Raw genomic sequence first — 54,979 nt, 5'->3', positions numbered from 1 at the left:
AGGTGTTCGATGCCAGCGACGACGCCACCGAGGCCGGCGCGCTGGGCGGCTTCGTCGCGCTCGGCGCGGCGCAGCGCGCCGAGTTCCGGCGCGGCACCGCGCTGCTGGTGGAGAGCCAGCTGGCCCAGCTGTACGGCGCCGAGGCGCAGCACGGCGGCCGCCAGCATCTGCTCGACTGGGCCGACGAGCCGTGGACCTGCAGCCGCGCCGACCGCGCCGGCCCGGCGGCGCTGCCCCAGGCCGATCCCGGGCTGCGCCTGGCGCACTGGTCGGGGCGGCTGCATTTCGGCGGCAGCGAGAGCGCCGCGCATGGCGCCGGCCACCTCGAAGGCGCGCTGGAAGCGGCGGCGCGCATCGCGCGGGCGCTGGCGCCGGCGGCGGACGGCGCCGGCGGCGATGCGGGCAATGACGGCAATGAGGACAGTGCGGCCGAGGCGCGCGCGGCGTTTGCCGCCTGCGTGTCGGCGCGCCGCGAGCAGGCGCCCTCGCGCTACCGCCAGCACCTGGAGCGGCTGCTGTCGAGCCAGCAGCCGCAGCAGCCGACGCAGCGCGCGCTGCTGGCCACCGCGGAGCAGGTCTACAGCGAGGCGCTGGACGCGCTCGACACGCTGCTGCCTGGGCTCGGCGCCGGCCGCGCGGGTCCGGCGCAGGCCGGCCGGCATGCGCTGACGCCGGCGCTGCTGGCCGTCTTCGACGGCTGGAACCGGCAGCTCATGGACGCGGCGCTGGCCTTCAACGGCAGCGCGTGCGCGCTGTCCGGTTTTCCCGAGGAGCATCGGCCGGACGCGGCCTTGCAGCGCGCCATCGTGCTCGACCTGGCGGCGGCGTGGCGCGAGTTCGCGCTGGCGCTGAACGCGCGGCTGCTGGCGGCCGGCGCGCGGCCGGGCAGCGACGGGCCGGGCAGCCACGCGGAGATCGCACGGCGGCCGGCCTAGCGCAGCAGCTTGTTGCGCTCGGCCGCGCTGTACTGGCTGAAGTGGCCTTCGCGCGCGGCCTGCCGGCGCGCGGCGGCGACGATGGCCTTGCTCTTGCCGGGCGCGGCCGGCGCGCTGACCTGCTTGTCCAGCGCGGTGCCGCCGCATTGCGGGCAGGCCGGCGTGGCGCCGGCGCGCACCAGCGTCTCGAAGCGGTGCCCGCAGGCCTGGCAAAGATAGTCGTACAGCGGCATCGTCAACTCCGTTCAACGCGATTCATGGGATTCATGCGATTCATTCGGGTCGCTTCGGTCCGGCATCGGGCCGCGCGGCGCAGTGGCCCGCGGCCGCCGCGCAGCCCTCCAGCGGCCGGTCCGCGGCGGGGGTGTCGGCGCCGAGCCCGACCCATGCGTGCACGGCGGCGACGTCGAAGCCCGCCATGCGCCGCTCGCCGTGCGCCATCAGCGGGCGCCGGATCAGCAGCGGCTCGGCCAGCAGCAGGGCCAGCGCGGTGCCGGCGTCGAGTTCCTCGGGCACCACCTCGCCGGCCTTGACGCGCGGCGCCGCGCGGTTGAACCACGCGCCGACCGGCAGCGGCGCCAGGTAGGCCAGCAGCGCCTCGCCGGTCCAGGGCCAGCGCAGCAGGTCGCGCACTTCCAGCGTGTGGCCGGCCGCGCGCAGCAGCGCCTTTTGCCGCGCGTTGCCGCCGCAGCCGGGTTTTTCATAGAAGACGATATGGCTCATGGGCGGTTTCTCTCAGGCTTCCCGCAGCGCGGCGTCGAGCGCGGGCATGGCCATGCGGCGCGCCGCGCGCAGCAACTGCAGGCCGCGCTCGGCGGCCATGTCGAGCGCGCTGCGGCCGTCGGGCGCGTACAGGTTGGCCGAGGCGCCGTGCGCCAGCAGGATCTGCAGCACCTCCAGGCGGCCGCTGGCCGCGGCCTGCATCAGGCAGGTGATGTCGTCGTCGTTGGCGTGGTCGACCGGCGCGCCGGCCTGGATCAGGCGCACGATGGTCACGGGGTTGCCGTGCAGGCAGGCGAACCAGAGCGCGCCGTTGCCGTCGTCGTTGACCGCGCCGGGCGCGGCCCCGTAGGCCAGCAGCGCCGCGGCCACCGCGTCCTCGCCGCGCCAGGCCGCGCGCATCAGCGGTGTGTCGCCGTTGGCGGCGCGCGCGTGCAGGTCCGGGAAGTCGTGATAGGCCAGCCACGTGGCAAGCGCCGCGGGGATGACCGGCGGCGCGCCGGCGCCGGCCGCTTCGGCGGTGGCCTCGATGACGCGGCCGGCGACGGCCAGCGCGGTGTCGGTGGACGGGATCATGGTGGCGTCTCGCTGTCTGGCGTGGGTCGGAAGGCGCCGCCGGGCGAAGGCGGCCGGCGCCCGCGGGGGATCAGACCGGGCGGTTCTCGTTGGGGTTGCGCACCGGGCCCATCAGCTCCAGCCCTTCGGCGTAGGTGATGGTGTCGAAGGTCACGTCGAAGCGGAGCGCGGCGTCGGCCACCGCGTCGAGCTTGCCGGCGGTGTCGCGCTTCTTCAGGTCGTTCTTCTCCAGGTACAGCAGTTCGAGCATCTCGTTGTAGACGGTGGACTCGAAGATGGGCAGCACGTAGAACATCGCGCCCTTGTACGGCACCTGGTATTTCCTGCTCAGGTCGATGTTGTCGCAGAACAGGAAGTACTTGCCGCCGGCCGTCAGCGTGTCGCCGAGCACCTCGGCCACGTCCTTCAGGTATTCGAAGCTCAGCAGGTAGCCGGCGAAGAACGGCAACTGCTTCTCGCCGATGGTGGCCACGGCCATCACCTGGTCGCAGGTCAGCTCGGGCGGGCGGGCCTCGTCGGCGAGCCTGGGCGCGAAGCGCAGCGCGAGCTCGCCGCGAAAACCGAAGCGGCCGGACTTGCCGGTGGGGGCCTTGAGCAGCGGGTTGAGCAGGCGGCCTTCGTGTTCGAGACGGGCGAACGCGGTGTCGTCGATCTCCTTGCGGGCAAGCGTGGCGGGCATGGCGGGTCCTTGTCGGTGGAAAGCGTGATGGGCGGGTGGCTCGGGTCGGGGCGGAATCAGGTTCGGGGGTTGCGCATCCAGTCCGCGATCTTGAAGAAGGCGGGCATCAGTTCGTCGCGCAGCGCGGCATCGGCGCCGGTCTCGTCGAGCGCGGCGCGCATGCAGGCCAGCCATGCGTCGCGCTCGGCCGCGCCGATGGCGAAGCCGGCGTGGCGCATGCGCAGGCGCGGATGGCCGCGCTGCGTGGAATAGCGCGGCGGGCCGCCGAGCCATTCGCACAGGTAGCTCACCAGCACCGCCTTGGTCGGCGACAGGTCGGGCTCGTGCATGGCGCGGATGCCGCGCGCGTCGGCGCGCGTGTCCATGTGGCGGTAGAAGGCGTCGACCAGCCGCGCGACCGCGGCGTCGCCGCCGAGGCGCTCGTAGTGCGTCGGCCGCGCGCGTTGCGCCGCGGGCTGCGTCGGCTGCGTGGCCGGCGTCGGTTGCGCAGGCTGCGCGGCGGGATCGGGTCGGGTTGCTGGTGTGTTCATGGCACGGCATTTCCGCAATAACCGTACCAGCCCGGGAAACCGCGCATGCGGCACGCATTGGCGCATGCGGCCGCGCGCGCGGCGCGTCCGGGCAGTGCCGTTCGCGACGAAGTTCGCACGCTTTGTCGGGTTCCCGACAAGCCCGCGCGCGCCGGCGCCGGCCGCGCGCGGCATCCCGCAAAGCCGCGCTGCCGCGCCGTTCGCGGACATTCGGGGCGCATCCGGCGGGGCGCCGCGCGCGCATGGCATGGAAGCTGCTGTTGAGGGCTTGCGCGGACACTGGTCCGGCCGGGGCGTGACTCGACAGAATAAGACCCATACAGGCACGACAGGCTGACATGGTCGCGGCTACGCAACCTTGGTATCAATCCTTCTTCCTGATTGGAGAACTGCAATGTCTCAACTTCGGCAAATCGCCTTCTACGGCAAAGGCGGCATCGGCAAGTCGACCACCTCGCAGAACACGCTGGCGGCGCTGACCGATCTCGGCCAGAAGATCCTGATCGTCGGCTGCGATCCCAAGGCGGACTCGACCCGCCTGATCCTGCACGCGAAGGCGCAGGACACCATCCTCTCGCTGGCCGCCGAGGCCGGCTCGGTGGAAGACCTCGAACTCGAGGACGTGATGAAGATCGGCTACAAGGACATCCGCTGCGTGGAGTCCGGCGGTCCGGAGCCGGGCGTCGGCTGCGCCGGGCGCGGCGTCATCACCTCGATCAACTTCCTCGAGGAGAACGGCGCCTACGACGGCGTGGACTACGTCTCGTACGACGTGCTCGGCGACGTGGTGTGCGGCGGCTTCGCCATGCCGATCCGCGAGAACAAGGCGCAGGAGATCTACATCGTGATGTCGGGCGAGATGATGGCCATGTACGCGGCCAACAATATCTCGAAGGGCATCCTGAAGTACGCCAACAGCGGTGGCGTGCGCCTGGGCGGGCTGGTGTGCAACGAGCGCCAGACCGACAAGGAGCTCGAGCTGGCCGAGGCGCTGGCGAAGATGCTGGGCTCCAGGCTGATCCACTTCGTGCCGCGCGACAACATCGTGCAGCACGCCGAGCTGCGCCGCATGACGGTGCTCGAGTTCGCGCCGGACTCCAAGCAGGCCGGCGAGTACCGCCAGCTCGCCACCAAGATCCACAACAACGCCGGCAACGGCACCATCCCGACCCCGATCACGATGGATCAGCTCGAAGACCTGCTGATGGAGCACGGGATCATGAAGGCCGTCGACGAATCGCAGGTCGGCAAGTCGGCCCAGGAACTGGTCGCGTAACGACCCGCGCGGCGGGCCGCGCAGGCGGCCCGCCCGGCAATCTCAATCTACTTACGGAGTATTTCCATGAGCGCCACCGTTGAAGAGCGCAAGGCCGCGAACAAGGCCCTGATCGACGAAGTGCTGAAGGCCTATCCCGAAAAGATGGCCAAGCGGCGCGCCAAGCATTTGGGCACCTTCGAGGACGGCAAGCCCGACTGTGGCGTCAAATCCAACATCAAGTCGCTGCCCGGCGTGATGACCATCCGCGGCTGCGCCTATGCCGGCTCCAAGGGCGTGGTGTGGGGCCCGATCAAGGACATGATCCACATCAGCCACGGCCCGGTGGGCTGCGGCCAGTATTCGTGGGCCGCGCGCCGCAACTACTACATCGGCACCACCGGCATCGATACCTTCGTGACGATGCAGTTCACCTCCGACTTCCAGGAAAAGGACATCGTCTTCGGCGGCGACAAGAAGCTCGACAAGATCATCGACGAGATCCAGGAACTGTTCCCGCTGAACAAGGGCATCTCGATCCAGAGCGAATGCCCGATCGGCCTGATCGGCGACGACATCGAGGCGGTCTCCAAGCGCAAGAGCAAGCAGTACGAAGGCCACACCATCGTGCCGGTGCGCTGCGAGGGCTTCCGCGGCGTGAGCCAGTCGCTGGGCCACCACCTGGCCAACGACGCCATCCGCGACTGGGTGTTCGACAAGGCCGACCCCGACAAGCGCCCGGACTTCGTCTCCACGCCCTACGACGTGGCCATCATCGGCGACTACAACATCGGCGGCGACGCCTGGTCCAGCCGCATCCTGCTCGAGGAGATCGGCCTGCGCGTGATCGCGCAGTGGTCGGGCGACGGCTCGATCGCCGAGCTGGAGAACACGCCGCGGGCCAAGCTCAACGTGCTGCACTGCTACCGCTCGATGAACTACATCAGCCGGCACATGGAGGAGAAGTACGGCATTCCCTGGGTGGAATACAACTTCTTCGGCCCGACCATGATCGAGAAGAGCCTGCGCGAGATCGCCAGCCACTTCGACGACACCATCAAGGCCAACGCCGAGAAGGTGATCGCCAAGTACCGGCCGCTGATGGACGCGGTGCTCGCCAAGTTCAAGCCGCGCCTGCAGGGCAAGAAGGTGATGCTGTTCGTCGGCGGGCTGCGCCCGCGCCACGTGATCGGGGCCTACGAGGACCTCGGCATGGAGGTGGTCGGCACCGGCTACGAGTTCGGCCACAACGACGACTACCAGCGCACCACGCACTACGTGAAGGACGGCACGCTGATCTACGACGACGTGACCGGCTACGAGTTCGAGAAGTTCGTCGAGCAGGTCCAGCCCGACCTGGTCGGCTCGGGCATCAAGGAAAAGTACGTGTTCCAGAAGATGGGCGTGCCGTTCCGCCAGATGCACAGCTGGGACTACTCGGGCCCGTACCACGGCTACGACGGCTTCGCCATCTTCGCGCGCGACATGGACATGGCGATCTCCAGCCCGGTGTGGGGCCTGGCCAAGGCGCCCTGGAAAAAAGCCGCCTGAGCCTGCGCGGCCGGCGCCTGCCGGCCGCGCGCGCCGCATCCACAGCAACCGCATATCAGGAGTACCCCATGCCGCAATCCGCAGACAAGATCCTCGACCACGAACTGCTGTTCCGCGAGCCGGAATACCAGGAGATCTTCCGCACCAAGAAGGAAAACTTCGAGTTCAACCACGCCGACGAGACCGTCAAGCAGATCGTCGAGTGGACCAAGACCGAGGACTACAAGCAGAAGAATTTCGCGCGCGACTCGCTCACCGTCAATCCCGCCAAGGCCTGCCAGCCGCTCGGCGCGGTCTACGTGGCCAACGGCTTTCACAAGACGCTGAGCTTCGTGCACGGCTCGCAGGGCTGCGTGGCCTACTACCGCTCGCATTTCTCGCGCCATTTCAAGGAGCCCACCTCGTGCGTGAGCTCCTCGATGACCGAGGACGCCGCCGTGTTCGGCGGCATGAACAACATGATCGACGGCCTGGCCAACGCCTACAGTCTGTACAAGCCCGAGATGATCGCGGTCTCCACCACCTGCATGGCCGAGGTGATCGGCGACGACCTCGACGCCTTCATCAAGAACAGCAAGCAGAAGGGCAGCGTGCCGGAGGACTACGACGTGCCGTTCGCGCATACGCCGGCCTTCGTCGGCAGCCACGTCACCGGCTACGACAACGCGCTGCTCGGCATCCTCAAGCATTTCTGGGACGGCAAGGCGGGCACCACCGCGCCGCTCGCGCGCGTGCCCGACGAGAGCGTCAACTTCATCGGCGGCTTCGACGGCTACGTGGTCGGCAACATGAAGGAGATCCGCCGCATCTTCGAACTGTTCGGCGTGCAGGTCAACGTGATCTGCGACCCGTCGGAGACCTGGAACACCCCGACCGACGGCGAGTTCCGCATGTACGAAGGCGGCACCACCAAGGAAGAGGTCGAGCGCGCGCTGCACGCCAAGGCCACCTTCGTGTTCCAGGAATACTGCTGCGAGAAGACCAGCAAGTTCATCGCCGAGCACGGCCAGGAAGTGGTGGTGCTGAACGCGCCGGTCGGCGTGGCCGGCACCGACCATTTCCTGATGGAGATCGCGCGCGTGACCGGCAAGCCGATCCCGGCGCAACTGGAAAAGGAGCGCGGCCAGCTGGTCGACGCGATGGCCGACAGCCAGGCCCACCTGCACGGCAAGCGCTTCGCGCTGTACGGCGACCCCGACCAGATGCTGGGCTACACGCAGTTCCTGCTGGAGCTCGGCGCCGAGCCGGCCCACGTGCTGGCGACCAACGGCAACGAGGCCTGGGCCGCCAAGGTGCAGGCGCTGTTCGACGCCTCGCCCTATGGCGCCGGCTGCAAGGCCTACCCCAAGCGCGACCTGTGGCACCTGCGCTCGCTGTTGTTTACCGAGCCGGTGGATTTCCTGATCGGCAACACCTACGGCAAGTACCTCGAGCGCGACACCAAGACGCCGCTGGTGCGCATGGTGTTCCCGATCTTCGACCGCCACCACTACCACCGCTACCCCACCTGGGGCTACGACGGCGCGCTGCGGATCCTGGTCACGCTGCTCGACGAGTTCTTCGAGACGCTCGATGCCAACACCATCGTCGCCGCGCAGACCGACTACAGCTACGACATCATCCGCTGAGGCAGGGAGGCCGTCATGGCAGACACGGTGCTGGTCAAGTTCACGCAGGACGGCCGCAAGGTCGAGGTGATCGACGGCTGGGTCTGCCTGGCCGGCGCGCGCGAGGCCGACCGCCTGGTGCCGGTGCTCGAGCACCCGAACCGGCAGGGCATCGCCCGCGCGGTGCCGGGCGCCACGCACATGGCCGGCCGCGTGCCGCTGACGCACGCGGAAGCCGCCATCGCGCAGGGCGCGCTGGCGGCCGCGCAGCGCGCGTTCGACGCCAGTCCGTCCGGCATCGCGCAGCGCATCCGCCGCGCGATCTGGGCCAAGACCGCGGCCGAAGGGGTGGAGTAGGGCGGGGCAGGGTAAACAGCATTGGGAGCGTGCCGTGATCTATGTGGTCGAACTGCCGGCCGGCGGCGTGCCGCGGGCCTGGTTTGCCTACGACGACGAGGACTTCGCCCGCAAGGTGGCGGCGTCCGACCCGTTGTCGCGCCGGGAAATCCATGACCAGACCACGGCGCGCGCGCTGCTCGCGCTGCTGGGCCACCAGCCCGGCGAGCCGGCGCGCGCGCAATACCCGGCGATCAGCGCGCTCGGCGCCGAGCATGGCTGGGACACGCCGCTCTATCGCGCCGACCACCTGCTCGGGCGCGGCGTGTTCCGGCGCGAGCCGGTGAGCGAGCGCGCGGCGCTGGCGGCGGCGCTGGACGCGCGCGGCGGCGCCTGCATCTACTGGAACGAGCGCGACGCGGTCGGCGCCTTCGAGGGCGCCGACCCGCGCCTGGCCGGCGCGCCGAACTGGCGCGCGCGGCGCGCGCTGCACGCGCAACTGGTGGCGCTCGACGTGCTGGCCGACGACAACTGAGCGCGCGCCGTGGCCACCATCACCGCGCAGGACCTGATCCGGCTGGCGCTGCTGGCGGCGCAGAGCGAGGCCGCCACGCTCGGCGTGGCGGAGCAGGCGCTGATGGTGAGCGCGGTGCAGATGGACGCCATCGAGCGGCTCACGCCCGCGCAGCGCGGCCAGGTGCTCGCGCGCGCGCTGATGGCGCCGTACCCGCTGGGCTTCTTCGCGGCCATGCGCGGCTGCGCCGGGCTCAAGCGCCTGCCGCCCGAGCTCGACGCGCTGTTCGGCGTGCCGCACGGCGCCGACGGGCCGGAGCCGCTCGACGTCGGCGAGCACCAGTTGCGCGCGCTGGCCCAGGCCGCGCGCCGCAACGCGCCGCTGGCGGTGCGCCTGGCGGCGCTGCTGCACAAGATCGGCATGGGCCGCACGCCGCCGGCGGTGTGGCCGAGCCATCCCGGGCACGGCGCGCGCGGCATGATCCTGCTGGCCGCGCTGGCGCGGCGCATCGCGCTGCCCGCCGACGCGCTCGACCTGACGCTGCTGGCGGTGGCGGAGTGCGACCGCGTGCATCGCGCGTGCGACCTGCGCGCCGGCGCCATCGCCGCGCTGCTCGAGCGCGTGGAGGCCGAGGCGCGGCCCGAGCGCTTCGAGCAGCTGCTGGCCGTGTGCTGCTGCGACTACGCCGCCTACCCGGGCCACGCCGAAGCCGTCTACCAGCGCGCGCCGAGCCTGCGCCGCGCGCTGGCCGCCTTTCTCGCCGTGCGCGAGCCCGCACAGCCGGACGCGCTGCTGGAAGCGCGCGCGCGGGCCATCGCGCAGGCGGGGATCGGTGCCGGGGTCGGCACGGGCACTGGCGCCGAAAACGCGGACCGGCGCTGAGCGCGCGCCGCCGGCGCTGTGTCGCGAATGCTTTGTCGCAATCCATTCAAACGCGCCAAGACACCAGTGCCGGCGCGTGTCTTCCTGACTGTCATGTGGCCGCCGCGTCGGTTTTGTGGCGCTTTGCGCGTGGTACGGAAATTGCCAGTGCAAGGGTACGTACCGGCAAGGAGCCCGTCATGTCAGTTTCGCTGAAAGCCAAGATCGCCGAAGTGTTCGACGAGCCCGGTTGCGACAAGAACCAGGGCAAGAGCGAGAAGGAGCGCAAGAAGGGCTGCACCAAGCAGCTCTCGCCCGGCGCGGCCGCGGGCGGCTGCGCGTTCGACGGCGCCAAGATCGCGCTGCAGCCGGTGGTGGACGTGGCCCACTTGGTGCACGGGCCGATCGCCTGCGAGGGCAATGCCTGGGACAACCGCCACGCGGCGTCGTCCGGCTCGCAGCTCTACCGCACCGGCTTCACCACCGACATCAACGAGCTCGACGTGATCTACGGCGGCGAGAAGCGCCTGTTCCGCAGCGTGCGCGAGATCATCGAGAAATACGACCCGCCGGCGGTGTTCGTCTACCAGACCTGCGTCACCGCGCTGATCGGCGACGACATCGAGGCGGTGTGCAAGCGCGCCAGCGAGAAGTTCGGCAAGCCGGTGATCCCGGTCAACGCGCCGGGCTTCGCCGGGCCCAAGAACCTCGGCAACAAGCTTGGCGGCGAGGCCATCCTGGACTACGTGATCGGCACGCGCGAGCCCGACTACACCACGCCCTACGACATCAACATCATCGGCGAGTACAACCTGTCCGGCGAGCTGTGGCAGACCAAGCCGCTGCTCGACGCGCTGGGCATCCGCATCCTGTCGTGCATCTCGGGCGACGGCCGCTACAACGAGATCGCCGGCGCGCACCGCGCCAGGGTCAACATGATGGTGTGCTCGAAGTCGATGATCAACATCGCCACCAAGATGCAGCAGCGCTACGGCATCCCTTACTTCGAGGGCTCGTTCTACGGCATCGGCGACATGAGCGACACGCTGCGGCAGATCGCCGCGCTGCTGGTGCGCCAGGGCGCGCCCGACGACCTGCTGGCGCGCGCCGAGCGGCTGATCGCATCGGAGGAGGCGCGCGCCTGGCAGCGCATCGCGCGGTACCGGGAGCGCCTGGCCGGCAAGCGCGTGCTGCTCATCACCGGCGGCGTGAAGTCGTGGTCGGTGGTGGCGGCGCTGCAGGAGGCGGGGCTGGAGATCGTCGGCACCAGCATCAAGAAGAGCACCGCCGAGGACAAGCAGAAGATCAAGGAGATCATGGGCGACGACGCGCACATGATCGACGACATGACGCCGCGCGAGATGTACAACATGCTCCGCGAGGCGCGCGCCGACATCATGCTCTCGGGCGGGCGCTCGCAGTTCGTCGCGCTCAAGGCGCGCATGCCGTGGCTGGACATCAACCAGGAGCGCCACCATCCGTACGCCGGCTACGAGGGCATCGTCGAGCTGGTGCACGAGATCGACCGCGCGATCCACAACCCGGTGTGGCAGCAGGTGCGCATCCCGGCGCCGTGGGGCGACGACGGCGAGACCCTGGGCGCGCTGCCCGGCGCTCGACCGGTCCCGCAACCTGCCCCGCAATTTGCCCCGCAACCCGCCGCCGTGCCGGCCTGAAGGCCGCGCCGCCACCGCCAGGAGCCAGCATGGCCCAAGTCGTCGAATCCCGCAAAGCCTGCGCGGTCAATCCGCTCAAGATGAGCCAGCCGCTCGGGGCGAGCTTCGCCTTCCTCGGGCTCGACGCCTGCATGCCGGTGATGCACGGCTCGCAGGGCTGCACCTCGTTCGGGCTGGTGCTGCTGGTGCGCCATTTCAAGGAGGCGATCCCGCTGCAGACCACGGCGATGAACGAAGTCACCACCATCCTGGGCGGCTACGAGAACATCGAGGCGGCGCTGCTCAACATCCGCAAGCGCGCCGCGCCGCGCATCATCGCCATCTGCTCCACGGGCCTGACCGAGACCAAGGGCGACGACGTGGAGGGCTATCTGGTCACGGCGCGCCAGCGCAAGCCGGAGCTGGCCGACACCGAGATCGTCTACGTCTCCACGCCCGACTACGTGGGCGCGTTCGAGGACGGCTACAAGCACGCCGTCACCGCGGTGGTGCGCGCGCTGGTCAGGCCGCTGCCGGTGGCGGCCGGGCAGGTCACGCTGCTGCCGGGCAGCCATTTGTCGCCGGGCGACATCGACGAGCTGCGCGAGATCGTCGAGGCATTCGGCCTGGAGGCCATCGTGCTGCCCGACATCTCCGGCTCGCTGGACGGGCACATCGCGCCCGACTGGCGCGGCACCACGCTGGGCGGCACCACGCTCGCGCAGATCCGCGCGGCTGGCGCCTCGGCCTTCACCATCGGCGTGGGCGAGCAGACCCGCGAGGCGGCCGAGGCGCTGCAATCGATCGCGGGCACCGGGTTCGAGATCTTCCCGCGGCTGACCGGGCTGGAGGCCAACGACCGCCTGCTGGAACGGCTCGCGCAACTCTCGGGGCGGCCGGTGCCGGCCAGGTACCGGCGCCAGCGCAGCCAGTTGCTCGACGCCATGCTCGACGGCCATTTCTACACCGGCGGCATCAAGGTCGCCATCGGCGCCGAGCCCGACCTGCTGCTGGCGCTCGGCGGCCTGCTGCACGAGATGGGCGCCGAGCTGTGCTGCTGCGTCAGCACCACGCAGTCGGCCGCGCACGCGCTGCTGCCGGCGCAGCAGGTGGTGCTCGGCGACCTGGAGGACATGGAGCGCGCCGCCGCCGGCTGCGACCTGCTCATCACGCATTCGCACGGCCGGCAGATGGCCGCGCGCCTGGGCAAGCCGCTGCTGCGCGCGGGCTTTCCGCTGTTCGACCGCGTCGGCAACGCGCATCGCCGCCAGGTCGGCTACCGCGGCACCATGAACCTGATCTTCGAGGTCGCCAACCTGATGATCGAGCAGATCGCGCACCATCACCCGGGCGACTGGCCGCTGCCGCGGGCGGCGCTCGACCTCGCCGCGCGCGACCCGGCGCGCGCGGTGGACATTCCGGTCGTCGCCGCCGGCGCGTGAGTGGATACCCGAGCGGATACCTGAACGGCTACCCGATCCACACCAAGGAGCACTGAGCATGAAGATAGCGTTCGCCACCCAGGACAAGCAGTACGTCGATGCGCACTTCGGCTGGGCCAAGAGCATCGTCACCTACGACGTCACGCCGCACGGCTACCGCTTCGTCGAGTCGTTCGACTTCGGCGGCAAGCTGGAGGAAGACGGCGACGAGGACAAGCTCGCGCCCAAGCTGGACGCCATCAAGGACTGCGCCATCCTCTACGTGGCCGCCATCGGCGGCTCCGGCGCGGCGCGCGTGGTGGCGCTGAAGATCCACCCGATCAAGGTGCCGCAGCCCGAGGGCATCGAGGACATCCTCGGCCGGCTGCAGCAGGTGCTCAAGGGCACGCCGCCGCCGTGGCTGCGCAAGGCGCTGGCCAAGGACGGCGAGCGTGCCCACGATTTCGAAGACGACGAGGTATCTCATGGCTGACGCCAGCATCGAAGCGCCCACCGCCAATCCTGCCGCCACCGACGACGCGGCGCTGCTCGCCACGCCGTTCGTGCAGCAGCTGGTCAAGCAGCTGCGCGCGCAGGACACCCACGGCGCGTGGGACGGCAAGAGCGACATGCAGTTGCTCAAGCCCTACATCCTGACCCCCGAGGAGCGCCGCGCGATCCCGCTGATGGGCGACCCCGACCCCGAGACGCTGTGGCGGCTGGAAATCTTCTACAGCGCCATCGCCGTGGCCATCGAGCGCCAGACCGGCCAGATGGTCTCGCCGATGATGAAGATGAGCCACGAGGGCTTCGGCCGCCTGGTGCTGCTGGCCGGCCGGCTGGTGGTGGTCAACAAGCAGTTGCGCGACGTGCACCGCTTCGGTTTTCCGTCGCTGGAGAAGCTGGCCGACGCCGGCGGCAGGTTCCTCGACGAGGCGATCGGCATGATCGAGGCCTATCCGGCCGTGGCCCGCTACGGCGCCTGAAGGCGGAACGAAAGGAACGAGAGGAACGAGACCACCATGAGCACCGAAGCCGACGAACTCAAGGCGCGCCTGAAGAAACTCAACGCGCAGGCCACGCAGGCCAAGATGGACCTGCACGACCTGTCCGAGGAGCTGCCCACCAACTGGGAGCAGATCCTCGCCGTGGCGCAGCGCTGCCACGACGCCCACGCCGCGCTGATGGCGGCGCGCAAGGCCGCGGCGGCGGCGGCCTGAGCCACGCGCCCGCCCACGGAGAACGGAGAACCGCCATGAGCGACATGTTCAGCGTCACCCTGCCCAGCGGCGCCATCTGGACGCCGACCTTCGTCGCCGCGCTCGACGAGGAGAAATGCATCGGCTGCGGCCGCTGCTTCCGGGTCTGCCCGCGCGGCGTGCTCGAGCTGGTCGGCCTGGACGAGGACGGCGAGCACATCGCGCTGGCCGGCGACGACGACGAGGACGACGAGTACGAGAAGAAGGTCATGACCATCGCGCACAAGGAGCTGTGCATCGGCTGCACGGCGTGCGCGAAGATCTGCCCGAAGAAGTGCTACACGCACGCCGCCGCCGCGTTGTGAGCGAGGAGCCGGTCATGGACTATCGGGCGGTGTTGATGGCATGCGCGGCGGACCGGGACGATCCCACCGCGCTGGCGCTGGCCGGCGTGCTGTCGGCCGGCTTCGCGCGCGGCGGCACCGGCCTGCTGCCGCTGCCGGGGCTCGACGCCGGCCAGACGCGCCGGCTGCTGGCGCGCTGGTTTCCGGGCGCGGACCTGGCGCTGGGGCTGGCCTGGGACGCGCTGGCCGGCGCCAGCCGCGCCGGGGCGCGCCTGGACGAGTTCGACGACCTCGTGGCGCTGCTCAACGCGCACGCCGATCCCGCCGCCGGGCCCGCCGAGGAAGCCAACCAGGTGGCCCATGCGCTGGCCTGCGCCAGCCTCGGCGACAACCACCTGTGGCAGGACCTGCTGCTGCCGTCGCGGCGCGAGCTGTCCGCGCTGATCGGCCGCTGGTTCCCGCGGCTCGCGGCGAAGAACACGCACGACATGAAGTGGAAGAAGTTCTTCTACAAGCAGTTGTGCGAGCAGGAGGAGATCTTCCTGTGCAAGGCGCCGAGCTGCGGCGTGTGTTCCGATTACGCCATGTGCTTCGGAGCCGAGTAGCGGACGCGGCTCACCCGACCTGTCACGCCGCGATGGCGACGCTTGCGCGCGCGCAGGCCGTCGTTTTTCTGGCCACGGCATGGAAATTGCGTTGGCATGTCTACCGTTATATACGGCAATATATAACCAGCCATAACCGACACAAGAGCCAGCACCATAGCCGACAAACCGGACCACAATCCCGACACGCTCATGGATCCGCACCACCGCGCCGCGCCCGCATCGCCTTCCCCGCCATCGCCATCATCGCCGTCCGGCGCCCGCTGGGTGCCGTGCACGCGGGCCTGCTACCTGACGCTGCACTGGCCGGTCTCCGAGGCGCAGCCGGGCCGGCGCGAGGCGCCGGCGGGCTGCCTGCCGGTCCTGCCGCCGCCGCCGCACCGCCTGCTGGCGATCTGCGAGGAAAGCGGCCTGCGCGAGCTGGTGATGCATCACATGCGGCGGCTGCGGCTCACGCCGCTGTTCGCGCGCGCCGGCAACTGCTTCGAGTGCGTGGCCTCGCGCGTGGCCGACTTCGTGGTCGAGTCGTGCGGCGGGCCGCTGTACTACAGCCAGCACCACGCGCACCTGCAGGCCGGCGCCGGCCTGCCGCTGCTGCTCGACGAGGAAGGGCGCGAGCTGTGGCTGGTGCAGCTCTGGCACGCCTTCGACGATGCCGGTTTCCCGCCCGCGCTGCGCGCCGATTTCTGGGGCTGGGCCGAGCCGCTGTCGGTGCACCTGCTGGCGCCGCAGGCGCGCCACGCCGGCCTCACGCGCTATCCCTACGACACCGTGCGCAGCTGGTTCCCGGCGCCGCCGCCCGACGCGCGCGGCGAGGTCCGTCCCGGGCGCGGCTGACGGCCGCCGCGAAGCCCCGCAGCGGGGAATGCCGCGCCATGCGGGCGCGCGCGGGCTGCGGGGAACCCCGCGGGCGGTGGCGGCTCCAAGGTGGCGGAGCCGCCACCGGCCGCGCTGCAGCCGCGGCGGCTTTCCGCTACGATGCCGTTGCCGCGGCGGCGCGGCCCGATCCGGTGGCCGCACCGCCCGTCCGCTGCCTGCCCGTTTTTTCCCCCTATCTTCGCCAGGATTTCCTGTCATGCGTCTGTCACGCCAATTCCTGCTTTCCCTGCTGGGCACGGCGGCCATCGCCGCCGCCGCGCCCGCGCTCGCCGCCGACGAAGGCCCGGCCTACGGCCCCGAGCTGCAGGGCTTCGACTACCCCGCGCCGGTCCGGCAATACGACTTCACCTCGCAGGGCGAGGCCATGCACATGGCCTACATGGACATCCGGCCGGCGCATCCCAACGGGCGCACCGCGGTGCTGCTGCACGGCAAGAACTTCTGCGCGGCGACCTGGGAGGGCAGCATCAAGGCGCTCGGCGCCGCGGGCTACCGCGTGGTGGCGCCGGACCAGATCGGCTTCTGCAAGTCCAGCAAGCCGGCGCGCTACCAGTACACGTTCCAGCAGCTGGCGCGCAACACGCACGCGCTGCTGGAATCGATCGGCGTCAAGGAGGCGGTGGTGATCGGACACTCCACCGGCGGCATGCTGGCGATACGCTACGCGCTGATGTATCCGCAGCAGACCGCGCAGCTCGCGCTGGTCAACCCGATCGGGCTGGAAGACTGGAAGGCCAAGGGCGTGCCCTCGCTGTCGGTCGACCAGTGGTACGCGCGCGAGCTGGCCACCAGCGCCGACAAGATCCGCAGCTACGAGCAGGCCACCTATTACTCGGGCACGTGGCGCCAGGACTACGAGCCGTGGGTGCAGATGCTGGCCGGCCTGAACCGCGGCCCGGGCAAGCAGCAGGTGGCGTGGAATTCGGCGCTGATCTACGACATGATCTTCACCCAGCCGGTGGTCTACGAGCTGGGCGCGCTGAAGACGCCGACGCTGCTGCTGATCGGCGACAAGGACACCACCGCCATCGCCAAGGACGCCGCGCCGCCCGACGTGCGCGCCAGGGTCGGCAACTACCCCGAGCTGGCCCGGCAGACGCTCGCGGCGCTGCCCAACGCGAAGCTGGTGGAATTCCCCGAGATGGGCCACGCGCCGCAGATGCAGGACCCGCAGGCCTTCCACAAGGCGCTGCTCGACGGCCTCGCCGCGCTGCCGGCGCCGCCGGCGAACCGCTAAGGCCGGCCGCCGCCGGCGCGCGCCGGGCGGCGTAGCGCGTCGGCCACCGCGCGCGGGCCGCGGCGCCGGCGCCGGCGCGGTGGCGCCGGTTGGTGCGTTTTACTCATCAAACCGAAAGGAATCGTCGCTTTCTCTTCCCCGGTGGCGCATTCAGAATCCTTGCCATACCCCAACCTGGTTGCGGGCATGTCAAGGAGAGGCTGGATGCAGTGGAAAGTGGAGGTGGTATCGACGGATGTGCTGGTCCTGGGAGGCGGCATGGCCGGCTTTCGCGCTGCCCTTGCGGCCCAGGCCCAGGGCGCGGACGTCACGTTGGCCTACCGTGCCCGGGGCGCGTCCCCCTACGTCATCGGCTTCAATGCGCCGATCGGCAGCGTGGACCCGATGGACAGCCCCGACGTGTTCTATGAGGACATGCTCAAGGGCGGCTACTTTCTCAACGACCGGCGGCTGGTGCGCCTGCTGGCGGAGAAATCGGTCGATGCGTTCCACGAGCTCGTCGCCTGGGGCGTGCCCTTCGCCCACGCCGCCGATTCCGCCAACGGCAGTGGCCAGGTATTGCAGCGCCACCTGAGCGGGAACCGCTATCCCAGGTCGGTGTTCGTGCCCGAGAGCACGGGCGGCGCCATCCTGCAGGTGATGGCGAACCGGGCGCGCTCCCTCGGCATCCACCAGATCGCGGGGCAAAAGGCGGTCGAGCTGCTGCGCGATGGCGCCGACGTGGTGGGCGCCGTCCTGTGGAAGCCGCATTCGGACCAGATCACCGTGGTGCATGCGCGCGCCGTCGTCATCGCGATGGGCGGGATCGGCCGCCTCTATGCCGACAGCACCTATCCGGTCGACGTGGGCGCGGACGGCCTCGGCATGGCGCTCGATGCCGGCGCGCGCCTGATCGACATGGAATTCGTCCAGTTCGAGCCGGTCGTGACGGTCTGGCCGCAGGAATGCCGGGGCATGGAAATGCCGACCTCGATGCTTGGCGACGGCGCGCACCTGCTGAACAACCGCGGGGAGCGCTTCATGCTCGGCTACAACCCGCCGCTGGGCGAACGCGGCATCGAGAAGGCGCGCCTGGCTTTGTTCATCCAGCGCGAAATCGACGAGGGGCGCGGGTTTCCCGAGGGCGGCGTGGCGTTCGACGCCACCGTGCTCAGCGAGCAGCAGCGCGAAAGCTACGTATCGCATTGCCGCAGGCTGCGCGCCGCGGGGGTCGACCCGGCCACCACCCCGCCCATCGTCGCGCCCGCGGCCCACAGCATGATGGGCGGCGTGGCGGTCGACGGCGATTGCTGGTCCGGCGTGCCGGGCCTGTACGTCGGCGGCGAAGCCGCGGGCGGCGTGCACGGCGCCAGCCGCATCGCCGGCAATGGCTGCAGCGACACGCTCGTCTTCGGCGCCATCGCCGGCGGCGGCGCGGCGCGCGGCATGCTGCCCGCGACGGCGCGCGACTGGCCCGCCATCGAAGCCAGCGCCATCGCCCGCCTGGCGCACGCCGACGGCGGCGCTTGCGCCGAGGACGTGCGCCAGGCCAAGGAAGACATGCGCAAGGTTCTCTCGGAGGCGGCCGGCATCTGGCGCAACGGACCGGGCCTCACCGCGGGCCTGGCCGCGTTTGGCGCGCTGCACGAGAACATCTTCCGGATGCGCGCGGGCAGCCGCGAGGCCGCGGTGGAGCTGCGCGAGGCGCGGCGCATGGCGGCAGTCGGCACCACCGTCCTGCAGGCGGCGCTGGGCCGGACGGAAAGCCGCGGAGCGCACCAGCGCACCGACTTTCCCGCCACCGACAACACCCGCTGGCTGCAGCACATCGCCTTCACCCGCGGCGGCAACGACGAACTGGTCCAGAGCCTCGAACCCATCCACTAGCCGGCGCGGGCTTGCCAGCAGGGCTTTTGCATTCCATAAATAGAACGGAGACAACATGAGATTCGGAACCACACACTCGCGGCACGCGGGAGCCTCGCTCCTGTGCGCGCTATCGCTCGCCATCGGGGTGCCGGCGGCGCAGGCGGCCGATGCCTTTCCGAGCCGGCCGGTGCGGCTGGTCGTGCCGTATCCGCCCGGCGGCGGCAACGACGTGCTGGCCCGCATCGTCGCGCCCAAGCTGGCGGAGGAACTGAAGCAGCAGGTCTACATCGACAACCGTGGCGGCGCCGGCGGCACGATCGGCACCACCTACGCCGCGCAGGCGACGCCGGACGGCTACACGATCCTGATCATCAATACCCTGCCGCACACCTCGGCCGCCGGGCTGTATCCCTCGCTGCCTTATGATCCCATCAAGAGCTTCGTGTCGATCGGCGAAATCGCCACGGTCTCCTACATGCTGGCGGTGAATCCGAAGCTGCCGGTGCATACCGTCAAGGAGTTCGTCGACCTGGCGAACGCCAAGCCGGGAGCCATCAACTATGGCTCGGCCGGCAACGGCAGCGCCACGCATCTGGCGGCGGAACTCTTCAAGTCGGTGACGAAGGCGTCGATCACGCATGTCCCGTACAAGGGCGGCGGCCAGTCGCTGACCGACCTGATGGCCGGCCAGGTGCAGGCCACCTTCGAGAACGTGGCGGCGCTGGTGCCGTTCGTCACGCCCGGTACGCTGCGGGGCGTGGCGATCACCGGTCCGAAGCGGACGGCGCTGTTTCCCGCGCTGCCGACGGTGGCGGAGTCGGGCTATCCGGGCTTCGACGTGTCGGGCAAGTTCGGCCTGGTCGCGCCCGCGGGGACCCCGGCGAGCGTGATCGCGGTCCTGAACAAGGCGCTCAACCGGGCGCTGGCCGATCCCGAGCTGATCAAGAAGCTCGCCGCGCAGGGTGCCGAAGCGGCGCCGAGCACCGCGCCGGCGTATGACGAACTGATAAAGAAGGAGTCCGCCCTGTGGCTCAAGGTGGTGCGCGACACGCACATCAAGAGCGACTGACCATGCCGCGCCGGGTCCGCCCCGGCGGCGCGGCGCAAAACCAGAAAAGGAGACAAGGCTCGTGAGCATTCTGATCGAAGAGATGCGCGGCGCATCGCTGGTACTCACGCTGAACCGGCCGGAGGCGCTCAACGCGCTGTCGTCGGAACTGGTGCAGGCGCTGCGCGACGCGGTGGGCCGCGCCACGTCCATGCCCGAGGCGCGCACGGTCATCCTGACCGGCGCCGGGCGCGCCTTTTCCGCCGGCACCGATCTCAAGCAGCGCCAGACGCTGTCCCGTGAGCAGAAGGCGGCCCAGAGCCAGCTTCTGCTCACGCTTTCCGAAGAACTCTGGGACTTGCCCATGCCGGTGATTGCCGCCGTCGGCGGCTGGTGCCTGGGCGGCGGCGCCGAGCTGGCGCTGGCGTGCGACCTGCGCGTGGCGGCGGACAATGCCACGTTCGGCTTTCCCGAGATGACGCTGGGCGCCTATCCCGGCAGCGGCGGGCCGGTGACGCTCAGCCGCATCGTCGGCGTGACCCGCGCCAAGGACCTGCTGTTTACCGCGCGCCGGTTCGGCGCCGAGGACGCGCACCGGTTCGGCATGGTCGATCGCGTCGTGCCGGCGGAACACCTGCTTGACGAGGCGCTGAACTGGGCGCGGGAGATGGAGGCGACCGCGCCCCTGGCGCTGGCGGCGCTCAAGCGTTCGCTGAACGAAGGGGCCAGCCTGTCGCTGCGCGAAGCGGGGGCGCTGGACCAGCGCCTGCGCCGCCCGCTGGATGCCACGCAGGACAACGAAGAAGGCATGCGCGCGCACTTCGAGAAACGGCGCCCGGTGTTTCGAGGCAGATGATGTCCCTTCCCGATTCTTCTTCGCCGGGCGCCGGCAAGGCGCTGCGGGGCCTGCGGGTGCTCGAGTTCTCCGCCGGTTCGGTCGCCGGCCAGTATGGCGGGCAGTGCCTGGGCGACCTGGGCGCCGACGTGGTCCGCGTGGACGGTGCGTGGACGGCGGGCGCGGCCTGCCACGCGGCCTTCAACCGCAACAAGCGATCGCTGTCGGCGGACCCGCACACCGGCGAGGGGCGCGAACTGCTGCGCCGTCTGTGCGGCCGCGCCGACGTGCTGATCGACGCGCTGCCCGCGGCCACGCTCGACGGGCTGGGCCTTGGCTGGCCCGAGCTGTCGCGCGCCGCGCCGCGGCTGGTGTATGCGCGCGTGGTGCCGGCGGTGATGCCCGCTGGCCCCGCGCCGCAGGACGCCGCCGATCTGCTGGCCGAAGCCGCCGGGGGCTACATGGGCATCACCGGCGGGCGGGACGGCGCGCCCAGCCGCCTTGGCACCTCGGCCCTGGAGGCCCTGGCCGGCGTCAACTGCCAGTCGGCCATCCTTGCCGCGCTGTTCCAGCGCGCCGCGACGGGGCTGGGCCAGCATGTCTCGACGAGCGTGCTCGAATCGGAAATCGCCTTTCTGGCCAACGCCGCCGTGGAATGCCTGCTGGGCGGGCCGCAGCCCGCGCGCTGGGGATCGGAGCACGCGCAGCAGGTCCCCTACAAGGCCTTTCGCACGGCTGACGGGTGGATCGTCGTGGCGGCCGGCTTCCAGAACCTGTACGCGGCGTTCGTGCAGGAGCTCGGCCGCCCGGACCTCGCTGCCGATGCCCGCTTCGCCACCATGTCCGGGCGGGTGCAGAACCGCGCCGCGTTATATGCCGCCCTGGATGCGGAAACGGCGCGCCACGGCACCGGCGACCTCCTGCGCCGGCTGGAGCGCTCGGGCGTGCCGTGCGCGCCGGTCAACGACCTGGCGCAGGTCTTTGCACACCGGCAGGTGCGCCATCGCGGCATGCGCGTCGACCTGCCGGGCGGGCGGCCCGGCGCGCGCGCCGTGCTCGGCCCTCCCGCCAGGTACTCCGCCTTTGCCGTCGCCGAGGACTGGAAGGCGCCGCCCGCGGCCGGCGAGCACACCGAGAGCGTATTGCAGGACTGGCTCGCGCCCGCGGACCAGGTGGCACCCCTAGTTCCCTAAACCCTGAACCATGCCAACCCCGGAGACCTTCTTCATGGAACTCGAATACTTTCAATCGCCGTCGGGCAAGATCGAAGACGTCGTCGTCGGAACCACCGTCGTCTTCACCAAGACCGTGTCCGAGTCCGACGTCTATCTGTACGCGGGCATCACCGGCGACTTCTCGCCCAACCACGTGGACGAGGAATACATGCGCAAGGGCGGGTATGGCACGCGCATCGCCCACGGCACGCTGCTCATGGGCTTCATGTCGACGGCGTCGGCCAGGCTGCGCATAGGGCGCACCGTGTCGCTCGGCTACGACAAGGTGCGCTTCCTGGACGGCGTCAGGTTCGGCGACACCGTCACCACGCGCTATGTCGTGGACAGCGTGGACCCGGCCAGCCGCCGCATCACCGCCAAGGTGGAATGCCTGAACCAGCATGGCAAGGTCGTGGCCGTGGCGACCCACATCAAGGCCTTCGTCGATTGAGTCGCCCGATGCATGACAAGCCCAAGCCCTATGCCGGGCTGAAGGTGCTCGACTTCACCCGCGTGCTCGCCGGACCCTACTGCACCATGCTGCTGGGCGACCTGGGTGCGGACGTGGTCAAGGTCGAGCTGCCCGGCACCGGCGATCCGCTGCGTCTCCAGGGCCCGCCTTTCCACGCGGGCAATGGCCTGACGTTCCTGGCGTGCAACCGCAACAAGCGCTCGCTCACGCTGGACCTGAAGTCGGCCGAAGGCGTCGCCCTGGCGCGCCGCCTCGCCGGCCGGGCGGACGTGCTGGTCGAGAACTTCCGGCCCGGCGTGATGGCGCGCCTGGGGCTCGACTACGAGAGCCTGTCGGGCGCCGCGCCGCGGCTGATCCACGCCTCCATTTCGGGATACGGCTCGGAGGGGCCGGACAGCCGCAGCGGCGCCTTCGACCTGACCATCCAGGCGCTGGGCGGCTACATGAGCCTGACCGGCGACGAGGATGCCGGCCCGATCAAGCTCGGCACCTCGGCGATCGACCTCGCCGCCGGCATGCACTGCCAGGCCGCGATCGCGGCGGCGCTGCTGCAGCGGCTGGCGACCGGCATGGGCCAGCGCGTGGAGACCAGCCTGCTGGAAAGCCAGGTGGCGCTCCTGCTCGACACCGCCGTGGATCATTTCCATACCGGGCAGGTGCCCGGGCGCCGGGGCGCGGCCAGCACGCGCGCCGCGCCGCGCAAGGCGTTTCGCACGCGCGACGACCGGTGGCTGGTGATCGACGCCGCGCGCGAAGACCACTTCATGGCGCTCGTGTCGGCCATCGGCCGGCCCAGCCTGCAACGCGACCCGCGCTTCTCGTCGGCCGCGGCGCGCGTCGCCCGCCAGGCGGAGCTCTATGCCTTGCTCGATGCGCGCATCGCGGAGTTCGACTTCGCGGCGCTGGCCATCGGGCTGCGCGAGGCCGGCGTGCCGCACGCGCTGGTGCACAGCATCGAGGAGGCGCTGGCGCACTGCCGCGACACCCACCGGGACATGGTGGCCGGCTCGGCGGGCCCCGCGGGCGGCGTGACGCCGCAGATCGCATCGGCAGTCACCTATTCGGCCTTCGACGTCGGCGCCGGCTGGACCGCGCCGCCGGCGGTCGGGCAGCACAGCGCCGACGTGCTGGCCGAATGGCTGGCCCTGTCCGCGGACGACATCGCGGGCCTGCGCCGGCGCGGCGTCATATGAGCCGGCCGGCGGCGCTACCCGCGATGCTATGATCCGGAAGCCCGCCGGGGCCCGGCGCCCGACCCGGCGGATGCGGGCCTTCGCGGCGCCGCGGGCCGAGCCGGCGTCGTCGTCGTGAAGGCAGCCCCGCATTGGGGGGGAGGACCGGAGTGCCACGCGGTGCCGCACCGGATGACATGGAGGAACTGAGGGCTTTACGCAAGGCTTGGTAAGCGCCCTATGGTCGAACGATGAGCTGGCAACTACCTTCACTGACCGCCTTGCGCACCTTCGAGGCGGCCGCGCGCCACCTGAGCTTCACCCGGGCCGCGCAGGAACTGAATCTCACGCAGAGCGCCGTCAGCCGGCAGATCCGGCAGACCGAGGAATACCTGGGCCTGATGCTGTTCCAGCGGGTCAAGAAGCGCCTGGTCCTGACCGAAGCGGGGCAGAGCTACGTGGAGGACATCCGCGCCTCGCTCGAGCAGATGCAGACCGCCACGGTCAACCTGCTGGCGCACAAGGGCAAGGGCGGCATCATCCGGCTGGCGACGCCGCCCGCGTTCTGCACCCGGTGGCTGATCCCGCGGCTGGCGGAATTCTCCACGCGGTTCCCCAACATATTCGTCGACCTCTCCACGCGCGCCAAGCCCTTCGATTTCCAGTCCGAGCCCTTCGATGCCGCGATCTACTACGGCGCCAACGACTGGCCGGGCGCGGTGGTGACGGAGAAGCTGGTGGGCGAGGAACTGCTGGTGGTGTGTTCCCAGAGCTACTACCAGGCCAACCGGGAGAACCTGCTGTCCATCGACCACTTCGGACGCCATGTGCTGCTGCAGCAGACCAGCCGCCAGACCTGCTGGCCCGAGTGGATGCAGAGCCGTGGCGTGCACGGCGTCAACGGCCTTGCCGGGCCGCGCTTCGAGCATCTCTACATGGTGCTGCAGGCGGCGGTGGCCGGGCTGGGCCTCGGGCTGCTGCCGCGCATCCTGATCGAGGACGAGGTGGCGACCGGCCGCCTGGTGGCGCCGTTCCCCGGCACGTTCACCAGCGAGGACGCCTATTGCCTGGTATTTCCGGAGGCAAAGAAGAACGAGTCGAGGCTCGAACTGTTCCGTTCCTGGATCCACGAAGAGGCGCGCCGGCAGACGGTCCGCGACGTCCGCGACGCCGGCGCCGGCGCCGCGCAGCAGGCCTGAATCCTTCCCCCGCGCCGGCCGGCGCGTGGCAGCCTCCGCCATCGACGATAGCCGGCCCGCCCGCCATCCGCCCCCGGACCCCGCCGGCCGCCGCGCCGTTTCGAGGCCCGGCGCTGAGACACGGCGCTTGACGCACGGCACGCGCCCTGCCTGGCGCTCGCCCCTTCCGCACGCATGACCTGACAACTTTTTATCGCTTTCTACCCTCGCGGCACCGTGACACAGTGGTGTCGCCACCACGGTGGAAACCATAAAAAAAGGAGACATCCATGCTGCAGAAGTTCATGGCTTCGATGGTCATGCTGAGCGCCGCGGTATTCGCCACGTCGGCCGTGGCCGAGCCCACCTATCCCGACAAGCCGATCCGGCTCATCGTCCCGCAGCCGCCCGGAGGCGCCAACGACAACCTCGCGCGCATCGTGGGCGACAAGCTCTCGCTCACGATCAGGCAGCCGGTGGTGGTGGACAATCGCCCCGGCGCGGGCATCACGGTCGGCACCTCCATCGCGGCCAAGTCCCCGGCCGACGGCTACACCATGCTGATGGTCAATTCCATCATGTTCTCGGCCAGCCCCAGCCTCTACAAGGGCATTCCCTATGATCCGGTGAGCGACTTCATGCCCGTCGCCAGCCTGGGCGTCGGCTCCTACGCGCTGGTGGTCGCCGACAAATTCCCGGCGCAGAACTTCGCCGAATTCATCAAGCTCATGAAGGCGGACCCGGGCAAGTACAACTATTCCTCCTCCGGCATCGGCAGCACGCCGCACCTGATCACGGAGATGCTCAAGCGGGCCGCCGGCTTCGAGGCCACGCACGTTCCCTACAAGGGGGGCGGCCCCTCCGTCGTCGGGCTGCTGGGCGGCGAAGTGGCCTTCACCGTCGAGAGCACGTCGACGATCGAGCCCCACGTCCGCGCCGGCAAGCTGCGCGTGCTGGCCGTGACCAGCGGGCAGCGCCTGGCGCAGTATCCCAATGTCCCCACCGTGGCCGAGACCGGCATCCCCGGGTTCGAGGTGACGGCGCTCTACAGCCTTGCCGTGCCCAAGGGGACGCCCAGGGCCGCCGTGGACAAGCTGGGCACCGAGGTCGCGCGCATCGTGGCGTCGCCGGAGGTCGGGCGCGCCTTCGACAAGCAGGGCGTGCAGGCGGTGAACCTTCCCGCCGAGCAGGTCCAGGCGCGCATCCGTTCCGAGGTCGACAACTGGTCCAGGATCGTCAAGGAAGCGAAAATCAAGGCCGAGTAGATCGCGCCCATCCCAAGGAGAGAGAAAACCATGCAGAAGACAGACAAGCCGCTGAGCGGCGTACGGGTGCTCGATTTCACCCGCTTTTTCGCCGGGCCCTACTGTGCCCAGTTGCTCGGGGACCTCGGCGCGGACGTGGTCAAGGTGGAGTCCCCCGGCGGCGGCGATCCGCTGCGCGAGCAAGGGCCGCCGTACTTCAAGGACAACGGCATCACCTGGTACGCGACCAACCGCAACAAGCGCTCCATCGTGCTCGACCTGCGCAGCGACGAGGGCCGGCAGACCGCGCGCGCGCTGTGCCTCAAGGCCGATGTCGTGCTGGAGAACTTCCGTCCCGACGTCATGGGACGGATGGGCCTGGACTACGAGACGCTCGCGGCCGCGTCGCCGCGGCTGGTCTATGCGTCGATATCCGGGTTCGGCGCCGACGGCCCGGACGCCGCGCTCGGCGCGTTCGACCTGACCATCCAGGGGGTGGGGGGGTACATGAGCATCACCGGCTCCCGCGAGGGGGCGCCGGTCAAGCTCGGCACGTCCGCGTTCGACATGCTGGCGGGGATGAACTGCCAGACGGCGATCGTCGCCGCCCTGCTGCAGCGCGAGCGCACCGGCCGGGGGCAGCATGTCATGACCAGCCTGCTGGAAAGCGAGGTCGCCTTCCTCGCCAACGCCGCGCTCGAGTACCTGATGACCGGGGAGGAACCCCGCAAGTGGGGTTCCGAACACGCGCAGCAGGTGCCCTACAAAGCGTTCGAGACGCGCGACGGCTGGGCCGTGATCGGCGCGGGCTTCCAGAATTTCTTCGAGTCGTTCGTGAAGATCCTGGGCCGCCCGGAATTGCTGCGGGACGAACGCTACGGCACGATGCCGGCCCGCGTGGTGCACCGCGACGAGCTCTATGCCACGCTCGACGAGGAAGTGCGCAAGTGGGCCACCGACGACATCCTCGCCCGGCTGGAGGAAGCCGGCGTGCCTTGCGCGCCGGTAAACAGCATGAGCCAGGTCTTCGCCAACCGGCAGGTGCGCCACCGGGGCATGCAGCTGACCCTGCGCCATCCGCGCTATGGCGAGGTCCCCACGCTCGGCCCGGCGGTACGCTACAGCGGCTTCGACATCACCGAAGGCTGGACGGCGCCCCCCGAAGTGGGCGAGCACAACGAAGACGTCATGCGGCAATGGCTCGGCTAGGCGCAGCGCGGCCCTCCCGGGGCTGAAGCCGTGCCCGCCGCCGCGGCCCTGCCTGGTCCCGGGCGGGCCGGGGCGCCGGCGCCGCGCGCTGGTGCTACCATGCGCGCAGCTTGCCGGCCCGGGCATGGCGCGCGGGCGGCCAAACACGTCTTTGCAGGAGAGTCCGGATGGATCCCACCGTAGTGATCAGTACCTTCGAGCGCATCGCCACCGACGAAACGATCGAGCTTTCGGTCGACGACGCCGTGGCGGGACTGGCCGCGCTGCTGGCCAGCGAGCCGTTCACGGACGCGGCGCGCGCCCTGCTCGAGAAAGTGGGCGCCACGCTGTACCGGGTCGGGCTGGACGGCTACGAAGACTGAGCGCGCGGGGGCCGGGCGCCCGGCGAAAGGGTCTCGCCCCGGTCCTTTTTGCGCCGCGCGGCAGACTTTTTTCGCAGCTTCGTTGACACCATCCCCGCCGGCCTGTATAAACGCTGGTGCAGGTCTTTCAAGCGGTTACTCCGATGTTATGGATCGTCCCCTCCAAGCGGCGATTCAATTGCTCCATGTTCCTTCCTTGATCGTCGTGCCTGGTGAGCATCAGGCTCATTCAGAACTTTTAAGGTTTAAAGGATATCCAGCATGGAAACCGGTACCGTCAAGTGGTTCAATGATTCCAAGGGCTTCGGCTTCATCACCCCGGACGCAGGCGGCAACGACCTGTTCGCGCACTTCTCCGAAATCCAGGGCAGCGGCTTCAAGTCCCTGCAGGAAGGCCAGAAGGTGCGTTACGTCGCCGGCGTGGGCCAGAAGGGCCCGGCAGCGACCAAGATCGAACCGATCTGATCGCCGCAGCTTCACCCAGCTTCACCGCTGAAAAAAACCCCGCCTGGCGGGGTTTTTTTTATGGCCGCGACGCCCGCCGCCGCCGCAAATAAAAGGCAGGCCGCGCGGGCGATAGGAGTAGAGTGGGGAGCATCGAACCGCGGAGCGCATCATGGATACCAACCCGATTGCCAGCTACAAGGGGTACGACCTGTACCCGCTCGTCTACAAGCATGCGGTGGTGCGCAACTGGCCCGAGCGCAGGCCCGACCGGACCTTCGACGCCGCCGTGGTGATCTGCCGCGAGGGCGGCGAGCCCAGCGGCGGACAGGCCCGCACGTTCCGCCTCGACAGCACCCAGTGGGACAACGTCGGCGCCGCGCGCCGCGGCGTGCTGCGCTATGCCGAGGACATCATCAACGGCGCGGTCCCCGGGCAGTCCGTGGTATCGCTCTGACACCGGCGCGGGGCCGCCGCGCGGGCCGCGGCGATCCCCGGTAACATGGCCGGACCCCCGCAGCGCGGGACGGTCCGCGCCGGCGGCCTGTCCGGCTGTCAAATCCGGCCGCGCGCGCCGCGGCCTTGCGAGCGCATACACCATGAGCAAGGTTGCCGCACCGTCGAACTTCCTGTGTACCCTGCCGGGCGAGGGCAAGGGCATCGCCTATCACGTCGCCGTCAGCTTCGTCGACGCCAGCCGCCCGAACGGCGTGCGCTTCACCAGCTTCGTCGGCGAAGGCCGGCGCTCGTTCGGCGTGCAGGCCAGCGATGACACGGCGCTGGCCGGCGACGTCGCCGGCAGCTCCGAGGCGCTTTGCCGCCTGGCCATCGGCCAGGCCATCCGCGACAACCTCTACGACAAGAGCGGCGAGGGCGACTACGTGCTCGACCCGCAGGCGCAGCCGTGGGACGGCGAACTGCGCCCGGTCGGCTCGCGCGCCGCCGCGGGCGTGCCGCGCATGCGCTTCCCCAGCTAGCCGGACTACTTGCCCTCGTCGGGCACGTTGTAGGTCTGCTGCAGCGATGCGGTGAAGGGCCGGATCTTGTCGAGGCAGGCCTTGCCGTTCTCGCCTTCCATCGTGGAAAGGGTCCAGTTGCAGCCATCGGCATCGGGCGCATGCCAGACCACGTCGCCGAAGCAGGTGCCGGCGCATTCCGCGTGTTTCTGCTGCTCGGCGCGGATCATCGCGCGCAGTTCCGCCTTGTGCTTGATCTGTCTGGCCATCGTTGTCTCCCGTGCCGGCGTTTTCCGGGCAGCATACGCCGTTTGCCGGCGAGGGTGTGCGATTTGTTTGGCGCGCGCGGCAGTGTGGCGGGCCGCGCAAAATCCCACGGTGGACGCGCGCGTTAGCGCCTATGCTGGCAGCAGGAGCGCGCCGCCGGCGGCGCGCCCGACACGTCGGGAGGGGGACCAAATGCGGCGAGACATGTCTTTCGCGGACCGCGTTCTGACGGCGCTGCGGGCCGACAGCCAGGCCATGCTGAGCGATCTCCAGCTGGCCAAGGCGCTTGGCAACGTCGAGGCATCCAAGCTCGGCCACCACCTGCTGTTGCTGCAGGACGCGGGCCTGGTGGCCAAGACGGCCACGTCCGGATGGCGCCTGACCTGGGCTGGGCACGACCGCGCGGAGGCGCGCAGCAACGCCTAGCGCGGCTGCGCGCCGCCCGCGTCATTCTTCCTGGAACGCTTCCTCGCGCTTGGCCTTGATCGACGGCAGCGCCACGATGCACACCAGCACGGCCGCCGCGATCAGCAGGCCCAGCGACAGCGGGCGCGTGACGAACACGGTGAACGCGCCGCGCGACAGCAGCAGCGCGCGGCGGAAGTTCTCTTCCATCATCGGTCCCAGCACGAAGCCCAGCAGCAGCGGCGCCGGCTCGCACTTGAGCTTGATGAACAGGTAGCCGATCACGCCGAAGGCCGCCGCGGTGAACACGTCGAAGGTCTGGTTGTTGACCGAGTACACGCCGATGCAGCAGAACGTCAGGATGGCCGGATACAGGTAGCGGTAGGGCACCTGCAGCAGCTTGACCCAGATGCCGATCAGCGGCAGGTTCAGGATGATGAGCATGAAGTTGCCGATCCACATCGAGGCGATCAGGCCCCAGAACAGCGCGGGGTTGCTGGTCATGACCTGCGGGCCGGGCTGGATGTTGTGGATGGTCATGGCGCCGACCATCAGCGCCATCACGGCGTTGGGCGGGATGCCCAGCGTCAGCAGCGGGATGAAGGAAGTCTGCGCGGCGGCGTTGTTGGCCGACTCGGGGCCGGCCACGCCTTCGATGGCGCCCTTGCCGAATTCGCTCGAATACTTCGAGGTCTTCTTTTCCAGCGAGTAGGCCGCGAACGAGGCCAGCGCCGCGCCGCCGCCGGGCAGGATGCCCAGCATCGAGCCCAGCGCGGTGCCGCGCAATACCGCCGGGATCATGCGGCGGAAATCGGCGCGGCTCGGCCACAGGTTGGTGACGTGGTCGGTGAAGGTCTCGCGGTTTTCCTTCTGTTCGAGGTTGGCGATGATCTCCGCGAAGCCGAACATGCCCATCGCCAGCGCGACGAAGTCCACGCCGTCGGTCAGTTCGGGCACGTCGAACGAGAAGCGCGCGGCGCCGGAGTTGACGTCGGTGCCGACCAGCCCCAGCAGCAGCCCCAGCACGATCATCGACACCGCCTTGGGCAGCGAGCCCGAGGCCAGCACCACGGCGCCGATCAGGCCCAGCACCATCAGCGAGAAGTATTCGGCGGGGCCGAACTTGAAGGCCAGCTCCGACAGCGGCGTGGCGAACGCGGCCAGGATCAGCGTCGACACGCAGCCGGCGAAGAACGAGCCGAGTCCGGCGGTGGCCAGCGCCACCCCCGCCCGCCCGCGCCGCGCCATCTGGTAGCCGTCGATGGTGGTCACCACCGACGACGACTCACCGGGCAGGTTGACCAGGATGGCGGTGGTGGAGCCGCCGTACTGCGCGCCGTAGTAGATGCCGGCGAGCATGATGAGCGCGGCCACCGGCGGCAGCGTGTAGGTCACCGGCAGCAGCATGGCGATGGTGGCCAGCGGGCCGATGCCCGGCAGCACGCCGATCAGCGTGCCGAGCACGCAGCCGAGGAAGCAGTAGCCCACGTTCTGCAGCGTCAGGGCCGTGGAAAACCCAAGGCCCAGATGTTCGATCAGATCCATGACGCCGTCTCCCGGCCTGCATTGTGTGGTGCCACGAGATCGTCCTCGACAGCAGGCGTGCGCAGGTTGCGCGCCTCGGTGGCTCACCAATCACACTAGGCGGATGTGCTTTCATCCGCCTTTCAGCGGGGCCGCTCGCGGGTATTCACCGATGCGCCGCGGCTGGCGCGGCCCGCCCGGCGCCAACGCGTCGGGGCGGCCTTCGCGCGCGGCGCCGGCGTGCCGGCCGCGGCCCGCTACAATGCCGGATTGCCGGCCGCGCGCCGCTTCCACTTCGCCACAGGACGCCCCCATGCCGCTGAGCGCCGAGCAGTTGACCGAATACATGGATTTCGCCGCCAGCCTCGCGCAGGCGGCCGGTGCCGCCAGCCTGCCGTATTTCCGCAGCGCGCCCGCGGTGGAGGACAAGGGCGGCCGGCGCTTCGATCCCGTCACCGAGGCCGACAAGGCCGCCGAGCACGCCATGCGCGCGCTGATCCGGGCGCGCTATCCGCAGCACGGCATCCTCGGCGAGGAAGAGGGGCGCGTGGCCGGCAGCTCGCCGCTGACCTGGGTGCTCGACCCGATCGACGGCACGCGCGCGTTCATCACCGGGCTGCCGCTGTGGGGCACGCTGATCGCGCTCAACGACGGCCAGCGCCCGGTGCTGGGCGTGATGGACCAGCCCTACACGCGCGAGCGTTTCAGCGGTGACGGCCGCAGCGCGTGGCTCAACGGCCAGCCGCTGCGCACGCGCGCCTGCGCGGAGCTCGCGCAGGCCAAGGTGATGTGCACCACGCCCGAGATGTTCGACGACGAGGCCCAGTTCGCGGCCTTCCGGCGCGTGGCCGATGCCGCGCGCATGCAGCGCTACGGCGGCGACTGCTATGCCTATTGCATGGTCGCCGCCGGCCACGTCGACGCGGTGGTCGAGGCCGGCCTCAAGCCGTATGACGTGCAGGCGCTGATTCCCATCGTGCAGGGCGCCGGCGGCGTGATGACGAGCTGGAGCGGCGGCGACGCGCAGCACGGCGGCACCGTGGTGGCCTGCGGCGACGCGCGCCTGCACGGCCAGATCCTGGCGCTGCTCAACGCGCCGGCGTAGGCGCGCGCCGCCTGCCCCGCGGCGGGTGTCGCGGCAGCCGTCACGGCCGGATCACGGTCCGCAGGAAGAGTATGATGCGGACCTCTTTTTTTGCAGCACGGGAAGAAACCAGAAACATGACGTCAAACGCATGCGGCCTCGATTTCGGCACCTCCAATTCCACGGTGGGCTGGGTCCGTCCGGGCCACGCCACGCTGTTGCCGCTGGAAGACGACAAGCTGACGCTGCCGTCGGTGATCTTTTTCCATGCGGAAGACCCGCTGGTCAGCTACGGCCGCGCCGCGCTCGGCGACTATCTGGCCGGCTACGAAGGCCGGCTGATGCGCTCGCTCAAGAGCCTGCTGGGCACCTCGATGATGGAAGACAGCACCGAGGTGATGGGGCAGGCCATGCCGTTCCGCAAGCTGCTCGCCCATTTCATCGGCGAGCTCAAGCAGCGCGCCGAGCGCGCCGCCGGCGCGCGTTTCGAGCGGGTCGTGCTGGGCCGCCCGGTGTTCTTCATCGACGAGGACGAGCAGGCCGACCGGCTCGCCGAGCAGACCCTGCGCGAGATCGCCGCCGACGCCGGCTTCAGGGACATCGAGTTCCAGTTCGAGCCGATCGCCGCGGCGTTCGACTACGAAGCCACCATCGGCCGCGAGGAGCTGGTGCTGGTGGCCGACATCGGCGGCGGCACCTCCGACTTCTCGCTGGTGCGCCTGTCGCCCGAGCGCGCCGGCAAGGCCGACCGGCGCGGCGACATCCTCGCCAACGGCGGCGTGCACATCGGCGGCACCGATTTCGACAAGAGCCTGAGCCTGGCCAGCGTGATGCCGTTCCTCGGCCTGGGCAGCGAGCTGCGCAACGGCAAGGCGATGCCGTCCGGCCAGTACTTCGACCTGGCGAGCTGGCACACCATCAACCAGGTGTACACGCGCAAGGCGTGGTCGCACGTGATGGACAACTACCGCGACGCCGCCGACACGGTCAAGCTCGACCGCCTGATCAGCCTCATCAAGCAGCGCGCCGGCCACTGGCTGGCGATCCAGGTGGAAGCGGCCAAGATCGCGCTGTCCGCCGAGCCGCATGCCGAACTCGACCTGGGCCGCATCGCGCCGGGCGAGACCATGACCATCGGCCGCGCCGACTTCGACCGCGCCATCGGCAAGCTGGTCGGCAAGACCGAGCAGACCGTGCAGGCGCTGCTGCGCGACGCCGGCGTGCGGGCCGGCGACATCGACACCGTGCTGTTTACCGGCGGCTCGAGCAGCGTGCCGCTGCTGCGCGAGCGGCTGTCCGACCTGATCCCGGGCGCGCAGCGCATCGAGGGCGATCTGTTCGGCGGCATCGGCTCGGGGCTGGCGCTGGACGCGCGCCGCAAGTTCGGCTGAGGGCCGGGCCGCGCGAAAAAAGCGCGGCGCGGCGCATGGCGGCGGGCCTCTCCCCGCCGCCATGCCGTCATGCTAATGTGCCGTTTTCGCGCAATCGAAGAGGCAACACATGCAAGCGGCAATCGTCGAAGCCGGCTACGGCTCCGATCCGGTCGGCCTGGTCAGCGGCTTCCGCTTTCCGCCGGGCGAGGCGGGCCAGCCCATCGACTCGGCCAGCGCGTCCGCCTGGCTCAAGTCGCCGCCGCCCGGCGACGAATTCATCTGGCTGCATTTCAACCTCGCCCACAGCGCCTGCGAGCGCTGGCTCAAGGGGCAGATGGAACTGCCCGAAGGGTTTTTCGAGGCGCTGCGCGAAGGCTCGCGCTCCACGCGCATCGAACGCCTGGACACGGCGCTGCTGGCCGTGGTCAACGACGTCATCTATAACTTCGGCGTCACTTCCACCGACATCTCCACGCTGTGGGCCTGCGCCGACCGCCGCCTGCTGGTGACGGCGCGCCTCAAGCCGCTGCGCTCGGTGGACCAGTTGCGCGCCTCGGTCAAGCGCGGCGAGGTGTTCGCCTCGCCGCTGTCGCTGCTGGTGCACCTGCTGCGCGACCAGGCCGACGTGCTGGTGCACATCGTGCGCGAGACCACCGCCAACGTGGATCAGATCGAGGACCGCCTGCTGTCCCAGCGGCTGCAGGGCAACCGCGTGGAGCTGGGCTCGATGCGGCGCGGGCTGGTGCGCCTGCAGCGCCTGCTGGCGCCCGAGCCCGGCGCGCTGTTCCGCCTGCTCAACCGGCCGCCGCCGTGGCTGCGCGAGGAAGACAGCCTGGACCTGCGCGCCTCCACCGAGGAGTTCTCGCTGGTGCTCAACGACCTCACGGCGCTGGTCGAGCGCATCAAGCTGCTGCAGGAAGAGATCGCCGCCACGCTCAACGAGCAGACCAACCGCACGCTGTTCACGCTGACCCTGGTGACGGTGCTGGCGCTGCCGATCAACATCGTGGCCGGCTTCTTCGGCATGAACGTGGGCGGCATCCCGCTGGCCGACCACCCGCACGGCTTCTGGGTGCTGGTGGTGCTGGTGGCCAGCTTCACCGTGCTGGCCGGGCGCTGGGCGTTCCGCAAGCAGGACTCCTGAACGGCGCACCACCGCGGCGCGGCGCGGCCCCGGGGCCACGCCGCGTCGCGAGGCAACCGTTCATGCCGGCGTCATATGGCGATGCTAGCGTGGCACGTTGTTGCGAACAGGAGCGTGCAAATGAGGCCAGAAGAGAGCGATCTGATCCGGCGTATCCACCGCGAGGTGGCCGATCACTACGACGAAGAACTCGAACTGGAGCTGGAGGACCACCACGTCGACACGCTGTTCGGCGAGGGCGGCGGCGGCCTGGACGAGGCGGAGCGCGCCATGCGCCGCCACTACTTCCGCGAGCTGTTCCGCCTGCAGGGCGAGCTGGTCAAGCTGCAGAGCTGGGTGGTGGACACCGGCCACAAGGTCGTGATCCTGTTCGAGGGGCGCGACGCCGCCGGCAAGGGCGGCGTGATCAAGCGCATCACCCAGCGGCTCAATCCGCGCGTGGCCCGCGTGGCGGCGCTGCCGGCGCCCAACGACCGCGAGCGCACGCAGTGGTATTTCCAGCGCTACGTCTCGCACCTGCCGGCCGCCGGCGAGATCGTGCTGTTCGACCGTTCCTGGTACAACCGCGCTGGCGTCGAGCACGTGATGGGTTTCTGCAGCGACGACCAGTACGAGGAATTCTTCCGCTCGGTGCCGGAGTTCGAGCGCATGCTGGTGCGCTCGGGCATCCAGGTCATCAAGTACTGGTTCTCGATCTCCGACGAGGAGCAGCACCTGCGCTTCCTCTCGCGCATCCACGACCCGCTCAAGCAGTGGAAGCTCAGCCCGATGGACCTGGAGTCGCGCCGCCGCTGGGAAGACTACACGCGCGCCAAGGAAGTCATGATGGAGCGCACCCACATCGCCGAGGCGCCGTGGTGGGTGGTGCAGGCCGTGGACAAGAAGAAGGCGCGCCTGAACTGCATCCACCACCTGCTGCAGCAGATGCCCTACGTCGAGCGCACGCAGCCGCCGGTGGTGCTGCCGCAGCGCGAGCGGCACGAGGACTACTCGCGCCAGCCGGTGCCGCAGGAAATGATCGTTCCGGAGATTTACTGAGCCGGCGACGGGCGACGGGCGAAGGACGCCGCCGCCCGGCGCTGCCCGGGCTGTCGACGAAGCCGGCTCACCGCTTGTGTTCTCCCCCGCCCGCCGTGCAATGCGGCTCCGCGAAGCGCGGCAAGACGGGTTCCCGACGATGACCGTCCTTTCCGCGCGCCGCCCGGCGCCGCGCGGCCCCCCGGGCCACGCCGCCGATGGCAATATACCGGCGGCCGGCGGCCGACCGACCCCGCGGCGCCGCGCGGGCATCCCATGTCGAACTAAAGCTCCCCGCCGCGGCTGCCGATATTTGTCTTGATTTGTATTGGCCAATGCATGCGCCGGCTGCCGCCGGCCGCCGCTTATCCCCGAAACGGAGCAAGAAGAACATGTCGGACACCAGAATCCGCCCGCGCGCCAGCGTCCTCGCATCCCTCCTGGCCGCCGCCGCGCTGGCCGCCTGCGGCGGCGGAGGGGACAGCGCCCCGGCCCCCCAGACCACCAGCGGCCCGGTGGTGCCCCCGGTGGTCGCTGCGCCGGCCCCGACCATGCCGGCGCTGGCGCCCGCGTGCGCCGGCACCGAATGCGGCGCGGCCGACGGCAGCAACTACAGCGGCAGCGGCACGGGCGTCTGGTCGGCCTCCAACACGGCCGGCGTCGCGCTCGACCTGCCGGTCTCCATCGGCGGCGTGAACGGCAAGCCGGTCACGCTGCTCTACACCAACGGCGCCACCGCGCAGGCCATGCCGGCGCTGTCGCTGTCGGTGATCCAGCCGGTGGTGGGCAGCCTGTCGGTGCAGTCCGCGCAGGCCGCGCCGTCGGCGCGCGACGAGCAGACCATGCGCGACATCGGCGAGTTCAACCGCACGGGCTGGGCCGCGCTGGCCGGCGCCAAGCATCCTGCCAGCCAGTCGGAGATGGCCGCGCCGCCGCCGCACGCCTCCGTGGTCAGCGACGTCAAGAGCTGGTACCACACCGACGGCACGTCGCGCTCGGCCACGCTCGAGCGGCAGGTCAGCGCGCCGGACGGCACCGTGGTCAACTTCTGGGTGGAAACCACCGAGTGGACACAGTCCGGCAGCAAGGTCAGCGACACCATCCTCGATGCGCTCGCCAGCGGCTTTGCCGGCTCCGGCGGCATCTATTCGATGCTGACCTCGGTCGGCGGCCCGCTGTGGGGACCGCACAGCTACAGCAACCTGATTGCCGGCACCGGCCAGCCCGTCGACATCGTCATCCTGAACTTCGACAACAATGCCACGCCGTTCGGCACGGTCGGGTATTTCTGGGGCGTGCACAATCTGCTGAAGACGTCGGATGCGCGCAGCAACGAGTCGCTGTCGCTCTATCTCGATTCCGAGACGCTCTACCTGGGCGGCACCGAGGGCATGAAGTCGATGAAGATGACGATGGCGCACGAAGGCATGCACATGCAGAACTTCTACCGCCGCGGCGTCAAGGCCGGCTCGCAGTACGCGTTCCAGACCTGGCTTGAGGAAATGTCCGCGATGATGATGGAAGACTTCGCCAGCCATACCATCGACCCGAGCTACAACGCGATCCGCGACGTGCGCTTTCGCGACTACCTGGGCTACGGCAACGGCAACTTCAATTGCAACATCCTGAATTTCACCGGCTTCGGCCCGACCTGCGAAAGCTATTCGGTGTCGGGCAGCTTCGGCGGCTTCCTCGACCGCCAGCTCGGGCTGGCCTTTTACAAGGACCTGCTCGCGCGCACCACCAGCACCGACTCGAAGACCGTGCTCGACCAGGCCATCAAGGCCGCGCGCGCCGATTCCGGCTTCGAGCAGGAACTGCAGCGCTGGAGCGTGACCAGCAACGCGCTGATGCCGGCCGTCTCCTCGCCCGCGCGCTACGGTTATCCCGAGCGGATCGACGGCGGCTTCACGCTGCCGGTGATCGATCCGTCGCTGTATGGCGCGATCCGCAAGCTGCCGAGCTCGGTGGCCGCCACGCTGCAGCCGTATGGCAGCTTCCCGGTGGTGCGCGGCGGCACCGGCGCCACCTTCAGCGAGACCGTGCGCGTGCCGGCCGGCTCGACCCTGTCGGTGGTGGTGTACTGAGCGGGCGCGCCATGCACCGCATCCTGCTCCTGGCCGCGGCGCTGTGCCTGGCGCTGGCCGCCTGCGCCCAGTCGGCGCCGTCGGCGCAGTCGGGCGGCACGGTCACGCTCACGGGCAGGGTGGCGGTCAACGGCAGTGCCGGGTTCCAGCAGCCGGTGCTGATTACCTCCGGCGGCCAGGCATGGCAGCTCGACGCGCTGCCGCTGGAACAGGCCCGCGCGCTGGACGGCCGCGCGGTGACAGTCACCGGCGTGGTACGGCGCGCCGCCGCGCCGGGCACCTGGGGGCCGGCCGTGCGCGTCGAGCGCGTGGCACCTGCGGAGGGTGCGCCGGCCGCGCGCTAGCGTCCGGCGCCGCCGCGCGGGAAGGCTTCTTCCAGCGTCAGCACGGTGCCGGTGAGGCTGCCGTCGTAGCCGGGCAGGGCATCCACCACCTGGCGGAAGCTGCCGCTGCGCAGCGCCGCCACGGCGCCCGCCAGCGCGGGGCTCTGCAGCCGCTCGCGCTCGATGGCGAAGAAATAGCGCTCCTTGAGCACCGGCACGAAATCGAGGCCGAAGCGCCGCGCCGCCGTTTCCACCCCGAACCCCGCATCCGCCATGCCGCTGCCGATGTAGGCGGCCACCGCCGCGTGGGTGAACTCGCCGTTGCTGTAGCCCTCGATGCGGCTGCTGTCGATGCCGCGCGCCTCCAGCATCAGGTCCAGCAGCAGCCGCGTGCCGGAGCCGGTCTGGCGGTTGACGAAGCGCACGTCGGGCCGGCACAGGTCGCGCAGGCCGGTGACGCCGCGCGGGTTGCCCGGCCGCACGAAGAGGCCCTGCGAGCGCACCGCGAGGTGGATCAGCAGGTGCGTCTCGGGCCGGATCCAGGCGGCGAAGCGCGCCAGCGTGCGCTGCTCGAACTCGCCGATCGGCACATGGAAGCCGGCGATGTCGCAGCCGCCCTGGGCCAGCGCCGCCACCGCCTCCAGGCTGCCGCAGTATTTCAGGTCGTGGCGCACCTGGTGGGTCTCGAGGAAGTCGTGCAGCGCCGCCACCGCGAAGCCGTGGCTGGCGTGCAGGCGCAGCGCGGGCTCGGCGCGGTCCACCAGTTTCTTGATCTCGATCTCCAGCTCCGAGGCCAGGCTTTCCAGCGTCGGCGACAGCCGCGCGGCGATGCGCTTGCTGGCCCACACCAGCTGCTGCGCCAGCGGCGACAGCGCGCTGCCGCGCCCGCGCGTCTTGGCGATCAGCGCGCCGCCGAACAGCGCCTCGGCATCACGCAGGATGCCCCAGGCGTAGCGGTAGGACAGGCCGCTGGCCTGCGCCGACTGGCTGATGCTGCCGGTGCTTTCGATCAGGCCCAGCAGGCCGACCAGGCGCGACACGTCGAGCGCCGGCCCGGCGCCGGGATCGTCGGCGCGGACCTGCAGATGCGGTTCGATGGAGATGCGTAACATATGCGAAAAATAGCATATTGCCCGAATGGATCCAACTGCCTATAGTCCGCTCAAAGAGGCACTGCAGGCTGGCCGATATGGCTGCGCATGGCGGCGCATGGCCGCAAGTGGCGGCGCAGCATGGCGGACGCTGCACACGGGCCGGCCCGGGTGCCTCGAGATATGAAAAAAATAGCATATAAAGCGAATCGCATATAAAGCGGTGGCCATCCGATGGCCGGCCGCGCCCCGCAGCAGTTCCTGGCAAGACGCGCAAGCCAATGCGCCGCACCGTCTGCCGCCGGCCGCAGGCGCCGGCCAGTGCTGCTTCACCAGGAGATCCGATGTCGTCCCCGTCGCTGTCCCCATCCGCCGCCGGCGCCTTGCGCGAACCGGCCCGCGCGCAGATCGCCGCCATCATCGCGGCGCGCCGCGACCTGCCGGGCGCGCTGCTGCCCATCCTCCACGACATCCAGGACACGGTGGGCTACGTGCCGTCCGAGGTCCTGCCCGACATCGCGCGCGCGCTCAACCTGTCGCGCGCCGAGGTCCACGGCGTGGTCACGTTCTATCACGACTTCCGCGAGCGCAAGGCCGGGCGCCACGTGGTGCGCGTGTGCCGCGCCGAGGCGTGCCAGTCGGTCGGCAGCGAGGCGCTGGCCGCGCATGCCGAGCAGGCCGTGGGCTGCGCGTTCCATGAAACCACCGCCGACGGCGAATTCACGCTGGAGCCGGTCTACTGCCTGGGCCAGTGCGCGTGCGGCCCGGCCGTGACGGTCGACGGCAAGCTGGCCGGGCGCGTCACGCCGCAGCGCTTCGACACGCTGCTGGCGGCGTGCGCGCGCGGTGGGGAGGCCACGGCATGAGCGCCATCACGGTATTCGTTCCGCGCGATTCCAGCGCGCTGGCGCTGGGCGCCGACGAGGTCGCGCAGGCCATCGCGCGCGAGGCCGCCGCGCGCGGCGCCGAGATCACGCTGGTGCGCAACGGCTCGCGCGGCATGTTCTGGCTGGAGCCGCTGGTCGAGGTGCGGACCGCGGCCGGCCGCGTGGCCTACGGCCCGGTCGCGCCGGAAGACGTGCCGGGTCTGTTCGACGCGGGTTTCCTCGGCGGCGGCGCGCACGCGCTGGCGCTCGGCCCGACCGGCGAGATCCCCTTCCTCAAGCGGCAGGAACGCCTGACCTTCGCCCGCGTCGGCATCACCGATCCGCTCTCGCTGGCCGACTACACCGCCCACGAAGGCTTCGCCGGGCTGACCCGCGCGCTGACGCTGGACGGCGCGCAGATCGTGCGCGAAGTCACCGAGTCCGGCCTGCGCGGCCGCGGCGGCGCGGCGTTCCCCACCGGCATCAAGTGGCAGACCGTGCTGAACGCGAAGTCGCCGGTCAAGTACGTGGTCTGCAACGCCGACGAGGGCGATTCCGGCACCTTCTCCGACCGCATGGCGATGGAGGGCGACCCGTTCATGCTGATCGAAGGCATGACCATCGCCGGGCTGGCGGTCGGCGCCGAGCACGGCTACGTCTACGTGCGCTCGGAATACCCGCACGCCATCGCCATGCTGGAAGCCGCCATCGACGTGGCGCAGGCCGCCGGCTGGCTCGGCGACGACATCCGCGGCAGCGGCCGCCGCTTCCGCCTGGAAGTGCGCAAGGGCGCCGGCGCCTACGTGTGCGGCGAGGAAACCGCGCTGCTGGAAAGCCTCGAAGGCAAGCGCGGCGTGGTGCGCGCCAAGCCGCCGCTGCCGGCGCTCGAAGGCCTGTTCGGCAAGCCCACCGTCATCAACAACGTGATCTCGCTGGCCACCGTGCCGCTGATCCTGGCGCGCGGCGCGCAGTTCTACCGCGACTACGGCATGGGCCGCTCGCGCGGCACGCTGCCGTTCCAGCTCGCCGGCAACATCCGCCAGGGCGGGCTGGTCGAGAAGGCGTTCGGCCTGACGCTGCGCGAGCTGCTGGAAGACTTCGGCCAGGGCACGCGCAGCGGCCGGCCCATCCGCGCGGTGCAGGTGGGCGGCCCGCTCGGCGCCTACCTGCCGGTCTCGCGCCTGGACACGCCGATGGACTACGAGGCGTTCGCCGCGTTCGGCGCGGTGCTCGGCCACGGCGGCATCGTGGTGTTCGACGACACCGTGGACATGGCGCGGCAGGCCCGCTACGCGATGGCGTTCTGCGCGATCGAGTCGTGCGGCAAGTGCACGCCGTGCCGGATCGGCTCCACGCGCGGCGTGGAGGTGATCGACAAGATCATCGCCGGCGACCAGCCCGTCAGGCATGTCAAGCTGGTGCGCGACCTGTGCGACACCATGCTGGGCGGCTCGCTGTGCGCGATGGGCGGCATGACGCCGTACCCCGTGCTGTCGGCGCTCGACGCCTTCCCGGAAGACTTCGGCGTGGCCGTGCCCGCCAAGGCTGCCTGATCCCCGCACACCCAGAAAAACAAGCCAGCCAACGCCAGCATCAAGCCGGAGACCGCCTTGAACACACGCAATGAAATCGATTTCGGCACGCCCGCCAGCGATGCCCGGGAGCAGGTCACGCTGCAGATCGACGGCATCGACATCACCGTGCCGGCCGGCACCTCGCTGATGCGCGCGGCCGTGCAGGCCGGCGTCAACGTGCCCAAGCTGTGCGCCACCGACAGCCTCAAGTCGTTCGGCTCGTGCCGCCTGTGCCTGGTCGAGATCGAAGGCCGGCGCGGCTACCCGGCCTCGTGCACCACGCCGGCCGAGGCCGGCATGAAGGTGCGCACGCAGAGCGACAAGCTGGCCGACCTGCGCCGCGGCGTGATGGAGCTGTACATCTCCGACCACCCGCTCGACTGCCTGACCTGCCCGACCAACGGCAACTGCGAGCTGCAGGACATGGCCGGCGTGGTCGGCCTGCGCGAGGTGCGCTACGGCTACGACGGCGCCAACCACCGCGCCGCGGCCAAGGACGAGTCCAACCCGTACTTCACCTACGACCCCTCCAAGTGCATCGTGTGCAACCGCTGCGTGCGCGCCTGCGAGGAAACCCAGGGCACCTTCGCGCTCACCATCGGCGGGCGCGGCTTCGACTCGCGCGTGACCGCGGGGCAGGGCGGCAGTTTCATGGAGTCGGACTGCGTGTCGTGCGGCGCCTGCGTGCAGGCCTGCCCCACCGCCACGCTGGCCGAGACCTCCATCATCCGCATGGGCCAGCCCGAGCACAGCGTGGTCACGACCTGCGCGTACTGCGGCGTGGGCTGCGCGTTCAAGGCCGAGATGAAGGGCAACGAAGTGGTGCGCATGGTGCCGTACAAGGACGGCCAGGCCAACGAAGGCCACTCGTGCGTGAAGGGGCGCTTCGCGTGGGGCTACGCCACCCACAACGACCGCATCCTCAACCCGATGATCCGCGCCAGGATCACCGACCCGTGGCGCGAGGTGTCGTGGGAGGAGGCCATCGCCTACGCCGCCGCGCAGTTCAAGCGCATCCAGGCAGAGCACGGCCGCGACGCCATCGGCGGCATCGTCTCCTCGCGCTGCACCAACGAGGAAGGCTACCTGGTGCAGAAGCTGGTGCGCGCCGCGTTCGGCAACAACAACGTCGACACCTGCGCGCGCGTGTGCCACTCGCCGACCGGCTACGGCCTCAAGCAGACGCTCGGCGAATCGGCCGGCACCCAGACCTTCCGCTCGGTCGGGAAGGCCGACGTCATCATGGTGATGGGCGCCAACCCGACCGACGGCCATCCGGTGTTCGCCTCGCGCATGAAGAAGCGCCTGCGCGCCGGCGCCAGGTTGATCGTGATCGACCCGCGTCGCATCGACCTGGCCGACTCGCCGCACGTGCGCGCCGATTTCCACCTGCAACTGCGCCCCGGCACCAACGTGGCGGTGGTCACGTCGATGGCCCACGTGATCGTCACCGAAGGGCTGATGAACGAGGCCTTCATCGCCTCGCGCTGCGAGGACCGCGCGTTCCAGCAATGGCGCGACTTCGTCAGCCTGCCGGAGAATTCGCCCGAGGCGATGGCCGACGTCACCGGCATCCCGGCCGACCAGCTGCGCGGCGCCGCGCGCCTGTACGCCACCGGCGGCAACGCGGCGATCTACTACGGCCTGGGCGTGACCGAGCACGCGCAGGGCTCCACCACCGTGATGGGCATCGCCAACCTCGCCATGTGCACCGGCAACATCGGCCGCGAGGGCGTGGGCGTGAATCCGCTGCGCGGGCAGAACAACGTGCAGGGCTCGTGCGACATCGGCTCGTTCCCGCACGAGCTGCCGGGCTACCGCCACGTGTCGGACTCCACCACGCGCGGCCAGTTCGAGGCTGCCTGGAACGTGGAGATCAACCCCGAGCCGGGCCTGCGCATCCCCAACATGTTCGAGGCCGCGCTGTCGGGCAGCTTCAAGGGCCTGTACTGCCAGGGCGAGGACATCGTGCAGTCCGACCCCAACACGCAGCACGTGGCCGCGGCGCTGTCGGCGATGGAATGCATCGTGGTGCAGGACATCTTCCTCAACGAGACCGCCAAGTACGCGCACGTGTTCCTGCCGGGCTCGTCGTTCCTGGAGAAGGACGGCACCTTCACCAACGCCGAGCGCCGCATCTCGCGCGTGCGCAAGGTGATGCCGCCCAAGGCGCGCTACGCCGACTGGGAAGCCACCGTGCTGCTGTCCAACGCGCTCGGCTACCCGATGGAGTACACCCATCCGTCGCAGATCATGGACGAGATCGCGCGCCTCACGCCGACCTTCCGCGGCGTGAGCTACGCGCGCCTGGATGAGCTCGGCAGCATCCAGTGGCCGTGCAACGAAGACGCGCCCGAGGGCACGCCCACCATGCACATCGGCAGCTTCGTGCGCGGCAAGGGCAAGTTCATCATCACGCGCTACGTGCCCACCACCGAGCGCGTCAACCGCGCCTTCCCGCTGATCCTCACCACCGGGCGCATCCTCTCGCAGTACAACGTGGGCGCGCAGACGCGCCGCACCGAGAACGTGATGTGGCACGACGAGGACCGGCTCGAGATCCACCCGCACGACGCCGAGGAGCGCGGCATCAAGGACGGCGACTGGGTCGGCGTGCAGAGCCGCGCGGGCGAAACCGTGCTGCGCGCCATCGTCAGCGCGCGCATGCAGCCGGGCGTGGTCTACACTACGTTCCACTTCCCCGAATCGGGCGCCAACGTGATCACCACCGACAACTCCGACTGGGCCACCAACTGCCCCGAATACAAGGTCACGGCGGTGCAGGTCACGCCGGTGGCGCAGCCGTCCGAATGGCAGCGCCAGTACCACGACTTCCACGCGCAGCAGCTGCGCCTGCTGCAGGCCGCCAGCGCGGAGGCGCGCCCGGCATGAGCGAGCTCCGCACCAGCGTGGCGTGGCCGGCCGGCGATGCCGAGCCGCCCACCCACAGCACCTTCGAGGTCGGGCGCAGCCGGCTTGGCCAGGTCGCGCTGGAGGCCGACGAGCTGGCCGAGGAAGTGCCGGTCGCGCTCGAGTACAACGGTATCTCGCACGCGGTCATGCTGGCCTCGCCGGCCGACCTCGAAGACTTCGCGCTCGGCTTCAGCCTGAGCGAAGGCCTGGTGGCGAGCCCGCGCGACGTCTACGAGATCGACACCGAGGCCGGCTGCGACGGCATCACGGTGCGCCTGCGCATCGCCGCCGAGGCGTTCGCCGGCTTCAAGGAGCGGCGCCGCGCCATGACCGGGCGCACCGGCTGCGGCCTGTGCGGCACCGAGTCGCTGCAGGAAGTCATGCGCGTGCCGGCGCCGGTGGCCAGCAGCGCCAGCTTCTCCGGCGCCGCGCTGTACGCCGCCTTCGCGCAGCTGCAGACGCGCCAGGAACTGCTGCGCCACACCGGCTCGACCCACGCCGCGGCGTGGCTGCGCGCCGACGGCCAGGTCGGCCTGGTGCGCGAGGACGTGGGCCGCCACAACGCGCTCGACAAGCTGATCGGCGCGCTGGTGCGCGGCGGCGAGGACCGCGCGCGCGGCGCCGTGCTGGTGACCAGCCGCGCCAGCTATGAAATGGTGCTCAAGACCGCCAGCGCCGGCGTCGGCCTGCTGGCCGCCGTGTCCGGCCCCACCGCGCTCGCGGTGCGGCTCGCGCAGCGGGCCGGCGTGACGCTGGCCGGCTTCGTGCGCGACGGCCGCCACGTGGTCTACACCCACCCCCAACGCCTGCAGGACAGGACGGAACCGGCATGAACACGGACAACCTCGTCAAGATGGCGAACCAGATCGGCACCTTCTTCTCGGCCATGCCGGACCGCGAAGAAGCGCTCACGGACATCGCCTCGCACATCAAGCGCTTCTGGGAGCCGCGCATGCGGCGCGCGCTGCTGGCGCAGATCGACGACGGCGAAGCCGCCGGGCTGGACGACATCGTCCGCCAGGCCGTGATGCGCCACCGCGGCCTGCTGGCCGTGACGCCGCGCGCGTCGGAGCAGCAGCCCGAGCAACACTGAGCGGCCGCCCGGCCGCCGCCTGGCCGTCTACTTCAGACGCCTACTTCAGCCGCAACGGCTCCAGCAGCGCCGCGTCGTACTGCCCGCGGTCGATGCGGCCCAGTTCCAGCATGCGCAGCAGGATGTAGGCCTGCCGCTGGCGCGCGCGGCGCGGGTTGACCACCGGGTTGTTGGCCGACGGCGCCTTGGGCAGGCCGGCCAGCATCGCGCACTCCGCCAGCGTGAGCTCGCCCACGGGCTTGCCGAAATAGGTCTCGGCGGCCTCGGCGAAGCCGTAGGCGCCCTGGCCGAGGTAGATCTTGTTCATGTACAGCTCGAGGATCTCGTCCTTGCCCAGCGCATGCTCGATGCGGTAGGACAGCAGCACCTCGTACAGCTTGCGCGTATACGTCTTCTGGCGCGACAGGAAGAAGTTGCGCGCGACCTGCATGGTGATGGTGGAGGCGCCCTGCGAGAGCTCGTCCGACAGGTTGGCCACGCCGGCGCGGATCACGCCGACGTAGTCGATGCCGTCGTGCAGGTAGAAGCGCTCGTCCTCGATGGCGACCACCGCCTGCGTCAGCGCGGGCGGCATCTGGCCGATGGGCACGTAGCCGGGCGACTGGCGGAACGCGGCGAGCGCGTCGAGCGAGGGCAGCTGGCGCTGGGCCACCAGCACGGCCAGCGTGCCCAGCAGGGCCGCGCCGAGCACCAGCAGCAGCGCCAGCCTGATGAAATTTGACCAGAGACGTTTCATGGGCCGTATTGTGCCAGCACGCGGGTGCCAGCACGCGGCGACGGTGCCGCCGCGCGTGCCGCCGGTCCCGCACTTCAGCCGGCCGGCACGGGCGCGCCGGCATGCTGGGGAAGCCCCGCCCGCGGCGTCCGGCGGGGCGGATTATCCCGCCGCGCCGCGGCACTTGTCGAGGCCGGGCGCAAGCGTTCATGATGGTGGTCAAGCCGCCTGCCCGCGCCGGGATTTTTCGGGTACCGTACGCTGTCCCATTGCCGGAGCATCGCGCGGCAAGGGTTCACGGGCGCCGCGCGCGCGCGATCGCCGGGGCCGTCGTGGCCCGCGGCGGTCTGAAGCAATGATTCGGAGTGCATGATGAAGATTCTAGTGAGGGGCCTGCACCAGGGCATCGACGCGGCTCGCCTGCGCGAGGCGCTGGCCTCGTATGTGCGCGTCGTCGACGTCGAGCTGATCCTCGACGGCGATGGCGCCCATCCGTGGGCCTGGGTCGACCTCGACCTCGGCGACGCCGATCCGATGAGCGTGTGGAAACTGGTGGCGCGGCTCGATCACCGCTATATTGCCGGCTGCCATACGCGCTGGCACGTGCCGGCGCACCGCGCGCGCTGAGGCGCGCATCCGGCGCGCGCGGCTCATCGAGGGAGACAACGACAGATGCGGGGAATGCAGGCAGGCGAAGCCGGCGCGAAGCCGGTCCAGGGCGCGGCGCTGCCGCTCGACAACGTGGTCAACCTGCGCGATCTCGGCGGCCTGGCCACGCGCGACGGCCGCCGCGTGCGCGCCGGCAAGCTGTTCCGCAGCGGCAACCCGGCCTGCGCCAGCGCGGCCGATCTCGCGCTGCTGCGCGCGCTGCGGCTCGACCTGGTGATCGACTTCCGCTCCTCGGGCGAGAAGTCGCCGCAGGAGCGCGCGTTCGGCGAGGCCTTCCGCTGGGTCGCCACGCCGGTGCTGGAAGGCAGCATGTCGATGGCCGAGCTGATGCCGCGCATGCTCGGCGGCAGCCCCGCGCAGATGGAGGCCTTCATGCTGGAGGTCTACGGCGATTTCCCGCGCAAGTACCAGGCCGCCTTCGGCGGCTTCCTCAAGGCCGCGGAGGCGGGCGGCAACCTGCTGTACCACTGCACCGCGGGCAAGGACCGCACCGGCTTCGCCTCGCTGCTGCTGCTGGCCGGGCTCGGTGTCGACGCGGACGCCATCATGGCCAACTACCTCGCGTCCAATCACTGGAACCGGGATTTCAACGCGCGCATGAGCGCGCGCGCCGCCGAGGGCGGCGTCGACCCGGAGGTGATGCGCCCGCTGCTGGAGGTCAAGGCCGCGTACCTGGAGGCGTCGCTGCACGCCATCGAGCGCGACTACGGCGGCATGCCGGCCTACCTGGCCGACGTGCTCGCGGTGGACGTGCGGCGCCTGCGCGAGGCCTACCTGGCGGAGTAGGCGCGGGCCGCGGCGCTCATGCCGCGAGGTCTTCCTTCTTCTGCTGCTGTTGTTGTTGTTGCTGCTGTTGCTGCTCCAGCATGATGCGCGCGGTATTCAGCGCGATCATCCCTTCCTCGTCGGTGGGCAGCACCAGCACCGGCACGCGGCTGTCGTCGCGGCTGATGCGCTGGCGGTTCTCGCCGTTGGCGCCGGCGTCGAGGTCGATGCCGAACAGCTCCGCCAGATGCGCGCAGATGCGCTCGCGCACCGGCGGCGAGTTGGCGCCGATGCCGGCGGTAAACACCAGCGCGTCGAGCCCGCCCAGCGTGGTGGCCAGCTTGCCGATCTCCTGCGCGGCGCGGTAGGCGTAGAAGTCGATCGCCAGGCGCGCGCGCGGCGCGTCGCTGGCCAGCAGCACGCGCATGTCGCTGCTCACGCCGGACAGGCCCTTGAGCCCCGAGTCGTGGTACAGCATGGTCTCGATGTCCTTGGTGGTCATGCCTTGCTGCGACAGCCACAGGATGGCGCCGGCGTCGATGGCGCCGCAGCGCGTGCCCATCGGCAGGCCGTCGAGCGCGGTCAGGCCCATCGTCGACTCGATGCTGCGGCCCGCGCGCATGGCGCACAGGCTGGCGCCGTTGCCGAGGTGGGCCACGATCACGCGGCCGGCGGCGAGGTCGGGCGCCACCTGCTGGAGCCGGCGTGCGATGTACTCGTAGGACAGGCCGTGGAAGCCGTAGCGGCGGATGCCGCGCTCGAAGTATTCGTAGGGCAGCGCCAGCAGCTGCGCCATCGCGTCGTGCCCGGCGTGGAACGCGGTGTCGAAGCACGCCACCTGCAGCAGCGCGGGCGCCGCCTCGCGCACCGCGCGGATCGCGGTGAGGTTGTGCGGCTGGTGCAGCGGCGCCAGCGGCACCAGCGCCTCCAGCTTGGCGATCACCTCGTCGTCGATCTTCACCGCCGCGGCGTAGTCGGCGCCGCCGTGCACCACGCGGTGGCCGATCGCCACCGGCGGCGTGTCGCGCAGGCCGATGCTGAGCACCAGGCGGATCAGGCGGAAGGCGGCGTCGTGGTCGGACACCTGCGCGACCGGGAAGTGCTCGTCGGCGACCGCGCGGCCGTCGGCCATGCTGGCGGTCAGGCGCGGCGCGATGCCGATGCCCTCGATCTGGCCGTGCGCGCTGAGCACCGGGTTGATGTCGGTGTTGGCGTGCGCGGCCTCGGGCACGTTGTAGACCGAGACCTTGACGCTGGACGAGCCGGCATTGACGACGAGGATGGTGGGATGGGTGGCGCTCACGCTGGGATGCCTCCTTGCGGCGACGGCGATGGGGGAATGGGTGGCTTCAGACCGCGGCGGGCGCCTGCGCGAGGCGGCGCGCATGCGCCACCAGCACGGCGATGGCGCAGCTGCCGATGCGCGCGCGCACGCTGTCGGCGCGGCTGGTGAGGATGATCGGCACGCGCGCGCCCAGCACGATGCCGGCGGCCTCGGCGCCGGCCAGGAAGGTGAGCTGCTTGGCCAGCATGTTGCCCGATTCGAGGTCCGGCACCAGCAGGATGTCGGGGTCGCCCGCGACCTCGGAGACGATGCCCTTGGTGATGGCGGCCTCGCGGCTGATGGCATTGTCGAAGGCCAGCGGGCCGTCGAGGATGCCGCCTTCGATCTGGCCGCGCCGGCTCATCATGCACAGCGCGGCGGCGTCGATGGTGGAGGGGATCTTGTCGGTCACGGTCTCCACCGCCGAGAGGATCGCCACCTTGGGGTTGTCGATGCCGAGCACGCGCAGCAGGTCGATGGCGTTGCGGCAGATGTCGGCCTTGTCGTTGAGCGTGGGGAAGATGTTGACCGCGGCGTCGGTGATGAACAGCGGCTTGTGGTAGCTCGGCACGTCCATCGCGAACACGTGCGAGAGGCGGCGCGCGGTGCGCAGGCCGGTGTCCGCGGCGGTGACTTCGTGCATCAGCTCGTCGGTGTGCAGGCTGCCCTTCATCAGCAGCTCGGCCTCGCCGGCGCGCACGGCGGCCACCGCGCGCGCGGCGGCGGCGTGGCTGTGCGGCACGTCGATCAGCACCGCGTCGCCCAGTTCCAGCCCGTTGGCGTCGGCGACCTGGCGGATGCGCGCCACCGGCCCGATCAGCAGCGGCACGATCAGGCCAAGCTGCGCGGCCTGCAGCGCGCCGCCGAGCGAGGACGCGTCGCACGGATGGGCCACCGCCGTGGGGATGGCCGGGAGCTCGTTGCAGCGCGCCAGCAGGACGGAGTACTTGTCGAGGGGGTGGTTCATCGCTGCTCCAGTCTCCAGTGCGTCGGTCCGGATGGTGTGGTCCGGGGTGTCGGTCCAGGGTGTCGGCGCGGCGCGCCGGTCCGATGTCTTGAACCGGGGCATCGGCCCGGGGCGCTGGCCGGGCGCGCCGGGCATGCTGCGTCGCGCAAAAAAGCAAGGCCAAGTATAGGGCATGTTTCCGGCGAAAAGATGACATGGCGCAAGCTCGCGCAGCTTGTCCGGCACGCGGCGCGCAGGCGCCCGAAGTGCGCCCGGCGGTCTTTTCCGGGCGCGCTTGTCAACGTCATGCGGCGCTGGTAGATTGGCCGTGCTGCAGGGCAGCAATGCGACCCGGGCGCGGACATGATCCGCCCCGCGCGCGGCTGCCGCTGCCTCCAACGCCACACCGCAGGAGGACGCCGAGTGAACGCACGTGTACCCGCCACCCAGACCGCCGGAGCATCCGGAAGTACCGAAGGCCTGCTGGCGCCGCCTCCCGCGTGGTCCTATGCGGTCGATGCCTGGCAGCGCACCATCCTGCTGCTCGACGTGCTGCGCGAGCGCGGCAACCAGACCTTCGAGCACGAGCGCGAGGGCATGCCGCCGGTGCTGGTGTTCGACCACGAGATCGTGGTCGACGGCCGCACGCTCGATCAGCCCGCCAACTACGCGCTGCTGCGCGTGCTGCCGCCGCCGGGCTGCGCGCCCACCGACGATGCCAGGCGGCCGTTCGTGGTGATCGACCCGCGCGCCGGCCACGGCCCCGGCATCGGCGGCTTCAAGATCGACAGCGAGATCGGCATCGCGCTGCGGCGCGGCCATCCGTGCTACTTCGTCACCTTCTTCCCGGTGCCGTGCCCGGGCCAGACCATCGAGAGCGTGACGCGCGCCGAGGCGGTGTTCCTGCAGACCGTGATCGAGCGCCATCCGGACGCGCAGGGCAAGCCGTTCGTGATCGGCAACTGCCAGGGCGGCTGGGCGCTGATGCTGCTGGCCGCCGCCGCGCCCGAGCTGCCCGGGCCGCTGCTGCTGGCGGGCTCGCCGCTGTCGTACTGGGCCGGCATGCGCGGGCGCAACCCGATGCGCTACAGCGGCGGGCTGCTGGGCGGCTCGTGGCTGGCCTCGCTGTTCGCCGACCTCGGCAACGGCCGCTTCGACGGCGCCTGGCTGGTGGAGAACTTCGAGCAGCTCAACCCGGCCAACACGCTGTGGAAGAAGCTCTACGACGTGTACGCCAGGGTCGACACCGAGCGCGAGCGCTTCCTCGAGTTCGAGCTCTGGTGGGGCGGCCACTTCCTGCTCAACCGCGCCGAGATCGACTGGATCGTGCAGAACCTGTTCGTCGGCAACCACCTCACGGCCGGCGAGGTGCGCAGCGCCGACGGCAACCTCGCCGTGGACCTGCGCAACGTGCGCTCGCCGATCGTGGTGTTCGCCTCCTGGGGCGACAACATCACGCCGCCGCAGCAGGCGCTGGACTGGATCCCGGACCTCTACGCCAGCGTCGACGAGATCGTGGCCAACGAGCAGGTCATCGTCTATTGCCTGCACGAGAAGGTCGGCCACCTCGGCATCTTCGTCTCGGCCGGCGTGGCCAACCGCGAGCACACCGAGCTGATTTCCGCGCTCGACCTGATCGACGTGCTGCCGCCGGGCCTGTACGAGGCGCGCATCGAGGACATCGCGCCGGGCACCTCGCACCTGGACCTGATCGACGGGCGCTACCTGATGCGCTTCGAGCGCCGCACCATCGACGATATCCTCGCGCTCGACGACGGCCGCGACGACGAGGACCCGTTCGAGGTGGTGCGGCGCGTGGCCGAGATCAACCAGCGCCTCTACGACACCTTCGCCTCGCCGCTGGTGCAGGCCATGTCCAACGAGTTCAGCGCCTACGCCATGCGGCAGACGCATCCGGCGCGGCTGGAGCGCTCGCTGGCGTCCGACGCGAACCCGTGGATGGCGTGGATCGCCGCGCTCGCGCCGGCGGTGCGCCAGGCCCGCCGGCCGGTGGAGCAGGACAACCCGTTCCTGGCGCTCGAGCGCGCCGCTTCCGACAGCATCGTGCGCGCGCTCGACGCCTGGCGCGACCAGCGCGACGCCTGCTACGAGCACGTATTCGAAGCGCTGTACCAGTCGCCGTGGCTGTCGGCGCTGGTCGGCCTCGACCCCGGCGCGCACCGGCGCGGGCCGCCGCCGCAGAGCGCGGCGCTGCGCAGCGAGCTGGCCGCGCGGCGCATCCACGACGCCGAGCGGCGCATCGCGCAGGGCACGCCGCTCGACGCCTTCATGCGCATCCTGGTCTACGTCGCCGACGAGAACGCCGCCATCGAGGAGCGGCCCTTCAACCTGATGCGCAAGATGGCGCAGGAGCACCTCGCGCAGCAGCCCGACATCGCCGCGGTCAAGGCCGCGGTCAGGCGCCAGAGCTTCATCGTCGCGCTCGACCCCGCGCGCGCCGTGGCCGCGCTGCCCGAGCTGCTGCCGGACCCCGCGCTGCGCCACCACGCGATGGTGGCGATGCACCGCGTGTTCACCGTGGCCGGCCCGCTCGAAGGCGGGCGGCTGGCGCGCTACCGCGAGGTGGCGAACGTGCTCGGCACCGACCACACCGCGCGGCTGGAGGCGCCGCTCGCCGGTGCCGCGCCGGCGGCGGGCGTGCCGGACGTACCCGACGCGGCCGCGCCCGGCAACGCGCCCGGCAAGTAGGGACGGGGCGACGGCATGGTCCAGGTCTCCAATCCCCCGCTGCGGGGCGCGCGCGTGCTGGTGGTCGGCGTGGCCAACGAGGATTCCATCGCGTGGGGCTGCGCGCGCGCCTTTCGCGAGCTCGGCGCGGAACTCGCGCTGACCTACCTCAACGACAAGGCCTATCCGCACGTGGCGCCGCTGGCCGAAGCGGTGGGCGCCACCATCGTGATGCCGCTCGACGTGGAGGACGCCGCGCAGGAGCAGGCCCTGTTCGAACGCATCGAGCAACAGTGGGGCCGGCTCGACGCGGTGGTGCATTCGGTCGCGTTCGCGCCCAGGGACGACCTGCACGGCGGCCTGCTCAACTCTTCCGCGGCCGGCTTCGCGCGGGCCATGGACATTTCCTGCCACTCCTTCGTGCGCCTCGCGCGGCGCGCGGTGCCGCTGATGCCCGACGGCGGCAGCCTGTTCGCCATGAGCTACGAAGGCGCCGTCAGGGTGGTGCCGAACTACGATCTGATGGGGCCCGTCAAGGCCGCGCTCGAAGCCGCCTGCCGCTATCTCGCGCACGAGCTGGGCCCGCGCGGCATCCGCGTGCACGCGATCTCGCCGGGGCCGCTCAAGACCCGCGCCGCCTCCGGCCTGAAGGACTTCGACCACCTGCTGGCGGAAGCGGCCGGCCGCGCGCCGCTGGGCGAGCTGGTCGACATCATGGACGTCGGCTTCGCCACCGCCTACCTCGCCACGCCCTACGCGCGGCGCATCTCCGGCAACACCGTGTACGTGGACGGCGGCGTGCACATCATGGGCTAGGCGGGGCCGCCGCGTCCGCCCGCCGCGCGCGCGGCGGCGGCCTACAATGGTGGAAACAACGAAGGCCGCAGCCGCGGTGCGCGCGCGGCCTTGACTCGGGAGCCACACATGAAGGTACTCATCCGGGGCCTGCACCGCGATGTGACCGAACCGATGCTGCGCGAGAAACTGGCGCCCTACGCGCCGGTGACTGCCGTGGAGATGGTGCGCGACGGCGATCCCGACCACCCGTGGGCCTGGGTCGACCTCGACATCGATCCGTTCACCGCGTGGCGCCTGCTGCGCCAGCTCGACCGCCAGTATTTCGCCGGCAGCATGATGCGCTGGTACATCCCCGCCCATCAGGGCTAGCGCGCCGCCCGTCGAGCGCCGCGCGCCGCCCCTCGCGCTCGGATCGGCGCTACCATAGCCCGCTTGTGCCACTTTGCGGCGCCGCCCGCGCGGCGGCGCCCGTCCACTCATGCTTGAACTCGACGGCGCGATCTGGTTCCGCTCCGGCAGCCGCGACTGGGGCGGCCGCGAGCGCATCGCCCTGCTGGCCGCGATCGGCGAGCACGGCTCCATCACCGCGGCGGCCAAGGCCGTGGGCCTGAGCTACAAGGCCGCGTGGGACGCCATCGACGCCATGAACAACAGCGCCGGCGAGCCGCTTGTGGTGCGCGCCACCGGCGGCAAGGGCGGCGGCGGCACCCTGCTGACCGCGCGCGGCGAGAGCCTGATCCGCACCTATCGCGCGCTCGAGCAGGAACACCAGCGCTTCCTCGCCCATCTGGCGCGCCTGGGCAACCTCGCCGAGCCCGCGCCGCAGGACCTCGACCTGATCCGCCGCTTCATGGTCCGCACCAGCGCGCGCAACAAGCTGTTCGGCACCGTGGCGGCGATCCGCGCCGGCGCCGTCAACGACGAAGTCACGCTGGCGCTGCCGGGCGGGCAGCGGGTGGTCGCCAGCATCACCCATGAGAGCGTGGAGACGCTGGGGCTGGCGCCCGGCATGGAAGCCTTCGCGCTGGTCAAGGCCTCGTCGGTGCTGCTCGGCGTCGCCGACGCCGGCCTGCGGCTGTCGGCGCGCAACCAGTTGCCCGGCAGCGTGGCGCGCGTGCTGCCCGGCGCGGTCAGCGCCGAGGTGGCGCTCGCGCTCGACGGCGGCGGCACCGTGGTGGCGGTCGTCACCCACGACAGCGTGGCGGCGCTGGGCCTGGCCGAAGGCAGCCGCGCGCTGGCCGTGTTCAAGGCCTCGAGCGTGATCCTCGGCGCGCTGTGAGGCGCGCGTGGCGCGCCGGCCCGGGAGGCCGGCCGCATCGATTCCCGGCAGCCGGAACCGGCGGAGCAACAGCAACAGCAACAGCAACAGCAACAGCAACAGCAACAGCAACAGCAACAGCAACAGCAACAGCAACAGCAACAGCAAC

The 54,979-nt window shown here is 70.4% G+C and carries 58 protein-coding genes (1 of these 58 cut by a window edge); 47 read left to right on the top strand and 11 right to left on the bottom strand.

What is annotated here, in order from left to right:
• Positions 1 to 935: the 3' portion of a flavin monoamine oxidase family protein gene (locus tag AC3WXD_RS16030; RefSeq protein WP_492324157.1), read on the top strand. Its footprint begins 733 nt before the window's first position; 935 of the gene's 1,668 nt are visible here — the last part of the coding sequence; its start codon lies beyond the left edge, outside the window; the stop codon is at positions 933 to 935.
• Here the strand turns inward: AC3WXD_RS16030 and AC3WXD_RS16025 are convergent.
• The 5 genes from AC3WXD_RS16025 to AC3WXD_RS16005 form a co-directional block, all read right to left on the bottom strand.
• On the bottom strand, positions 932 to 1,168 hold the full coding sequence (locus AC3WXD_RS16025) for an FmdB family zinc ribbon protein (RefSeq protein ID WP_020202096.1): 237 nt from the start codon (positions 1,166 to 1,168) through the stop codon (positions 932 to 934). The two genes, AC3WXD_RS16030 and AC3WXD_RS16025, sit on opposite strands and share 4 nt — an antisense overlap.
• 40 nt (positions 1,169 to 1,208) lie before the next feature.
• Entirely contained in the window at positions 1,209 to 1,658 is a 450-nt protein-coding gene (locus AC3WXD_RS16020) for an ArsC/Spx/MgsR family protein (RefSeq protein ID WP_492324156.1), read from the bottom strand.
• A gap of 12 nt (positions 1,659 to 1,670) precedes the next feature.
• On the bottom strand, positions 1,671 to 2,231 hold the full coding sequence (locus AC3WXD_RS16015) for an ankyrin repeat domain-containing protein (protein WP_059410657.1): 561 nt from the start codon (positions 2,229 to 2,231) through the stop codon (positions 1,671 to 1,673).
• Between the two features lie 70 nt (positions 2,232 to 2,301).
• Positions 2,302 to 2,910 (bottom strand): hypothetical protein, encoded by a 609-nt coding sequence (locus AC3WXD_RS16010; RefSeq protein WP_020202093.1) that lies wholly within the window; start codon positions 2,908 to 2,910, stop codon positions 2,302 to 2,304.
• A 56-nt stretch (positions 2,911 to 2,966) separates the two neighbouring features.
• Entirely contained in the window at positions 2,967 to 3,440 is a 474-nt protein-coding gene (locus AC3WXD_RS16005) for a group II truncated hemoglobin (RefSeq protein ID WP_492324155.1), read from the bottom strand.
• Positions 3,441 to 3,834: 394 nt separating this feature from the next.
• On the opposite strand from AC3WXD_RS16005, the gene nifH reads away from it, so the two are divergent.
• The 28 genes from nifH to AC3WXD_RS15865 all read left to right on the top strand — a co-directional run bounded on the left by nifH (position 3,835) and on the right by AC3WXD_RS15865 (position 28,907).
• On the top strand, positions 3,835 to 4,716 hold the full coding sequence (gene nifH / locus AC3WXD_RS16000) for a nitrogenase iron protein (protein WP_020202091.1): 882 nt from the start codon (positions 3,835 to 3,837) through the stop codon (positions 4,714 to 4,716).
• A 66-nt stretch (positions 4,717 to 4,782) separates the two neighbouring features.
• A complete protein-coding gene (gene nifD, locus AC3WXD_RS15995) occupies positions 4,783 to 6,246 on the top strand; it encodes a nitrogenase molybdenum-iron protein alpha chain (protein WP_020202090.1) in 1,464 nt (487 codons plus the stop codon).
• A gap of 68 nt (positions 6,247 to 6,314) precedes the next feature.
• Positions 6,315 to 7,874: a nitrogenase molybdenum-iron protein subunit beta gene (gene nifK, locus AC3WXD_RS15990; protein ID WP_020202089.1), complete on the top strand. Its 1,560-nt coding sequence runs from the start codon at positions 6,315 to 6,317 to the stop codon at positions 7,872 to 7,874.
• Between the two features lie 15 nt (positions 7,875 to 7,889).
• Positions 7,890 to 8,210 carry a hypothetical protein gene (locus tag AC3WXD_RS15985; RefSeq protein WP_492324154.1) on the top strand — a complete coding sequence of 107 codons (321 nt, stop codon included), beginning with the start codon at positions 7,890 to 7,892 and terminating at the stop codon, positions 8,208 to 8,210.
• A 34-nt stretch (positions 8,211 to 8,244) separates the two neighbouring features.
• A complete protein-coding gene (locus AC3WXD_RS15980) occupies positions 8,245 to 8,724 on the top strand; it encodes a hypothetical protein (RefSeq protein ID WP_020202087.1) in 480 nt (159 codons plus the stop codon).
• Positions 8,725 to 8,733: 9 nt separating this feature from the next.
• The gene (locus AC3WXD_RS15975) at positions 8,734 to 9,585 is read left to right on the top strand and encodes a hypothetical protein (RefSeq protein WP_492324153.1); all 852 of its coding nucleotides are present in this window, start codon (positions 8,734 to 8,736) and stop codon (positions 9,583 to 9,585) included.
• Between the two features lie 179 nt (positions 9,586 to 9,764).
• Positions 9,765 to 11,240, top strand: a complete 1,476-nt coding sequence (nifE, locus tag AC3WXD_RS15970) for a nitrogenase iron-molybdenum cofactor biosynthesis protein NifE (RefSeq protein WP_492324152.1) — start codon at positions 9,765 to 9,767, stop codon at positions 11,238 to 11,240.
• Between the two features lie 29 nt (positions 11,241 to 11,269).
• A complete protein-coding gene (gene nifN, locus AC3WXD_RS15965) occupies positions 11,270 to 12,661 on the top strand; it encodes a nitrogenase iron-molybdenum cofactor biosynthesis protein NifN (protein ID WP_059410662.1) in 1,392 nt (463 codons plus the stop codon).
• A gap of 58 nt (positions 12,662 to 12,719) precedes the next feature.
• Positions 12,720 to 13,133, top strand: coding sequence for a nitrogen fixation protein NifX (gene nifX, locus AC3WXD_RS15960; RefSeq protein WP_020202083.1), 414 nt, complete (start codon positions 12,720 to 12,722; stop codon positions 13,131 to 13,133).
• Positions 13,126 to 13,626, top strand: a complete 501-nt coding sequence (locus AC3WXD_RS15955) for a NifX-associated nitrogen fixation protein (protein ID WP_492324151.1) — start codon at positions 13,126 to 13,128, stop codon at positions 13,624 to 13,626. The genes nifX and AC3WXD_RS15955 overlap by 8 nt, the downstream gene beginning before the upstream one ends.
• Positions 13,627 to 13,662: 36 nt before the next feature.
• Positions 13,663 to 13,860, top strand: coding sequence for a CCE_0567 family metalloprotein (locus AC3WXD_RS15950; protein ID WP_020202081.1), 198 nt, complete (start codon positions 13,663 to 13,665; stop codon positions 13,858 to 13,860).
• A gap of 35 nt (positions 13,861 to 13,895) precedes the next feature.
• Positions 13,896 to 14,204 (top strand): ferredoxin III, nif-specific, encoded by a 309-nt coding sequence (fdxB, locus tag AC3WXD_RS15945; RefSeq protein WP_059410666.1) that lies wholly within the window; start codon positions 13,896 to 13,898, stop codon positions 14,202 to 14,204.
• Between the two features lie 14 nt (positions 14,205 to 14,218).
• Positions 14,219 to 14,788, top strand: coding sequence for a nitrogen fixation protein NifQ (locus AC3WXD_RS15940; RefSeq protein WP_020202079.1), 570 nt, complete (start codon positions 14,219 to 14,221; stop codon positions 14,786 to 14,788).
• A 192-nt stretch (positions 14,789 to 14,980) separates the two neighbouring features.
• On the top strand, positions 14,981 to 15,625 hold the full coding sequence (locus AC3WXD_RS15935; protein ID WP_492324150.1) for a globin family protein: 645 nt from the start codon (positions 14,981 to 14,983) through the stop codon (positions 15,623 to 15,625).
• 238 nt (positions 15,626 to 15,863) lie between these two features.
• Positions 15,864 to 16,904 (top strand): alpha/beta fold hydrolase, encoded by a 1,041-nt coding sequence (locus AC3WXD_RS15930; RefSeq protein ID WP_492324149.1) that lies wholly within the window; start codon positions 15,864 to 15,866, stop codon positions 16,902 to 16,904.
• Between the two features lie 204 nt (positions 16,905 to 17,108).
• Positions 17,109 to 18,770, top strand: coding sequence for an FAD-binding protein (locus tag AC3WXD_RS15925; RefSeq protein WP_492324148.1), 1,662 nt, complete (start codon positions 17,109 to 17,111; stop codon positions 18,768 to 18,770).
• Positions 18,771 to 18,825: 55 nt separating this feature from the next.
• Positions 18,826 to 19,821, top strand: coding sequence for a Bug family tripartite tricarboxylate transporter substrate binding protein (locus AC3WXD_RS15920; RefSeq protein WP_020202075.1), 996 nt, complete (start codon positions 18,826 to 18,828; stop codon positions 19,819 to 19,821).
• 61 nt (positions 19,822 to 19,882) lie between these two features.
• Positions 19,883 to 20,656, top strand: a complete 774-nt coding sequence (locus tag AC3WXD_RS15915; RefSeq protein WP_020202074.1) for an enoyl-CoA hydratase/isomerase family protein — start codon at positions 19,883 to 19,885, stop codon at positions 20,654 to 20,656.
• Entirely contained in the window at positions 20,653 to 21,828 is a 1,176-nt protein-coding gene (locus AC3WXD_RS15910) for a CaiB/BaiF CoA transferase family protein (protein WP_492324147.1), read from the top strand. Before AC3WXD_RS15915 ends, AC3WXD_RS15910 begins: the two co-directional genes overlap by 4 nt.
• A 34-nt stretch (positions 21,829 to 21,862) precedes the next feature.
• A complete protein-coding gene (locus AC3WXD_RS15905; RefSeq protein ID WP_059410672.1) occupies positions 21,863 to 22,300 on the top strand; it encodes a MaoC family dehydratase in 438 nt (145 codons plus the stop codon).
• Positions 22,301 to 22,308: 8 nt separating this feature from the next.
• Positions 22,309 to 23,514, top strand: coding sequence for a CaiB/BaiF CoA transferase family protein (locus AC3WXD_RS15900; RefSeq protein ID WP_492324146.1), 1,206 nt, complete (start codon positions 22,309 to 22,311; stop codon positions 23,512 to 23,514).
• A 230-nt stretch (positions 23,515 to 23,744) separates the two neighbouring features.
• Positions 23,745 to 24,692, top strand: coding sequence for a transcriptional regulator GcvA (gene gcvA / locus AC3WXD_RS15895; RefSeq protein ID WP_043365935.1), 948 nt, complete (start codon positions 23,745 to 23,747; stop codon positions 24,690 to 24,692).
• 269 nt (positions 24,693 to 24,961) lie between these two features.
• Complete coding sequence (locus AC3WXD_RS15890; RefSeq protein ID WP_020202069.1) at positions 24,962 to 25,936, top strand: Bug family tripartite tricarboxylate transporter substrate binding protein; 975 nt, start codon at positions 24,962 to 24,964, stop codon at positions 25,934 to 25,936.
• A 30-nt stretch (positions 25,937 to 25,966) separates the two neighbouring features.
• Positions 25,967 to 27,124 (top strand): CaiB/BaiF CoA transferase family protein, encoded by a 1,158-nt coding sequence (locus AC3WXD_RS15885; protein WP_020202068.1) that lies wholly within the window; start codon positions 25,967 to 25,969, stop codon positions 27,122 to 27,124.
• 167 nt (positions 27,125 to 27,291) lie between these two features.
• Entirely contained in the window at positions 27,292 to 27,486 is a 195-nt protein-coding gene (locus AC3WXD_RS15880; protein WP_492324145.1) for a hypothetical protein, read from the top strand.
• 261 nt (positions 27,487 to 27,747) lie between these two features.
• Positions 27,748 to 27,951, top strand: coding sequence for a cold-shock protein (locus AC3WXD_RS15875; protein ID WP_020202065.1), 204 nt, complete (start codon positions 27,748 to 27,750; stop codon positions 27,949 to 27,951).
• 151 nt (positions 27,952 to 28,102) lie between these two features.
• Positions 28,103 to 28,387: a hypothetical protein gene (locus tag AC3WXD_RS15870; protein WP_020202064.1), complete on the top strand. Its 285-nt coding sequence runs from the start codon at positions 28,103 to 28,105 to the stop codon at positions 28,385 to 28,387.
• 142 nt (positions 28,388 to 28,529) lie between these two features.
• Positions 28,530 to 28,907 (top strand): hypothetical protein, encoded by a 378-nt coding sequence (locus tag AC3WXD_RS15865; RefSeq protein WP_020202063.1) that lies wholly within the window; start codon positions 28,530 to 28,532, stop codon positions 28,905 to 28,907.
• A gap of 5 nt (positions 28,908 to 28,912) precedes the next feature.
• Here the strand turns inward: AC3WXD_RS15865 and AC3WXD_RS15860 are convergent, their stop codons facing one another.
• Entirely contained in the window at positions 28,913 to 29,155 is a 243-nt protein-coding gene (locus tag AC3WXD_RS15860) for a hypothetical protein (protein ID WP_020202062.1), read from the bottom strand.
• Positions 29,156 to 29,357: 202 nt separating this feature from the next.
• On the opposite strand from AC3WXD_RS15860, the gene AC3WXD_RS15855 reads away from it, so the two are divergent.
• On the top strand, positions 29,358 to 29,579 hold the full coding sequence (locus AC3WXD_RS15855) for a hypothetical protein (protein ID WP_020202061.1): 222 nt from the start codon (positions 29,358 to 29,360) through the stop codon (positions 29,577 to 29,579).
• 21 nt (positions 29,580 to 29,600) lie between these two features.
• Here AC3WXD_RS15855 and AC3WXD_RS15850 read toward each other — a convergent pair whose 3' ends face one another.
• On the bottom strand, positions 29,601 to 31,103 hold the full coding sequence (locus AC3WXD_RS15850) for a tripartite tricarboxylate transporter permease (protein WP_492324144.1): 1,503 nt from the start codon (positions 31,101 to 31,103) through the stop codon (positions 29,601 to 29,603).
• Positions 31,104 to 31,395: 292 nt separating this feature from the next.
• Between AC3WXD_RS15850 and hisN the strand changes: the two genes are divergently transcribed.
• The 6 genes from hisN (at position 31,396) to AC3WXD_RS15820 (ending at position 38,131) form a co-directional block, all read left to right on the top strand.
• Positions 31,396 to 32,187 (top strand): histidinol-phosphatase, encoded by a 792-nt coding sequence (gene hisN / locus AC3WXD_RS15845; RefSeq protein ID WP_492324143.1) that lies wholly within the window; start codon positions 31,396 to 31,398, stop codon positions 32,185 to 32,187.
• A 116-nt stretch (positions 32,188 to 32,303) separates the two neighbouring features.
• On the top strand, positions 32,304 to 33,557 hold the full coding sequence (locus tag AC3WXD_RS15840) for an Hsp70 family protein (RefSeq protein WP_020205723.1): 1,254 nt from the start codon (positions 32,304 to 32,306) through the stop codon (positions 33,555 to 33,557).
• A gap of 109 nt (positions 33,558 to 33,666) precedes the next feature.
• The gene (locus AC3WXD_RS15835; protein ID WP_020205722.1) at positions 33,667 to 34,683 is read left to right on the top strand and encodes a transporter; all 1,017 of its coding nucleotides are present in this window, start codon (positions 33,667 to 33,669) and stop codon (positions 34,681 to 34,683) included.
• Between the two features lie 120 nt (positions 34,684 to 34,803).
• Positions 34,804 to 35,721 carry a polyphosphate kinase 2 gene (ppk2, locus tag AC3WXD_RS15830; protein WP_020205721.1) on the top strand — a complete coding sequence of 306 codons (918 nt, stop codon included), beginning with the start codon at positions 34,804 to 34,806 and terminating at the stop codon, positions 35,719 to 35,721.
• A gap of 371 nt (positions 35,722 to 36,092) precedes the next feature.
• A complete protein-coding gene (locus AC3WXD_RS15825; RefSeq protein WP_492324142.1) occupies positions 36,093 to 37,787 on the top strand; it encodes a M30 family zinc metallopeptidase in 1,695 nt (564 codons plus the stop codon).
• Positions 37,788 to 37,798: 11 nt separating this feature from the next.
• Positions 37,799 to 38,131, top strand: coding sequence for a DUF5818 domain-containing protein (locus tag AC3WXD_RS15820; RefSeq protein ID WP_492324141.1), 333 nt, complete (start codon positions 37,799 to 37,801; stop codon positions 38,129 to 38,131).
• Here the strand turns inward: AC3WXD_RS15820 and AC3WXD_RS15815 are convergent.
• Positions 38,128 to 39,222, bottom strand: a complete 1,095-nt coding sequence (locus AC3WXD_RS15815; RefSeq protein ID WP_020205718.1) for a substrate-binding domain-containing protein — start codon at positions 39,220 to 39,222, stop codon at positions 38,128 to 38,130. The two genes, AC3WXD_RS15820 and AC3WXD_RS15815, sit on opposite strands and share 4 nt — an antisense overlap.
• Before the next feature lie 323 nt (positions 39,223 to 39,545).
• Between AC3WXD_RS15815 and AC3WXD_RS15810 the strand changes: the two genes are divergently transcribed.
• The 5 genes from AC3WXD_RS15810 to AC3WXD_RS15790 are packed head-to-tail and all read left to right on the top strand — an operon-like array spanning position 39,546 to position 45,647.
• Positions 39,546 to 40,067 (top strand): formate dehydrogenase subunit gamma, encoded by a 522-nt coding sequence (locus AC3WXD_RS15810; protein WP_492324140.1) that lies wholly within the window; start codon positions 39,546 to 39,548, stop codon positions 40,065 to 40,067.
• Positions 40,064 to 41,620 carry a formate dehydrogenase beta subunit gene (locus AC3WXD_RS15805; protein WP_020205716.1) on the top strand — a complete coding sequence of 519 codons (1,557 nt, stop codon included), beginning with the start codon at positions 40,064 to 40,066 and terminating at the stop codon, positions 41,618 to 41,620. Before AC3WXD_RS15810 ends, AC3WXD_RS15805 begins: the two co-directional genes overlap by 4 nt.
• Before the next feature lie 57 nt (positions 41,621 to 41,677).
• A complete protein-coding gene (gene fdhF, locus AC3WXD_RS15800; protein WP_492324139.1) occupies positions 41,678 to 44,533 on the top strand; it encodes a formate dehydrogenase subunit alpha in 2,856 nt (951 codons plus the stop codon).
• Positions 44,530 to 45,387, top strand: a complete 858-nt coding sequence (fdhD, locus tag AC3WXD_RS15795; protein WP_492324138.1) for a formate dehydrogenase accessory sulfurtransferase FdhD — start codon at positions 44,530 to 44,532, stop codon at positions 45,385 to 45,387. The genes fdhF and fdhD overlap by 4 nt, the downstream gene beginning before the upstream one ends.
• Positions 45,384 to 45,647: a formate dehydrogenase subunit delta gene (locus AC3WXD_RS15790; RefSeq protein ID WP_020205713.1), complete on the top strand. Its 264-nt coding sequence runs from the start codon at positions 45,384 to 45,386 to the stop codon at positions 45,645 to 45,647. The genes fdhD and AC3WXD_RS15790 overlap by 4 nt, the downstream gene beginning before the upstream one ends.
• Positions 45,648 to 45,687: 40 nt before the next feature.
• Here the strand turns inward: AC3WXD_RS15790 and AC3WXD_RS15785 are convergent, their stop codons facing one another.
• Positions 45,688 to 46,383, bottom strand: coding sequence for a transglycosylase domain-containing protein (locus AC3WXD_RS15785; protein ID WP_492324137.1), 696 nt, complete (start codon positions 46,381 to 46,383; stop codon positions 45,688 to 45,690).
• 351 nt (positions 46,384 to 46,734) lie between these two features.
• Here AC3WXD_RS15785 and AC3WXD_RS15780 point away from each other — a divergent pair, with 351 nt between their 5' ends.
• Both AC3WXD_RS15780 and AC3WXD_RS15775 read left to right on the top strand, forming a co-directional pair.
• A complete protein-coding gene (locus tag AC3WXD_RS15780) occupies positions 46,735 to 46,989 on the top strand; it encodes an RNA recognition motif domain-containing protein (RefSeq protein WP_020423949.1) in 255 nt (84 codons plus the stop codon).
• Positions 46,990 to 47,043: 54 nt separating this feature from the next.
• A complete protein-coding gene (locus AC3WXD_RS15775) occupies positions 47,044 to 47,817 on the top strand; it encodes a tyrosine-protein phosphatase (RefSeq protein ID WP_492324136.1) in 774 nt (257 codons plus the stop codon).
• Positions 47,818 to 47,833: 16 nt separating this feature from the next.
• Here the strand turns inward: AC3WXD_RS15775 and AC3WXD_RS15770 are convergent, their stop codons facing one another.
• Together AC3WXD_RS15770 and AC3WXD_RS15765 are read right to left on the bottom strand one after the other, a co-directional pair.
• Complete coding sequence (locus AC3WXD_RS15770) at positions 47,834 to 49,099, bottom strand: acetate/propionate family kinase (RefSeq protein WP_492324135.1); 1,266 nt, start codon at positions 49,097 to 49,099, stop codon at positions 47,834 to 47,836.
• Positions 49,100 to 49,145: 46 nt separating this feature from the next.
• On the bottom strand, positions 49,146 to 50,087 hold the full coding sequence (locus tag AC3WXD_RS15765; RefSeq protein ID WP_020205708.1) for a phosphate acetyltransferase: 942 nt from the start codon (positions 50,085 to 50,087) through the stop codon (positions 49,146 to 49,148).
• 402 nt (positions 50,088 to 50,489) lie between these two features.
• Between AC3WXD_RS15765 and AC3WXD_RS15760 the strand changes: the two genes are divergently transcribed.
• From AC3WXD_RS15760 to AC3WXD_RS15745, 4 genes are all read left to right on the top strand, one after another.
• Complete coding sequence (locus AC3WXD_RS15760; RefSeq protein WP_454731031.1) at positions 50,490 to 52,775, top strand: DUF3141 domain-containing protein; 2,286 nt, start codon at positions 50,490 to 50,492, stop codon at positions 52,773 to 52,775.
• A 15-nt stretch (positions 52,776 to 52,790) separates the two neighbouring features.
• Positions 52,791 to 53,570, top strand: a complete 780-nt coding sequence (gene fabI, locus AC3WXD_RS15755) for an enoyl-ACP reductase FabI (protein WP_059410685.1) — start codon at positions 52,791 to 52,793, stop codon at positions 53,568 to 53,570.
• Positions 53,571 to 53,678: 108 nt separating this feature from the next.
• Complete coding sequence (locus tag AC3WXD_RS15750; RefSeq protein ID WP_020205705.1) at positions 53,679 to 53,921, top strand: RNA recognition motif domain-containing protein; 243 nt, start codon at positions 53,679 to 53,681, stop codon at positions 53,919 to 53,921.
• A 109-nt stretch (positions 53,922 to 54,030) separates the two neighbouring features.
• On the top strand, positions 54,031 to 54,831 hold the full coding sequence (locus tag AC3WXD_RS15745) for a TOBE domain-containing protein (RefSeq protein WP_492324134.1): 801 nt from the start codon (positions 54,031 to 54,033) through the stop codon (positions 54,829 to 54,831).
• Positions 54,832 to 54,979 lie beyond the last annotated feature (148 nt).

The organism is Cupriavidus sp. FW216-B1 (genome assembly GCF_058789195.1).
Note: the sequence above shows the minus strand (reverse complement) of the source record. Positions and strands in the feature narration are given on the sequence as shown.

Bases quoted from the DNA above. Each gene is read 5' to 3' on its own strand.
- nifN (WP_059410662.1), top strand. From the start codon at position 11,270: ATGGCCCAAGTCGTCGAATCCCGCAAAGCCTGCGCGGTCAATCCGCTC.
- AC3WXD_RS15930 (WP_492324149.1), top strand. From the start codon at position 15,864: ATGCGTCTGTCACGCCAATTCCTGCTTTCCCTGCTGGGCACGGCGGCC.
- AC3WXD_RS15875 (WP_020202065.1), top strand. From the start codon at position 27,748: ATGGAAACCGGTACCGTCAAGTGGTTCAATGATTCCAAGGGCTTCGGC.
- AC3WXD_RS15850 (WP_492324144.1), bottom strand. From the start codon at position 31,103: ATGGATCTGATCGAACATCTGGGCCTTGGGTTTTCCACGGCCCTGACG.
- AC3WXD_RS15780 (WP_020423949.1), top strand. From the start codon at position 46,735: ATGAAGATTCTAGTGAGGGGCCTGCACCAGGGCATCGACGCGGCTCGC.
- AC3WXD_RS15925 (WP_492324148.1), top strand. From the start codon at position 17,109: ATGCAGTGGAAAGTGGAGGTGGTATCGACGGATGTGCTGGTCCTGGGA.
- AC3WXD_RS15940 (WP_020202079.1), top strand. From the start codon at position 14,219: ATGGACTATCGGGCGGTGTTGATGGCATGCGCGGCGGACCGGGACGAT.
- nifH (WP_020202091.1), top strand. From the start codon at position 3,835: ATGTCTCAACTTCGGCAAATCGCCTTCTACGGCAAAGGCGGCATCGGC.
- AC3WXD_RS15820 (WP_492324141.1), top strand. From the start codon at position 37,799: ATGCACCGCATCCTGCTCCTGGCCGCGGCGCTGTGCCTGGCGCTGGCC.
- AC3WXD_RS15880 (WP_492324145.1), top strand. From the start codon at position 27,292: ATGGATCCCACCGTAGTGATCAGTACCTTCGAGCGCATCGCCACCGAC.
- fdxB (WP_059410666.1), top strand. From the start codon at position 13,896: ATGAGCGACATGTTCAGCGTCACCCTGCCCAGCGGCGCCATCTGGACG.
- AC3WXD_RS15775 (WP_492324136.1), top strand. From the start codon at position 47,044: ATGCAGGCAGGCGAAGCCGGCGCGAAGCCGGTCCAGGGCGCGGCGCTG.
- AC3WXD_RS15935 (WP_492324150.1), top strand. From the start codon at position 14,981: ATGGATCCGCACCACCGCGCCGCGCCCGCATCGCCTTCCCCGCCATCG.
- AC3WXD_RS15765 (WP_020205708.1), bottom strand. From the start codon at position 50,087: ATGAACCACCCCCTCGACAAGTACTCCGTCCTGCTGGCGCGCTGCAAC.
- AC3WXD_RS15790 (WP_020205713.1), top strand. From the start codon at position 45,384: ATGAACACGGACAACCTCGTCAAGATGGCGAACCAGATCGGCACCTTC.
- AC3WXD_RS15785 (WP_492324137.1), bottom strand. From the start codon at position 46,383: ATGAAACGTCTCTGGTCAAATTTCATCAGGCTGGCGCTGCTGCTGGTG.
- AC3WXD_RS15870 (WP_020202064.1), top strand. From the start codon at position 28,103: ATGGATACCAACCCGATTGCCAGCTACAAGGGGTACGACCTGTACCCG.
- gcvA (WP_043365935.1), top strand. From the start codon at position 23,745: ATGAGCTGGCAACTACCTTCACTGACCGCCTTGCGCACCTTCGAGGCG.
- AC3WXD_RS15950 (WP_020202081.1), top strand. From the start codon at position 13,663: ATGAGCACCGAAGCCGACGAACTCAAGGCGCGCCTGAAGAAACTCAAC.
- AC3WXD_RS15865 (WP_020202063.1), top strand. From the start codon at position 28,530: ATGAGCAAGGTTGCCGCACCGTCGAACTTCCTGTGTACCCTGCCGGGC.
- AC3WXD_RS15750 (WP_020205705.1), top strand. From the start codon at position 53,679: ATGAAGGTACTCATCCGGGGCCTGCACCGCGATGTGACCGAACCGATG.
- AC3WXD_RS15860 (WP_020202062.1), bottom strand. From the start codon at position 29,155: ATGGCCAGACAGATCAAGCACAAGGCGGAACTGCGCGCGATGATCCGC.
- nifX (WP_020202083.1), top strand. From the start codon at position 12,720: ATGAAGATAGCGTTCGCCACCCAGGACAAGCAGTACGTCGATGCGCAC.
- AC3WXD_RS15815 (WP_020205718.1), bottom strand. From the start codon at position 39,222: ATGTTACGCATCTCCATCGAACCGCATCTGCAGGTCCGCGCCGACGAT.
- AC3WXD_RS16005 (WP_492324155.1), bottom strand. From the start codon at position 3,440: ATGAACACACCAGCAACCCGACCCGATCCCGCCGCGCAGCCTGCGCAA.
- AC3WXD_RS15885 (WP_020202068.1), top strand. From the start codon at position 25,967: ATGCAGAAGACAGACAAGCCGCTGAGCGGCGTACGGGTGCTCGATTTC.
- ppk2 (WP_020205721.1), top strand. From the start codon at position 34,804: ATGAGGCCAGAAGAGAGCGATCTGATCCGGCGTATCCACCGCGAGGTG.
- AC3WXD_RS16010 (WP_020202093.1), bottom strand. From the start codon at position 2,910: ATGCCCGCCACGCTTGCCCGCAAGGAGATCGACGACACCGCGTTCGCC.
- AC3WXD_RS16020 (WP_492324156.1), bottom strand. From the start codon at position 1,658: ATGAGCCATATCGTCTTCTATGAAAAACCCGGCTGCGGCGGCAACGCG.
- AC3WXD_RS15905 (WP_059410672.1), top strand. From the start codon at position 21,863: ATGGAACTCGAATACTTTCAATCGCCGTCGGGCAAGATCGAAGACGTC.
- hisN (WP_492324143.1), top strand. From the start codon at position 31,396: ATGCCGCTGAGCGCCGAGCAGTTGACCGAATACATGGATTTCGCCGCC.
- AC3WXD_RS15985 (WP_492324154.1), top strand. From the start codon at position 7,890: ATGGCAGACACGGTGCTGGTCAAGTTCACGCAGGACGGCCGCAAGGTC.
- AC3WXD_RS15855 (WP_020202061.1), top strand. From the start codon at position 29,358: ATGTCTTTCGCGGACCGCGTTCTGACGGCGCTGCGGGCCGACAGCCAG.
- nifE (WP_492324152.1), top strand. From the start codon at position 9,765: ATGTCAGTTTCGCTGAAAGCCAAGATCGCCGAAGTGTTCGACGAGCCC.
- AC3WXD_RS15835 (WP_020205722.1), top strand. From the start codon at position 33,667: ATGCAAGCGGCAATCGTCGAAGCCGGCTACGGCTCCGATCCGGTCGGC.
- AC3WXD_RS15745 (WP_492324134.1), top strand. From the start codon at position 54,031: ATGCTTGAACTCGACGGCGCGATCTGGTTCCGCTCCGGCAGCCGCGAC.
- AC3WXD_RS15900 (WP_492324146.1), top strand. From the start codon at position 22,309: ATGCATGACAAGCCCAAGCCCTATGCCGGGCTGAAGGTGCTCGACTTC.
- nifD (WP_020202090.1), top strand. From the start codon at position 4,783: ATGAGCGCCACCGTTGAAGAGCGCAAGGCCGCGAACAAGGCCCTGATC.
- fabI (WP_059410685.1), top strand. From the start codon at position 52,791: ATGGTCCAGGTCTCCAATCCCCCGCTGCGGGGCGCGCGCGTGCTGGTG.
- fdhD (WP_492324138.1), top strand. From the start codon at position 44,530: ATGAGCGAGCTCCGCACCAGCGTGGCGTGGCCGGCCGGCGATGCCGAG.
- AC3WXD_RS15840 (WP_020205723.1), top strand. From the start codon at position 32,304: ATGACGTCAAACGCATGCGGCCTCGATTTCGGCACCTCCAATTCCACG.
- AC3WXD_RS15810 (WP_492324140.1), top strand. From the start codon at position 39,546: ATGTCGTCCCCGTCGCTGTCCCCATCCGCCGCCGGCGCCTTGCGCGAA.
- AC3WXD_RS15910 (WP_492324147.1), top strand. From the start codon at position 20,653: ATGATGTCCCTTCCCGATTCTTCTTCGCCGGGCGCCGGCAAGGCGCTG.
- AC3WXD_RS16025 (WP_020202096.1), bottom strand. From the start codon at position 1,168: ATGCCGCTGTACGACTATCTTTGCCAGGCCTGCGGGCACCGCTTCGAG.
- AC3WXD_RS15805 (WP_020205716.1), top strand. From the start codon at position 40,064: ATGAGCGCCATCACGGTATTCGTTCCGCGCGATTCCAGCGCGCTGGCG.
- AC3WXD_RS15890 (WP_020202069.1), top strand. From the start codon at position 24,962: ATGCTGCAGAAGTTCATGGCTTCGATGGTCATGCTGAGCGCCGCGGTA.
- AC3WXD_RS15955 (WP_492324151.1), top strand. From the start codon at position 13,126: ATGGCTGACGCCAGCATCGAAGCGCCCACCGCCAATCCTGCCGCCACC.
- AC3WXD_RS15920 (WP_020202075.1), top strand. From the start codon at position 18,826: ATGAGATTCGGAACCACACACTCGCGGCACGCGGGAGCCTCGCTCCTG.
- AC3WXD_RS15825 (WP_492324142.1), top strand. From the start codon at position 36,093: ATGTCGGACACCAGAATCCGCCCGCGCGCCAGCGTCCTCGCATCCCTC.
- nifK (WP_020202089.1), top strand. From the start codon at position 6,315: ATGCCGCAATCCGCAGACAAGATCCTCGACCACGAACTGCTGTTCCGC.
- AC3WXD_RS16015 (WP_059410657.1), bottom strand. From the start codon at position 2,231: ATGATCCCGTCCACCGACACCGCGCTGGCCGTCGCCGGCCGCGTCATC.